General features: G+C 71.1%; 53 protein-coding genes and 4 tRNA genes (2 of these 57 only partly in view). 12 read left to right on the top strand and 45 right to left on the bottom strand.

Going from position 1 to position 56,181, the window contains the following annotated elements; all coding sequences use genetic code 11:
* On the bottom strand, positions 1-38 hold the beginning of the coding sequence (locus ACIBCJ_RS26255; RefSeq protein WP_365980427.1) for an SDR family oxidoreductase. The gene continues 724 nt to the left of window position 1, outside the view; 38 of the gene's 762 nt are visible here — the first part of the coding sequence; the start codon lies at positions 36-38; the stop codon falls past the left edge of the window.
* A 77-nt stretch (positions 39-115) separates the two neighbouring features.
* On the opposite strand from ACIBCJ_RS26255, the gene ACIBCJ_RS26250 reads away from it, so the two are divergent.
* Positions 116-1,033: a helix-turn-helix transcriptional regulator gene (locus ACIBCJ_RS26250; RefSeq protein ID WP_399283405.1), complete on the top strand. Its 918-nt coding sequence runs from the start codon at positions 116-118 to the stop codon at positions 1,031-1,033.
* Here the strand turns inward: ACIBCJ_RS26250 and ACIBCJ_RS26245 are convergent.
* Both ACIBCJ_RS26245 and ACIBCJ_RS26240 read right to left on the bottom strand, forming a co-directional pair.
* A complete protein-coding gene (locus ACIBCJ_RS26245; RefSeq protein ID WP_362100744.1) occupies positions 984-1,175 on the bottom strand; it encodes a DUF397 domain-containing protein in 192 nt (63 codons plus the stop codon). The two genes, ACIBCJ_RS26250 and ACIBCJ_RS26245, sit on opposite strands and share 50 nt — an antisense overlap.
* Positions 1,172-2,020 (bottom strand): helix-turn-helix transcriptional regulator, encoded by an 849-nt coding sequence (locus ACIBCJ_RS26240; protein ID WP_362100741.1) that lies wholly within the window; start codon positions 2,018-2,020, stop codon positions 1,172-1,174. Before ACIBCJ_RS26240 ends, ACIBCJ_RS26245 begins: the two co-directional genes overlap by 4 nt.
* Positions 2,021-2,178: 158 nt before the next feature.
* On the opposite strand from ACIBCJ_RS26240, the gene ACIBCJ_RS26235 reads away from it, so the two are divergent.
* Positions 2,179-2,610: an ATP-binding protein gene (locus tag ACIBCJ_RS26235; protein ID WP_365980426.1), complete on the top strand. Its 432-nt coding sequence runs from the start codon at positions 2,179-2,181 to the stop codon at positions 2,608-2,610.
* A gap of 21 nt (positions 2,611-2,631) precedes the next feature.
* Here the strand turns inward: ACIBCJ_RS26235 and ACIBCJ_RS26230 are convergent, their stop codons facing one another.
* Entirely contained in the window at positions 2,632-3,045 is a 414-nt protein-coding gene (locus tag ACIBCJ_RS26230; RefSeq protein WP_365980425.1) for a VOC family protein, read from the bottom strand.
* A 74-nt stretch (positions 3,046-3,119) separates the two neighbouring features.
* Between ACIBCJ_RS26230 and ACIBCJ_RS26225 the strand changes: the two genes are divergently transcribed.
* The 3 genes from ACIBCJ_RS26225 to ACIBCJ_RS26215 all read left to right on the top strand — a co-directional run bounded on the left by ACIBCJ_RS26225 (position 3,120) and on the right by ACIBCJ_RS26215 (position 6,598).
* Positions 3,120-4,085 (top strand): helix-turn-helix transcriptional regulator, encoded by a 966-nt coding sequence (locus tag ACIBCJ_RS26225; protein WP_399283400.1) that lies wholly within the window; start codon positions 3,120-3,122, stop codon positions 4,083-4,085.
* Positions 4,086-4,149: 64 nt separating this feature from the next.
* Positions 4,150-5,097, top strand: coding sequence for a LysR family transcriptional regulator (locus tag ACIBCJ_RS26220; protein ID WP_362502580.1), 948 nt, complete (start codon positions 4,150-4,152; stop codon positions 5,095-5,097).
* Between the two features lie 124 nt (positions 5,098-5,221).
* A complete protein-coding gene (locus ACIBCJ_RS26215; RefSeq protein WP_365980423.1) occupies positions 5,222-6,598 on the top strand; it encodes an alpha-lytic protease prodomain-containing protein in 1,377 nt (458 codons plus the stop codon).
* Positions 6,599-6,732: 134 nt separating this feature from the next.
* On the opposite strand, the gene ACIBCJ_RS26210 is transcribed toward ACIBCJ_RS26215, so the two are convergent.
* The 3 genes from ACIBCJ_RS26210 to ACIBCJ_RS26200 all read right to left on the bottom strand — a co-directional run bounded on the left by ACIBCJ_RS26210 (position 6,733) and on the right by ACIBCJ_RS26200 (position 10,029).
* On the bottom strand, positions 6,733-7,872 hold the full coding sequence (locus ACIBCJ_RS26210; RefSeq protein ID WP_362100728.1) for a hypothetical protein: 1,140 nt from the start codon (positions 7,870-7,872) through the stop codon (positions 6,733-6,735).
* 148 nt (positions 7,873-8,020) lie between these two features.
* Positions 8,021-8,614 (bottom strand): response regulator transcription factor, encoded by a 594-nt coding sequence (locus ACIBCJ_RS26205; RefSeq protein WP_365980504.1) that lies wholly within the window; start codon positions 8,612-8,614, stop codon positions 8,021-8,023.
* 38 nt (positions 8,615-8,652) lie between these two features.
* Complete coding sequence (locus ACIBCJ_RS26200; RefSeq protein WP_365980422.1) at positions 8,653-10,029, bottom strand: sensor domain-containing protein; 1,377 nt, start codon at positions 10,027-10,029, stop codon at positions 8,653-8,655.
* A 221-nt stretch (positions 10,030-10,250) separates the two neighbouring features.
* Here ACIBCJ_RS26200 and ACIBCJ_RS26195 point away from each other — a divergent pair, with 221 nt between their 5' ends.
* Positions 10,251-10,991, top strand: coding sequence for an ABC transporter ATP-binding protein (locus ACIBCJ_RS26195; protein WP_365980421.1), 741 nt, complete (start codon positions 10,251-10,253; stop codon positions 10,989-10,991).
* The gene (locus ACIBCJ_RS26190; protein WP_365980420.1) at positions 10,985-13,447 is read left to right on the top strand and encodes an ABC transporter permease; all 2,463 of its coding nucleotides are present in this window, start codon (positions 10,985-10,987) and stop codon (positions 13,445-13,447) included. Before ACIBCJ_RS26195 ends, ACIBCJ_RS26190 begins: the two co-directional genes overlap by 7 nt.
* A 107-nt stretch (positions 13,448-13,554) precedes the next feature.
* Here ACIBCJ_RS26190 and tuf read toward each other — a convergent pair whose 3' ends face one another.
* The 15 genes from tuf to ACIBCJ_RS26115 form a co-directional block, all read right to left on the bottom strand.
* Positions 13,555-14,748: an elongation factor Tu gene (tuf, locus tag ACIBCJ_RS26185; RefSeq protein WP_011029795.1), complete on the bottom strand. Its 1,194-nt coding sequence runs from the start codon at positions 14,746-14,748 to the stop codon at positions 13,555-13,557.
* Positions 14,749-14,918: 170 nt separating this feature from the next.
* Entirely contained in the window at positions 14,919-17,045 is a 2,127-nt protein-coding gene (fusA, locus tag ACIBCJ_RS26180) for an elongation factor G (protein ID WP_133887669.1), read from the bottom strand.
* Positions 17,046-17,084: 39 nt separating this feature from the next.
* Positions 17,085-17,555, bottom strand: a complete 471-nt coding sequence (rpsG, locus tag ACIBCJ_RS26175; protein ID WP_003974303.1) for a 30S ribosomal protein S7 — start codon at positions 17,553-17,555, stop codon at positions 17,085-17,087.
* Between the two features lie 2 nt (positions 17,556-17,557).
* Positions 17,558-17,929, bottom strand: coding sequence for a 30S ribosomal protein S12 (rpsL, locus tag ACIBCJ_RS26170; RefSeq protein WP_003948652.1), 372 nt, complete (start codon positions 17,927-17,929; stop codon positions 17,558-17,560).
* Between the two features lie 436 nt (positions 17,930-18,365).
* Positions 18,366-22,265 (bottom strand): DNA-directed RNA polymerase subunit beta', encoded by a 3,900-nt coding sequence (locus ACIBCJ_RS26165; RefSeq protein ID WP_109034203.1) that lies wholly within the window; start codon positions 22,263-22,265, stop codon positions 18,366-18,368.
* A 97-nt stretch (positions 22,266-22,362) separates the two neighbouring features.
* Positions 22,363-25,848, bottom strand: a complete 3,486-nt coding sequence (gene rpoB / locus ACIBCJ_RS26160) for a DNA-directed RNA polymerase subunit beta (RefSeq protein ID WP_133887667.1) — start codon at positions 25,846-25,848, stop codon at positions 22,363-22,365.
* Positions 25,849-26,436: 588 nt separating this feature from the next.
* Positions 26,437-26,826: a 50S ribosomal protein L7/L12 gene (gene rplL, locus ACIBCJ_RS26155; protein ID WP_115743686.1), complete on the bottom strand. Its 390-nt coding sequence runs from the start codon at positions 26,824-26,826 to the stop codon at positions 26,437-26,439.
* A gap of 118 nt (positions 26,827-26,944) precedes the next feature.
* Positions 26,945-27,475 (bottom strand): 50S ribosomal protein L10, encoded by a 531-nt coding sequence (gene rplJ / locus ACIBCJ_RS26150; RefSeq protein ID WP_052839547.1) that lies wholly within the window; start codon positions 27,473-27,475, stop codon positions 26,945-26,947.
* A 314-nt stretch (positions 27,476-27,789) separates the two neighbouring features.
* Positions 27,790-28,638: a DUF1396 domain-containing protein gene (locus ACIBCJ_RS26145; RefSeq protein ID WP_365980419.1), complete on the bottom strand. Its 849-nt coding sequence runs from the start codon at positions 28,636-28,638 to the stop codon at positions 27,790-27,792.
* Positions 28,639-28,804: 166 nt separating this feature from the next.
* The gene (locus tag ACIBCJ_RS26140) at positions 28,805-29,629 is read right to left on the bottom strand and encodes a hypothetical protein (RefSeq protein WP_365980418.1); all 825 of its coding nucleotides are present in this window, start codon (positions 29,627-29,629) and stop codon (positions 28,805-28,807) included.
* 145 nt (positions 29,630-29,774) lie between these two features.
* Positions 29,775-30,500, bottom strand: a complete 726-nt coding sequence (gene rplA / locus ACIBCJ_RS26135; protein WP_133887665.1) for a 50S ribosomal protein L1 — start codon at positions 30,498-30,500, stop codon at positions 29,775-29,777.
* A 77-nt stretch (positions 30,501-30,577) separates the two neighbouring features.
* Positions 30,578-31,012: a 50S ribosomal protein L11 gene (rplK, locus tag ACIBCJ_RS26130; RefSeq protein ID WP_003974315.1), complete on the bottom strand. Its 435-nt coding sequence runs from the start codon at positions 31,010-31,012 to the stop codon at positions 30,578-30,580.
* A gap of 179 nt (positions 31,013-31,191) precedes the next feature.
* On the bottom strand, positions 31,192-32,073 hold the full coding sequence (gene nusG, locus ACIBCJ_RS26125; protein ID WP_362100708.1) for a transcription termination/antitermination protein NusG: 882 nt from the start codon (positions 32,071-32,073) through the stop codon (positions 31,192-31,194).
* A gap of 80 nt (positions 32,074-32,153) precedes the next feature.
* Positions 32,154-32,441: a preprotein translocase subunit SecE gene (gene secE / locus ACIBCJ_RS26120; protein ID WP_133887663.1), complete on the bottom strand. Its 288-nt coding sequence runs from the start codon at positions 32,439-32,441 to the stop codon at positions 32,154-32,156.
* A 108-nt stretch (positions 32,442-32,549) separates the two neighbouring features.
* Positions 32,550-32,622 (bottom strand) — tRNA-Trp (locus ACIBCJ_RS26115).
* 239 nt (positions 32,623-32,861) lie between these two features.
* Between ACIBCJ_RS26115 and ACIBCJ_RS26110 the strand changes: the two genes are divergently transcribed.
* Positions 32,862-34,088 carry a pyridoxal phosphate-dependent aminotransferase gene (locus ACIBCJ_RS26110; RefSeq protein WP_365980417.1) on the top strand — a complete coding sequence of 409 codons (1,227 nt, stop codon included), beginning with the start codon at positions 32,862-32,864 and terminating at the stop codon, positions 34,086-34,088.
* A gap of 124 nt (positions 34,089-34,212) precedes the next feature.
* Complete coding sequence (locus tag ACIBCJ_RS26105) at positions 34,213-35,253, top strand: adenosine deaminase (protein ID WP_362100701.1); 1,041 nt, start codon at positions 34,213-34,215, stop codon at positions 35,251-35,253.
* On the opposite strand, the gene ACIBCJ_RS26100 is transcribed toward ACIBCJ_RS26105, so the two are convergent.
* From ACIBCJ_RS26100 to ACIBCJ_RS26055, 10 genes are all read right to left on the bottom strand, one after another.
* Positions 35,234-35,902 (bottom strand): hypothetical protein, encoded by a 669-nt coding sequence (locus ACIBCJ_RS26100; protein ID WP_365980503.1) that lies wholly within the window; start codon positions 35,900-35,902, stop codon positions 35,234-35,236. The genes ACIBCJ_RS26105 and ACIBCJ_RS26100 overlap by 20 nt on opposite strands.
* Before the next feature lie 410 nt (positions 35,903-36,312).
* Entirely contained in the window at positions 36,313-37,368 is a 1,056-nt protein-coding gene (locus tag ACIBCJ_RS26095) for a UDP-N-acetylmuramate dehydrogenase (protein WP_362100698.1), read from the bottom strand.
* Between the two features lie 193 nt (positions 37,369-37,561).
* On the bottom strand, positions 37,562-37,942 hold the full coding sequence (locus tag ACIBCJ_RS26090) for a DUF3291 domain-containing protein (protein WP_365980416.1): 381 nt from the start codon (positions 37,940-37,942) through the stop codon (positions 37,562-37,564).
* Between the two features lie 43 nt (positions 37,943-37,985).
* Positions 37,986-39,464, bottom strand: coding sequence for a DHA2 family efflux MFS transporter permease subunit (locus ACIBCJ_RS26085; protein WP_365980415.1), 1,479 nt, complete (start codon positions 39,462-39,464; stop codon positions 37,986-37,988).
* A gap of 100 nt (positions 39,465-39,564) precedes the next feature.
* On the bottom strand, positions 39,565-40,134 hold the full coding sequence (locus ACIBCJ_RS26080) for a TetR/AcrR family transcriptional regulator (RefSeq protein ID WP_362100689.1): 570 nt from the start codon (positions 40,132-40,134) through the stop codon (positions 39,565-39,567).
* 149 nt (positions 40,135-40,283) lie between these two features.
* The gene (locus tag ACIBCJ_RS26075) at positions 40,284-40,712 is read right to left on the bottom strand and encodes a MaoC family dehydratase (RefSeq protein ID WP_362507467.1); all 429 of its coding nucleotides are present in this window, start codon (positions 40,710-40,712) and stop codon (positions 40,284-40,286) included.
* A gap of 17 nt (positions 40,713-40,729) precedes the next feature.
* Complete coding sequence (locus ACIBCJ_RS26070; RefSeq protein WP_362100686.1) at positions 40,730-41,182, bottom strand: MaoC family dehydratase N-terminal domain-containing protein; 453 nt, start codon at positions 41,180-41,182, stop codon at positions 40,730-40,732.
* 102 nt (positions 41,183-41,284) lie between these two features.
* The gene (rpmG, locus tag ACIBCJ_RS26065; RefSeq protein ID WP_003948671.1) at positions 41,285-41,449 is read right to left on the bottom strand and encodes a 50S ribosomal protein L33; all 165 of its coding nucleotides are present in this window, start codon (positions 41,447-41,449) and stop codon (positions 41,285-41,287) included.
* Positions 41,450-41,539: 90 nt separating this feature from the next.
* A tRNA-Met gene (locus tag ACIBCJ_RS26060) sits at positions 41,540-41,612 on the bottom strand.
* Between the two features lie 46 nt (positions 41,613-41,658).
* Positions 41,659-41,731 (bottom strand) — tRNA-Thr (locus tag ACIBCJ_RS26055).
* 224 nt (positions 41,732-41,955) lie between these two features.
* On the opposite strand from ACIBCJ_RS26055, the gene ACIBCJ_RS26050 reads away from it, so the two are divergent.
* Together ACIBCJ_RS26050 and ACIBCJ_RS26045 are read left to right on the top strand one after the other, a co-directional pair.
* Positions 41,956-43,263 carry an amidohydrolase family protein gene (locus ACIBCJ_RS26050; protein ID WP_365980414.1) on the top strand — a complete coding sequence of 436 codons (1,308 nt, stop codon included), beginning with the start codon at positions 41,956-41,958 and terminating at the stop codon, positions 43,261-43,263.
* Between the two features lie 198 nt (positions 43,264-43,461).
* Positions 43,462-44,118: an NAD(P)H-binding protein gene (locus ACIBCJ_RS26045; protein WP_362507384.1), complete on the top strand. Its 657-nt coding sequence runs from the start codon at positions 43,462-43,464 to the stop codon at positions 44,116-44,118.
* Between the two features lie 49 nt (positions 44,119-44,167).
* Here ACIBCJ_RS26045 and ACIBCJ_RS26040 read toward each other — a convergent pair whose 3' ends face one another.
* Together ACIBCJ_RS26040 and ACIBCJ_RS26035 are read right to left on the bottom strand one after the other, a co-directional pair.
* Positions 44,168-44,386 carry a hypothetical protein gene (locus ACIBCJ_RS26040; protein WP_362100678.1) on the bottom strand — a complete coding sequence of 73 codons (219 nt, stop codon included), beginning with the start codon at positions 44,384-44,386 and terminating at the stop codon, positions 44,168-44,170.
* A gap of 124 nt (positions 44,387-44,510) precedes the next feature.
* Positions 44,511-44,592, bottom strand: a tRNA-Tyr gene (locus ACIBCJ_RS26035).
* 234 nt (positions 44,593-44,826) lie between these two features.
* On the opposite strand from ACIBCJ_RS26035, the gene ACIBCJ_RS26030 reads away from it, so the two are divergent.
* A complete protein-coding gene (locus ACIBCJ_RS26030) occupies positions 44,827-45,315 on the top strand; it encodes a YajQ family cyclic di-GMP-binding protein (RefSeq protein ID WP_133887650.1) in 489 nt (162 codons plus the stop codon).
* Between the two features lie 148 nt (positions 45,316-45,463).
* Here ACIBCJ_RS26030 and ACIBCJ_RS26025 read toward each other — a convergent pair whose 3' ends face one another.
* From ACIBCJ_RS26025 to ACIBCJ_RS25975, 11 genes are all read right to left on the bottom strand, one after another.
* Positions 45,464-45,730 (bottom strand): GlsB/YeaQ/YmgE family stress response membrane protein, encoded by a 267-nt coding sequence (locus ACIBCJ_RS26025; RefSeq protein WP_133887649.1) that lies wholly within the window; start codon positions 45,728-45,730, stop codon positions 45,464-45,466.
* Between the two features lie 211 nt (positions 45,731-45,941).
* Positions 45,942-46,358 carry a YccF domain-containing protein gene (locus tag ACIBCJ_RS26020; protein ID WP_362100674.1) on the bottom strand — a complete coding sequence of 139 codons (417 nt, stop codon included), beginning with the start codon at positions 46,356-46,358 and terminating at the stop codon, positions 45,942-45,944.
* Positions 46,355-47,218 (bottom strand): zinc metalloprotease HtpX, encoded by an 864-nt coding sequence (gene htpX, locus ACIBCJ_RS26015; protein ID WP_133887647.1) that lies wholly within the window; start codon positions 47,216-47,218, stop codon positions 46,355-46,357. Before htpX ends, ACIBCJ_RS26020 begins: the two co-directional genes overlap by 4 nt.
* A 327-nt stretch (positions 47,219-47,545) precedes the next feature.
* Positions 47,546-49,099: an NADH-quinone oxidoreductase subunit N gene (locus ACIBCJ_RS26010; protein WP_365980413.1), complete on the bottom strand. Its 1,554-nt coding sequence runs from the start codon at positions 49,097-49,099 to the stop codon at positions 47,546-47,548.
* On the bottom strand, positions 49,096-50,694 hold the full coding sequence (locus tag ACIBCJ_RS26005; protein ID WP_365980412.1) for an NADH-quinone oxidoreductase subunit M: 1,599 nt from the start codon (positions 50,692-50,694) through the stop codon (positions 49,096-49,098). The genes ACIBCJ_RS26010 and ACIBCJ_RS26005 overlap by 4 nt, the downstream gene beginning before the upstream one ends.
* A 6-nt stretch (positions 50,695-50,700) precedes the next feature.
* Entirely contained in the window at positions 50,701-52,695 is a 1,995-nt protein-coding gene (locus ACIBCJ_RS26000; RefSeq protein WP_362100665.1) for an NADH-quinone oxidoreductase subunit L, read from the bottom strand.
* Positions 52,692-53,084: an NADH-quinone oxidoreductase subunit NuoK gene (gene nuoK, locus ACIBCJ_RS25995; RefSeq protein WP_362100662.1), complete on the bottom strand. Its 393-nt coding sequence runs from the start codon at positions 53,082-53,084 to the stop codon at positions 52,692-52,694. Before nuoK ends, ACIBCJ_RS26000 begins: the two co-directional genes overlap by 4 nt.
* Entirely contained in the window at positions 53,084-53,854 is a 771-nt protein-coding gene (locus ACIBCJ_RS25990) for an NADH-quinone oxidoreductase subunit J (RefSeq protein WP_365980411.1), read from the bottom strand. Before ACIBCJ_RS25990 ends, nuoK begins: the two co-directional genes overlap by 1 nt.
* Positions 53,851-54,411, bottom strand: a complete 561-nt coding sequence (locus tag ACIBCJ_RS25985; RefSeq protein WP_362100657.1) for an NADH-quinone oxidoreductase subunit I — start codon at positions 54,409-54,411, stop codon at positions 53,851-53,853. Before ACIBCJ_RS25985 ends, ACIBCJ_RS25990 begins: the two co-directional genes overlap by 4 nt.
* Positions 54,411-55,379 carry a complex I subunit 1 family protein gene (locus tag ACIBCJ_RS25980; protein ID WP_362100654.1) on the bottom strand — a complete coding sequence of 323 codons (969 nt, stop codon included), beginning with the start codon at positions 55,377-55,379 and terminating at the stop codon, positions 54,411-54,413. The genes ACIBCJ_RS25985 and ACIBCJ_RS25980 overlap by 1 nt, the downstream gene beginning before the upstream one ends.
* On the bottom strand, positions 55,376-56,181 hold the end of the coding sequence (locus tag ACIBCJ_RS25975) for an NADH-quinone oxidoreductase subunit C (RefSeq protein WP_365980410.1). The gene runs 931 nt beyond the window's last position; 806 of the gene's 1,737 nt are visible here — the last part of the coding sequence; its start codon lies beyond the right edge, outside the window; the stop codon is at positions 55,376-55,378. Before ACIBCJ_RS25975 ends, ACIBCJ_RS25980 begins: the two co-directional genes overlap by 4 nt.

Raw genomic sequence — 56,181 nt, 5'->3', positions numbered from 1 at the left:
GCGTCCGCCGCTGTGTTCTGGTTCGTGTTCGTGGTCATGCGTCCACGATGCGCCCGGTCGGCCGGCGCAGCCAGGGGATGTCATCCCCTGGGTCACCGTCCCCGCCGGGCGCAGAATGGACCGCATGAGCGCTGTGAAGTACGCCGAGCTGGGGTCGTTCCTGCGGTCGAGGCGTGAGCGCATCCGCCCCGCCGACGTGGGACTCCCGGCCGGGCCGCGCCGCCGGGTGCCGGGGCTGCGCCGCGAGGAGGTCGCCCAGCTCGCGGGGGCGTCCGTGGACTACTACAACGAGCTGGAGCGCGGCGCCGGGTCCCAGCCGTCCGAACAGATGATCGCCGCGCTGGCCCGTGCGCTGCGGCTGTCCGCGGACGAGCGGGACTACCTGTACCGGCTCGCCGACCGGCCGGTGCCGGTGCAGGGCGGGCCCGCCTCGCACGTGCACCCCGGCATGCTGGACCTGCTGGACCGGATGCCCTCGACACCGGCGCAGGTGATCACCGACCTGCACGTCACCCTCGTACAGAATCCGCTGGCCGTGGCGCTGCTCGGGGACCAGTCCGGCTTCCGCGGGCCCCGGGCCAGCCTCATCCACCGGTGGTTCACCGAACCCGACGCCCGGCGCCTGTATCCGGCGGACGATCACGAGGGCAAGTCCCGCTCGTTCGTCGCGGACCTGCGGGCCGCCGTCGCGCGCCGGGACTCCGACGACGCGGAGGCCGGCGCGCTGATTCGCACACTGCTCCGTGTCTCCCCCGAGTTCGCCGCGCTGTGGGCCGACCACGAGGTGGCCTTCCGGCGGCGGGAGGACCGCAAACGCCTCGTGCATCCCACGCTGGGCCTGATCGAGGTCAACTGCCTCAACCTCTTCAGCGAGGACGGGCGGCAGCGGCTCCTCTGGTTCACTCCGGCCGTCGGGACGGACAGCGCGGGGCTGCTGGAGCTGCTCTCGGTGGTCGGCACACAGGACGTCGTCGAGCCGACGGTCAGCGCTGCGACGCGTACGGCAGGAACGTCGCCCAGGCGGCGGGGGTGAGGGTCAGGCGGGGGCCGTCCGTGGTCTTGGAGTCCCGTACGTGGACGGTGCCGGGGGTGACGGCCAGCTCCACGCAGGAGTTGCCGTCGGTGCCGCTGCTGTAGCTGCTCTTGAACCAGACCAGTTCGGTCTCGCGGATCATGTTTCTCCCAGCAGTTCTTCGATGAAGGCGAGCGACTCTCTGGGTGGGAGAGCCTGCGCCCGGATGGTGCCATACCGCAGCTCAAGGATGCGTAGCTCCCTCGGCTCGGCGGTCGGCCGACCGTTGAACGCACCGTCGCTACGCCCCACGGCCGTACCGTCCGGGAACTTCAGCAGCTCGATCTTGCCGTCCACGCCCGGGTGGGCGTCCGTGTTCGTCGGCATCACCTGAAGCGAGACGTGGTTCAACCTCCCTACCTCCAACAGGCGTTCGAGTTGACGCTGCCACACCATTGTGCCGCCAACGGGCCGACGCAACGGGGCTTCCTCCAGGACGAAGTGGATCGACGGTGCGGGATCGCGCTCGAAGACCGACTGCCGCGCCAGGCGGGCGGCCACCATGCGCTGGACGTCGTCCGAACAGTACGGCGGCTGTGCGGCCTCCATCAGCGCACGAGCGTGATCCGGTGTCTGCAAGAGCCCATGGACGCTGTTGCACTCGTAGATGCCGATCTCGACCGCCTTCCCCTCCAACTTCCCCAGCTCCCGCACCTTCTTCGGGTACCGGACCTTCTTCACGTCCTCCCAGGCCGCCGAGAGGAGCCCGCCGGCCGCCAGCACCTCGTCGGCCCTGTCCAGGTACTCCTGCCGGGGAATCCGCTTGCCGCCCTCGACCTTGTAGACGAGGTCCTCCCCGTACCCGACCGCCACGCCGAAGTCGCCCGCCCGCATGCCCGCCGCCTCGCGACGGAGCCTCAACTGCCGTCCCACCGTGGCGATGACCGCGACACCCCACTCGTCGTCGGGATCGACCTCCCACCCCGACTCGTTCGTCTCGACCGTCATCCCGCACCCCTTCGTCGCGCTCGCCGTGCTGCCCCCAGCGCCCTACCCGCACGCACCGCCCCGACAGCACCGACACCGTCGGACAACCACCGGACAGTCACCGTACGTACCCCCTGAGTCACTTCTCACGGTACGCACACACCGCCACGCTGAGTGACGTGAACCAGAAATCCCCCGAACTCACGACCCCTGTCCGCAACTTCAGCGTGCAGCTGTCCCCGACGCCGCGCGGAGCCCGGCTGGCCCGTCTGCTCGCGACCGAGCAGCTCCGCTCCTGGGGCCTGCCCCTGGACCCGGCCCGCCTCCTCGTCGCCGAGCTGGCCAACAACGCGGCGGACCACGGGCGCGTCCCCGGTCGGGACTTCCGGCTCACGCTCTACGTCGTCGGCGACGTGCTCCGCATCGAGGTCACCGACACCCGGGGCCAGGAACTTCCCCGCCCCCAGCAGCCTTCCCCCGACGCCGAGTCCGGCCGTGGCCTGCTGCTGGTGGAGGCGTTGGCGCACCGGCGGGGAGTGACCGAGGGCCGGTTCCCGCGCAAGACGGTCTGGGCGGAGCTGCCCTGCGCGCCACCGGAACCCACGTTCTGAGGCTCATAGCCCTCCTCCCACTCACGCCACCCTGGACACGCAGAACGGATGCCCCGCCGGGTCCAGCAGCACCCGCCAGCGGTCCGGCGACGGCTGGAACTCCGGCTTCGTCGCGCCCAGGGCGAGCAGGCGGGCCTCCCCCGCGTCCAGGTCGTCGACGCCGACGTCGATGTGGGCCTGCTTCTCCTGGCCGGTACCGGTGCCGGTGCCCGGCCAGGAGGGCCGGCGGTAGTCGGGGAGGCGGCAGCATCCGAGGCCGGGCGTACCGTCGCCGCCGCCGAGGAGGTAGAAGTCGTCGGTGTGGAAGGTGACGGGGAGGCCGAGGGCCTCGCCCCAGAAGCGGGCCAGCTCGGCGGGGTCGGCGCAGTCGAAGGTGACGGCCGAGTAGCGGAAGGCCGGGGCCGTGGGCGCGGGAGTGTTCTCCGTCGTCGTCATGGCGGAAACCGTAGGACGTGACCAGGACAGGTTCGGTCCTGGTCGGCTCCCGGTGCGTGGCAGACTTCGCAGCCGTGCTCAGTACTTCCGCCCGGCTGCTGCGGCTGGTCTCCCTGCTCGCCGTCCGTCCCGCCTGGACCTGCGGGGAGCTGGCCGAGCGGATGGAGGTCACGGAGCGGACCGTGCGGCGGGACGTGGCACGGCTGCGCGAGCTGGGGTACGCCGTCGACTCCGACCCGGGACCGTGGGGCGGGTACCGGCTGCGGCCGGGGACGCGTACGCCGCCGCTGATCCTGGACGACGAGGAGGCCCTCGCCGTGGCCGTCGGGCTGCGGGAGGCCGCCCTGAGCGGGGCGCTCGGCGGGGACCAGGCGGCGTTGTCGGCGCTGCTGAAGCTGCGGCAGGTGCTGCCCAAGCGGCTGGGCGACCGGCTCGGGGACATGGACGCCGCGTTCGTGCAGACGCCGCGGGCCGGCGAGCCGCAGGTCGTGGCGGGGACGCTGCTGGAGCTGGCGGACGCGTGCCGGCGGGGTGAGCGGGCCCGGATGGCGTACCGGGACTGGGAGGGGCGGGCCAGTGTGCGGGACGTCGACCCGTACCGGCTCGTGCACACCGGGCGGCGCTGGTACTTCGTGGCGCGGGACGTCGAGCGGGGTGAGTGGCGGACCTTCCGGGCCGACCGGGTCGAGCGGGTGCAGCCGACCGGGCGGGCCGTCGAGTTCACCGACCCGCCGCCCGATCCGGCGCTCCTCGTGTCACGCGCGAGCGCGACCGGGCCCTACGCCGTGCTGGCCACCGTCCGTCTTCCGGTGTCCATGGAGCAGGCGCTGCGGCTGATCCCCGCCACGGTCGGGCTGCACCGGGCCGACGGTCCGGACGCCACCGTCGTCGAGGTCGGCGGGTCGAGTGCGGAGGGACTGGCCGGGTATCTGTTCAGTCTCGCCACGCCGTTGCGCGTGCTGGCGCCGGACTCCGTGCGGGAGGCGCTGCTGCACCGGGCCCGGGAGCTGCTCGCCGCCAACGACGGTACGAGTACTTGAAGTTTCCTCCACAGGTCCGTACCAACCCCTTGCCCCGGTCCTCCCCGCGTCGCAAGCTCCCCTCATGGAGCTGGAGTTGCGGCATCTCAAGACGGTCCGGGCCATCGCCGACGCCGGGAGCCTGACCAGGGCGGCGACGGCACTCGGTCTCGCGCAGCCCGCGCTGAGCGCACAGCTCAAGCGGATCGAACGGGCTCTGGGAGGCGCGCTGTTCGTCCGCGGACGGCACGGCGTCCGGGCCACCGCGCTGGGCGAGCTGGTGCTGGAGCGGAGCCGGATCGTGCTGCCCGCGGTGACCGAGCTCCAGCAGGAGGCGGCCCGGTTCGCCCGTGCGCCGCGCACGGCGGAGCGGCTGCGGATCGGCGGCACCCACGGGCCCTTGCTGGGCGCCCTCCTCGACCGGCTGGCCGGTGTCGCGCCCGACGCCCGGATGACGACGTGCACCTCCTGGTCCGAGCGGGAGCTGGCCGGGCAGCTCGCCGAGGGCAGGCTGGACTTCGCCCTGGCCGGGACGTGCGGCACCGCCTCGCCGCCCGCCGGTGCGGGGCTGGTGTGGCGGGAGGTCGCCGTGGACCCGGTGTTCGTCATGGTGCCGGACGGCCATCCGCTCGCCGACCGCGCCGAGGTCGGCCTGACGGAACTGGCCGACGAGGAGTGGGCCTGCGTACCCGGCGACGGCTGTTTCGGCGACTGCTTCACCGCGTCCTGTGCCCGCGCCGGTTTCACCCCGCGCCGCATGTACGAGACGGACACCGCCTCCCTCGTGCACCTGGTGCAGGTGGGGCGTGCGGTCGGGCTGTGCCGGGCGACCTTCCCCACCACGCCCCGGATCGTGACCCGCCCGCTCGCCGGGACGCCGCTGACCTGGCGGCACCTGCTCGGCTGGCACGCGGCGACGCAGCGCCGGGAGACCGCCGACGCCGTGCTCTCCCAGGCGCGCATGGCACACGCGGGCGTGGCGGCGAGCAGCGACAGCTACACGGAGTGGATGTCGGCGCACCGGGTTCCCTGACGCCTCCCGCCCCTTCGGTACGGCATCCATAACGCCGGGGAGGGGGACGACTGAGGTCTTATGGCGGCCGGTCGTCGCTCCCTACGGTTTCGGCACCTCCCCACCGAGACCGAGGAGATCCCCCATGCCCCACCGACCCCGACACCGACACCACAGAGCCGTGGGTGCCGCCGTCGCCGCGACCGCGGCCCTGCTCGTGGCCGGGCTCAGCGGCTCCGCGAGCGCCGGGACGGCGCCCGTCGGCTCCGCCCCCACCGCCGCCGAGTCCCTGCGCACCGACGCCGCGCCGCCCGCTCTGCTGAAGGCGATGCAGCGCGACCTCGGCCTCGACCGGGGGCAGGCGGAGCGCCGTCTCGGCAACGAGGCCGAGGCGGGGGCCACGGCGGCCCGGCTGCGGCTCGCGCTCGGCGGTGACTTCGCGGGGGCGTGGGTGAGCGGTGCCGAGTCCGGCACCCTGACCGTCGCGACGACCGACGCGGGCGACGTCCCCGCGATCGAGGCCCGGGGCGCCGAGGCGAAGGTCGTACGCCACTCGCTCGCCGGCCTGGACGCGGCCAAGGCCCGCCTGGACCGCGCCGCGACCCGGCACGACACGGCCGACGCGCCCGTCTGGTACGTCGACACCCGCACCAACACCGTCGTCGTCGAGGCGATACGCCCGGCGGCGGCGCGTTCCCTGCTGGCGGCGGCAGGGGTCGACCGTTCCCTCGCCCGCGTCGAGAGCCGCACGGAGCGGCCCCGCACCTTCTACGACCTGCGCGGCGGCGAGGCGTACTACATCAACAACAGCAGCCGCTGCTCGATCGGCTTCCCCGTCACCAAGGGCACCCAGCAGGGCTTCGCGACCGCGGGCCACTGCGGCCGGGCGGCTGCCGCTACGACGGGCGCCAACCGGGTGGCCCAGGGCACCTTCCAGGGCTCGGTCTTCCCGGGTCGCGACATGGCGTGGGTGGCCACCAACTCCAGCTGGACGGCGACCCCGTACGTCCTCGGCGCCGGTGGGCAGAACGTCCAGGTCACCGGCTCCACGGCGGCCCCGGTCGGCGCGTCCGTCTGCCGCTCCGGCTCGACGACGGGCTGGCACTGCGGCACGGTCGCGCAGCTGAACACCAGCGTCACCTACCAGGAGGGCACCATCTCCCCGGTGACCAGGACCACGGTGTGCGCCGAACCCGGCGACTCCGGCGGCTCCTTCATCTCCGGCAGCCAGGCGCAGGGGGTCACCTCGGGCGGCTCCGGCGACTGCCGGTCCGGCGGCGAGACCTTCTTCCAGCCGATCAACGCGCTGCTCCAGAACTACGGGCTCACGCTCAAGACGACCGGCGGCGACGGCGGCGAGGACCCCGGCGAGCCCGGCGGCGGCACCTGGGCGGCGGGCACCGTCTACCAGCCCGGCGACACCGTGACGTACGGCGGCGCCACCTACCGCTGCCTCCAGGGCCACCAGGCCTACGCGGGCTGGGAGCCGCCGAACGTTCCCGCGCTCTGGCAGCGGGTGTGACACCCCACTGACCCCCACAGGGGACGACGGGGGACGGGTCCGGGCGTGCGTGAGGGAGAGCGCCCGGGCCCGGTCACGTCGGCGGGGGCGTACGGGCCGGGTCACGTCGATGCGCGGGCCCGGGCCCGCGCGGATCAGGTGCGGGTGACCTGCCCGCAGCCTCCCGACCCGGAACCGATGACGGGCCGGTGGCGGTCGTAGGGGTCGGTCGGCGGGCCGGTGGGCCGTTCGCCGCCGGGACCGTCGTCGTCGGGGAAGCCGGGGTGCAGGTAGCCGTCGTGCACGGCGCAGCTGGTGTTGCCGTACTCGGAGAAGTACTTCTCCATCAGGAGCTTGCCCTCGGTCACGTTCCACCGGGCCGGGTCGTTCAGGGTCAGGGTGATGTCGCGGCGGATGATGGTGCGCGCGACCGGTCCGTCGGGGTCGTTCGCCCGCACCAGCGGGTAGACGAAGCTGTAGTCCGCGTTGACCTTCACGACGCCCGGTTCGCCGGCGGCGAGCGTCATGCGGCCGCGGACCTTGACGACGTCGCCGAGCAGCCGGGTCTCGGCCGGGTCGAAGCGGGTGAAGAGCCGGAGCGGGTCGTGGTCCTCGTCGGGGCTGCTCAGGGAGCGGCGCAGCTTCGGCAGCAGCTCCGGCTGCTTCGGGTCCAGCACGTCCAGCGCGTCGTCCGGCCGTCCGCCGCGCAGGACGGCGGGGTCCAGGTTGGCGGCGACCAGGAGTTCCTTGGTGCGGCGCAGCGCGAAGGCCACGTCGTCCTTGCTCAGGCCGGACAGCGCCTTCGCCTTCGGCACCTTGATGGCGTCGGCGCCCTCGTCGTACCGCTCGGCGGGCGAACCCCGGAACGGGTGCTCGCGGGTGGCCTGCTCCGCCCCGCCGGCCTCGGCGGGAGCGCCGGTCGGCCGCGCCGTCTCGGCCGCGAGGGTCGCCGGCGCGGGGCCGTCGTCGCCGCCGGGCAGCCGGTCGAGGACCAGCGAGGGCCGTACGGCGACCAGGGCGAGCGCCGCCAGCACCACCACGCCGGCCACCGCGCCCACCCGGCGCCGGCGGCTGCGGCCCTCGCCCTTCGGGGTGCGTCCGGGCGCACGCCAGGGCGTCGGCTCCTCCTGGTCCCGCAGTCGTGCGGCCACCATCCGGGCCCGCGCCGACGGCTCCTTGGGCGCGGCGGCGCCACCGCCCTCGGCGGCCTCCCGCAGGAACGCCTCCCACTGCTCGTCGGATATCGAGGGGGCCGGTTCGTCGTCGGGACGGTCGGAGGGCGGGACGGTGCTCACGGGCTCGCTTTCCTGGTGACGGGGTGCCGGGTGGCCCCGGAAGGGGCCTGGGGAGATCCAGCGGTCAATCGTGCCGTCGGATGAAGGGCCGGTGCCGGTCGGTGCGGGATCTGTGACCGAATCCGCACACCTTTCGCACCGGGCCGCGTCACCCCCGCAGGTACGCCAGCACCGCCAGCACCCTGCGGTGGGTCTCGGTCGCCGGGGGCAGGTCGAGCTTGGTGAGGATGCTGCCGATGTGCTTGCCCACGGCGGCCTCGGAGACGACGAGTTCGCGGGCGATCGCCGCGTTGGACCTGCCCTCCGCGATCAGCGCGAGCACCTCCCGCTCGCGCGGGCTGAGCCGCTCCAGCGGGTCCCGGCGGCGGCGCAGCAACTGGCGTACGACCTCCGGGTCGACGACCGTGCCGCCGGCCGCGACCTCGGCCAGCGCGTCGACGAACTCCTCGACCTGGCCGACGCGGTCCTTGAGCAGGTAGCCGACGCCGGTGCCGTCGCCGGAGTCCAGCAGGTCGGAGACGTAGGCCCGTTGCACGTACTGACTGAGGACGAGGACGGGCAGGGCGGGCCGCTCCCCGCGCAGGCGTACGGCCGCGCGCAGGCCCTCGTCCTGGAAGCCGGGCGGCATGCGGACGTCGGTGACGACGATGTCCGGGCCGTGGTCCGCCACGGCCGCGACGAGGGCGTCGGCGTCGCCGACGGCCGCCACCACCTGGTGGCCGAAGCGGGCGAGCAGGCCCATCAGGCCGTCCCGCAGCAGCACGCTGTCCTCGGCCAGTACTACGCGAAGCGTTCGGTCCACTCGCAAGGAATCTCCACGCGCAACAGGGTCGGTCCGCCCGGCGGGCTGGACAGCGAGAGTCTGCCATCCAGGACCGACACCCGGTCGGCCAGGCCGGTCAGGCCGCTGCCGGCACGGGCTTCCTCGCCGTCCGCCGCACCGGCACCGGCACCGGCACCGGCACCGGCACCGGCAGCCTCGGTCCCGGTCGCGGGACCGGCCACGGCACCGCCCCGGCCGTCGTCGCGGACCTCCAGGTGCAGCCGTCCGTCCCGGTGCCCGCCGGTCACCTCGGCCCGGCCGGCACCGCTGTGCTTCGCCACGTTGGCGAGAGCCTCGCAGACCACGAAGTAGGCGGCGGCCTCGACCGCCCGGGGCAGCCGGCCGGGCAGCTCGAGCCGGACGTCCACGGGGACTGCGGAGCGGTCGGCGGCGTCCTCGACGGCCGCCGACAGGCCGTGGTCGGTGAGGACCTTCGGGTGGATGCCGCGGATCAGCTCACGCAGCTCCTCCAGGGCCCGGCCCGCCTCCCCGTGGGCCCTGGCCAGCTGGTCGGCGAGCGGGCCGGGCGGTGCGTCGAGCCGGGCCAGGCCCAAGGTCATCGACAGGGCGACCAGGCGCTGTTGGGCACCGTCGTGCAGGTCGCGTTCGATCCGGCGGCGTTCGGCGTCGAAGGCGTCCACCAACCGGACGCGGGAGCGGGTGAGTTCGACGACCCGTGCGTCCAGGCCCGCCTCGCGCGGGGCGTCCAGCAGGACCCGGGCGAGGGCGGCCCGGGCGCCCGCGGCGAGGCCCAGCGCGTAGCCGCCCAGGATGAGGAGCAGCAGGCCGAGCACGGCCGCGCCGAACGCCTGTGGCCAGGTGGTGACCGTCCACAGCTTGAGCACCTTGGCCTCCTCGCCGTCGCCGACGGTGGCCATCAGCAGCGGAGTGGCGAGGGTGGCGAGCGGAAGCAGCAGGGCGGCGACGGCGACCAGGGCGTCCCACGGCCAGAGCACGAGGGCGAACAGCAGGGCGTGGCCCAGGTCCCGCCAGGTCGCGGGCTCGCGCAGGCGGGTGGTGAGCCAGGGCCACGGGCCGAAGGCGGTGGGCCGGCGCCGGGGCCGGGCGGGCGCGGGGACACGGTCGGCCAGCCGCAGCCGAAGCCTCTCCAGCCGGGCCACGGGCAGGCCCGCCAGGACGACGAGCACGAGGATCGGCAGCCCCACGACGACGACGGAGAGGACACCGCCGACGGTCAGCCCGACCAGCAGTCCCACCAGGGTCACGGCACCGGCCACCGCGCCGGAGAGCAGGTAGGCGGCCGCACGCCACGGCCAGGCCGACAGCAGGAAGCCGGGGGCGGACAGGGCCTGCCACACGTTTCGGGGGCGCATGCGGATCACCGTAGGACCCCGGGGCGCGGCACGGCCATCGGCCCGGACATAGCAACGGGGGTAGGGCCTGCCCTACCCCCGTTCTCTCCCCTGCCGCACTGCGCCGGTGCCGCCCCGCGCGGTTTCGTAAGGGCACCGGCCGGCCGGCGCCGCCAGGCACCGGCCGGGGCGGCCGACCGAGACGTACCGGCCCGGAGACACCGACCGAGAAGTGGGGACAGATGACCAGCGACGACGCGATCCGGCTGCACGCCGTCAGCAGGCGGTACGGCGCGGGCGACAGCGCCGTGACGGCCCTCGACGAGGTCTCCCTCGTCTTCCCGCGCGGCTCCTTCACCGCCGTCATGGGCCCCTCCGGCTCGGGCAAGTCGACGCTCCTCCAGTGCGCGGCCGGCCTGGACCGGCCCACCTCGGGGTCGGTCGTCGTCGGCGGCACGGAGCTGATGGGACTGAGCGAGCGGCGGCTGACGCTGCTGCGCCGCGAGCGCATCGGGTTCGTCTTCCAGTCCTACAACCTGCTGCCGTCCCTGACCGCCGCGCAGAACGTGGCGCTCCCCCTGCGCCTGGCGGGCCGCCGCCCGTCCCGGTCCCGGGTGCGCGAGGTGCTGGACCGGGTCGGCCTCGCCGACCGCGCCCGGCACCGGCCCGCCGAGCTGTCGGGCGGCCAGCAGCAACGCGTCGCCCTGGCCCGCGCCCTGATCACCCGCCCCGACGTGCTCTTCGGTGACGAACCGACCGGCGCCCTGGACACGCGGGCCGGCCGTGAGGTGCTGGCCCTGCTGCGCGGCATGGTTGACCGCGAGGGCCAGACGGTCGTCATGGTCACGCACGACCCGGTCGCCGCGTCCTGCGCCGACCGCGTGGTCTTCCTCGTCGACGGCCGCCCGGACGGCGAGCTGACCGGCGCGGACGCGGACGCCGTCGCCGCCCGCATGACCCGGCTGGAGGCCCTCCCGTGCTGACCGTGACCCTCCGGACCCTGCGCACCCGCTGGACCACCTTCACCGGCAGCTTCGTCGCCCTGTCCCTGGGCGTCGCGCTGCTCGCGGTGACGGGGCTGGCGCTGGCCTCCTCGCGGGACGCGCCCGACCGCGCGCCGGAGCGGTTCGCCGCGGCGCCGGTCGTGGTGCAGGGGCAGGACACGCTGCGGGTGAGCACGCCGATCGGCGACCGTACCCAGCGGCTCGCCCAGCCGCGTGCCGTGCCCGCCGGGACGGTCGCCGACCTGCGGCGGCTCGGCCGGGTCGTCGAGGACCGCTCCTTCCCGGTGCGGAGCGAGGACGGGCCCGGTGACCTGGTGGGGCACCCGTGGTCCACCGCCGCGTTCGCCCCGTACGCGATCGACGCGGGCCGTGCCCCGCGCGCCGCGGGTGAGGTCGTCGTCAGCGGTGACTGGGCCGCGCCCGGCGAGCGGCTCCGCACGGACCGGGGTGCCGTGGAGGTCGTCGGCACGGTGGCCGGCCGCGGCTTCGAACACGCCGTCTTCTACACCGACGCCCAGGCCGCCCGGCTCTTCCCCGTCAGTCTCCAGCTCGTGGTCGACGCCGACCCAGCGGCGGTGCGGGAAGCGGTGCGCGGCAGCGCGGGCGTGCGGGTGCTGACCGGGGGCGACCGCCGGTACGCCGACGCGGACCCCGAACGGGACCGCGAGGCGATGACCGCGATGAACTCCCTGTTCGGCACGGCCGGCGGCGTCTCCGCCTTCGTGTCGGTGTTCGTCGTGGCGTCCACCTTCGCCTTCGCGGTGGCGCAGCGGCGGCGGGAGTTCGGCCTGCTGCGCACCGCCGGGGCGACGCCCGGGCAGGTGCGCCGGACGGTGCTGGCCGAGGGCCTGGCGGTGGGCGTCCTCGCCTCGGCGGCGGGCTGCCTGCTCGGTTCGTACGGCGCCCCGCGCCTGGCCTCGTGGGTGGTCGGCGAGGGCCTGGCACCGGCCTGGTTCACCATCGGCGACCACACCTGGCCCTACCACGCGGCGTTCTGGACCGGTCTGCTCGTCGCCCTGGGCGGCGTGACCGCGGCGTCCTGGCGGGCCGGCCGGACCGGTCCCGCGCAGTCACTGCGGGAGGCGTCCGGGGAGTCCGCGGCCATGACCCGGGGACGGTGGCTGTGCGGCGCCGCGCTGCTGCTGACCACGCTGGTGACGCTCGCCCTCGCCCTCGCCGACGGTCCCGGAGAGCTGCTGCACCGCAAGACCTACGTGCTCCGCCCGATGCTGCTGATCACCGCCGCCGCGCTGCTCGCCCCCGCCGTGGTGCGTCCGCTGACCCGCCTGCTGACCTGGCTGCCGAGTCTGCTCCCGGGGGCGGCGGGCATGCTGGTGCGGGAGAACGCCGCCACCGGCACCCGCCGCACGGCCGCCGTCGCGGCACCCGTCCTGGTCACGGTCGCCCTCGCGGGCTCGCTGCTGGGCGCCACCGCGACGCTGAACGAGGCCGGCGCGAGCGAGACCCGCGAGCAGACCGCCGCGGACTACGTGGTCTCGGCGCCGCGCGGCGGCGGCTTCGACCCGGCGGCGCTGGACCGGCTGCGCGCCGTCCCGGGGGCGGCCGCCGTCTCCCCGTCCTCCTCGACCGCCGTGTACGTCCTGGAGGAGGGCGTGGCCCTCGTCAGGTCCGCCGCGCGGGCCGTCGCCGACCCCGCGTCCCTGCCCGCGACCACCCGGCTGCCGCTCACCGCGGGGAGCGCGACCGGCCTCGACGACGGCTCGATCGTCGTCAACGAGGAATGGGAGCGGCACACCGTCGGCGAACGGGTGCGGGTGTGGCTCGGCGACGGCACCGAGCGGACCCTGCGCATCGCCGCCGTGATGGCCACCGGCACCGGTGACAACGGCGCCTACGTCACCGCCGCCAACGCCCCGGGCGCCCCGGTCGACCGGGTGGACGTCACGGTCGCGGCCGGCGCCGACGCCGGTGCCGTGGCCGACGCCCTGCGCGAGGCGGCGGGGCCGGCCGGCGGGCAGGTGTCGAGCCGGGACGAATGGGTCGCGGCCACCTACCCGGCGACCGACGGCCCGACCCGGATCGGCCTGTTCCTGATCCTCGGCATCGCCCTCGTCTACACCGGTATCTCCCTGGTCAACACCATGGTGATGGCCACCTCCGACCGGGTGCGGGAGCTGGCGGTACTGCGGCTGGCGGGCGCCGGCCGGGGGCAGGTGCTGCGGCTGGTCGGCGCCGAGTCGCTGGCCGTGGTGGCGGTCGGCGCACTGCTCGGCCTGGCCGCGGCCGGCGTCAACCTGGCGTGCATGTGGGGCGCGCTGCGCCTGCTGTCGGTGCACAGCGCCCTCCGGCTGCCCTGGACCGCCCTCGCCGGAGCCGTCGGCGTCTGCGCGGTCCTGGCCGTCACCGCGTCGGTGATCACGGCGGGCCTGGCCCTGCGCCGCCGCCCCGTGGAACAGGCGGCCGTACGGGAGTGACACCCGTGGGCCGCGCCCACGCGAAAGGGCCCGCACGACCGAAGTCGTGCGGGCCCTTCCTCAGGCATCAGCCCATGTCAGGTCAGTGACCGACAAGCAAGCGGAGCTTACTTGTTGATCTTGGTGACCTGGCCGGCGCCCACGGTCCGGCCACCCTCGCGGATGGCGAACTTCAGGCCCTCTTCCATGGCGACGGGCTGGATGAGCTCCACCTTCATCTCGGTGTTGTCACCCGGCATGACCATCTCGGTGCCCTCGGGGAGGGTCACGACGCCGGTCACGTCCGTCGTACGGAAGTAGAACTGCGGACGGTAGTTGTTGAAGAAGGGGGTGTGACGGCCACCCTCGTCCTTCGACAGGATGTAGGCCTGGGCCTCGAACTCGGTGTGCGGGGTGACCGAGCCCGGCTTGATGATGACCTGGCCGCGCTCGACGTCCTCGCGCTTGATGCCACGGAGGAGCAGACCGACGTTCTCACCGGCCTGGCCCTCGTCGAGGAGCTTGCGGAACATCTCGATGCCGGTGACCGTGGTGGTGGTCTTCTCGGTCTTGATGCCGATGATGTCGACGGTCTCGTTGACCTTGAGGACACCACGCTCGATGCGGCCGGTGACGACCGTACCGCGACCGGTGATGGTGAAGACGTCCTCGATCGGCATCAGGAACGGCTTGTCGACGTCGCGCTCGGGCTCCGGGATGGCCTCGTCCACGGCCTTCATGAGCTCGAGGACCGAGTTGCCCCACTCCTTGTCGCCCTCGAGGGCCTTCAGAGCGGAGACCTTGACGACGGGAACGTCGTCGCCCGGGAACTCGTACTCGGAGAGGAGCTCACGCACCTCGAGCTCGACGAGCTCCAGGATCTCCTCGTCGTCCACCATGTCGGCCTTGTTCAGGGCGACGACGATGTACGGAACGCCGACCTGGCGGGCCAGGAGCACGTGCTCCTTGGTCTGCGGCATCGGGCCGTCGGTGGCGGCGACCACGAGGATGGCGCCGTCCATCTGCGCCGCACCCGTGATCATGTTCTTGATGTAGTCCGCGTGACCGGGGCAGTCGACGTGGGCGTAGTGACGCGCCTCGGTCTGGTACTCGACGTGCGCGATCGAGATGGTGATACCGCGCTGGCGCTCTTCGGGAGCCTTGTCGATCTGGTCGAACGCCGACGCCTCGTTGATGTCCGGGTACGCGTCGTGCAGCACCTTGGTAATGGCGGCCGTGAGGGTCGTCTTACCGTGGTCGATGTGACCGATGGTGCCGATGTTGACGTGCGGCTTAGTCCGCTCGAACTTCGCCTTCGCCACTGGGGTCCTCCTGTGGAGTGGTTCTGTACGCCTTACTCATCGGCGCCAGGTGATCTTTGCTGGAAAGCCCGGGTGCCGGGGGCATTCCGCCGGGTTCGCGGCGGAATGCCCCATGCAGGCTCCGGGGTCAAGCCTAAAGCGTGTTTGCGGGGTCCGTTAAACGGAGTCCGTTACTCGCCCTTGGCCTTCGCGATGATCTCCTCGGCGACGTTCCGGGGAACCTCGGCGTAGGAGTCGAACTGCATCGAGTAGCTTGCGCGACCCGACGTCTTGCTGCGGAGGTCGCCGACGTACCCGAACATCTCCGACAGGGGCACGAGGCCCTTGACGACGCGGGCACCCGCACGCTCCTCCATGGCCTGGATCTGGCCACGGCGGGAGTTGATGTCGCCGATGACCTCACCCATGTAGTCCTCGGGCGTGGTGACCTCGACGGCCATCATCGGCTCCAGGAGCACGGGCGAAGCCTTGCGCGCGGCCTCCTTGAAGGCCTGCGAACCGGCGATCTTGAAGGCGAGCTCGGAGGAGTCGACCTCGTGGTAGCCACCGTCGATGAGCGTGACGCGGACGCCCGTCATCTCGTAGCCGGCCAGGATGCCGAACTGCATGGCCTCCTGCGCACCGGCGTCCACCGAAGGGATGTACTCCTTCGGGATGCGGCCACCGGTGACCTTGTTCACGAACTCGTACGAGGCGTCGCCGCCCTCGATCGGCTCGATCGCGATCTGCACCTTGGCGAACTGACCGGTACCACCGGTCTGCTTCTTGTGGGTGTAGTCCACGCGCTCGACGGTCTTGCGGATCGTCTCACGGTAGGCGACCTGCGGCTTGCCGACGTTGGCCTCGACCTTGAACTCGCGCTTCATCCGGTCGACCAGCACCTCGAGGTGAAGCTCGCCCATACCGCCGATGACGGTCTGGCCGGTCTCCTCGTTGGTGTGCACCTGGAAGGAGGGGTCCTCCTCCGCGAGACGCTGGATGGCGACACCCAGCTTCTCCTGGTCGCCCTTGGACTTGGGCTCGATCGCGACCTCGATGACCGGCGCCGGGAAGTCCATGGACTCCAGGATCACCGGGTTCTTGTCGTCGGACAGCGTCTCACCGGTGGTGGTCTGCTTCAGGCCCATGACGGCGACGATGTCACCGGCGCCCACCGACTCGATCTCCTCACGCTTGTTGGCGTGCATGCGGTAGATCTTGCCGATGCGCTCCTTCTTGCCCTTGACGGAGTTCAGCACCGCGGTGCCGGACTCCAGGCGGCCCGAGTAGACCCGGACGAAGGTGAGCTTGCCGAGGTGCGGGTCGCTCATGATCTTGAACGCGAGCGCGGCCAGCGGCTCGTCCTCGGACGGCTTGCGCTTGACGACGACCTCGGGGTCCTTGACGTCGTGGCCCTCGATGGCCTCGACGTCGAGCGGGGTCGGCAGGTAGCGCACGACCGCGTCGAGCAGGGGCTGGACGCCCTTGTTCTTGAACGCGGTGCCGCAGAACACCGGGGTGACCGTGGTGTCGTCGGACTTGCCGGACGCGATGGTGATGCGACGGATCGCGGCGTACAGCTGCTCCTCGGTGGGCTCCTGGCCCTCCAGGAACAGCTCCATGATCTCTTCGTCGTTCTCCGCGACGGCCTCGACCAGCTTGCCGCGCCACTCCTCGGCGGCCTCGGTGTGCGTGGCCGGGATGTCGACGGTGTCGTACATCTCGCCCTTGGCCGCCTCGGCGGACCACACGAGCGCCTTCATGCGGACGAGGTCCACGACGCCCTGGAAGTCGGCCTCGGCACCGATCGGGAGCTGCATGACGAGCGGCTGGGCGCCCAGGCGGTCCGAGATCATCTCCACGCAGCGGTGGAACTCGGCGCCGGTACGGTCCAGCTTGTTGACGAAGCAGATACGCGGCACGCCGTAACGGTCGGCCTGACGCCACACCGTCTCGGACTGCGGCTCGACACCGGCGACACCGTCGAACACGGTCACGGCACCGTCGAGCACACGCAGGGAACGCTCCACCTCGACGGTGAAGTCGACGTGCCCCGGGGTGTCGATGATGTTGATCGTGTAGTCGTTGTCCTCGAGCGGCCAGTGACAGGTGGTCGCAGCAGACGTGATCGTGATGCCACGCTCCTGCTCCTGCTCCATCCAGTCCATCGTGGCGGCGCCGTCGTGGACCTCACCGATCTTGTACGACACACCGGTGTAGAACAGGATCCGCTCGGTGGTGGTCGTCTTGCCCGCGTCGATGTGGGCCATGATCCCGATGTTGCGGACCTTGGCCAGGTCAAGTGAAGTGGTAGCCATAAGGCTTCAGTCTTCTCTCGGTCTCGATGTGGGTAGCGACTACCAGCGGTAGTGCGCGAAGGCCTTGTTGGACTCGGCCATCTTGTGCGTGTCCTCGCGCTTCTTCACAGCGGCACCCAGGCCGTTGGAGGCGTCGAGGAGCTCGTTGAGCAGACGCTCGGTCATGGTCTTCTCGCGACGGGCGCGGGAGTATCCGACCAGCCAGCGCAGGGCGAGCGTGTTCGCACGGCCCGGCTTGACCTCGATCGGGACCTGGTAGGTCGCACCACCGACACGGCGGGACTTGACCTCGAGGGTCGGCTTGATGTTCTCGAGAGCGCGCTTGAGCGTGATGACCGGGTCGTTGCCGGTCTTCTCGCGCAGGCCCTCCATGGCGCCGTAGACGATGCGCTCGGCGGTGGAGCGCTTGCCGTTCAGCAGCACCTTGTTGATCAGGGAGGTCACCAGAGGAGAACCGTAGACCGGGTCGATGATGACCGGGCGCTTCGGGGCGGGGCCCTTACGAGGCATTCTTACTTCTCCTTCTTGGCGCCGTAGCGGCTGCGGGCCTGCTTGCGGTTCTTGACACCCTGGGTGTCGAGGGAGCCGCGGATGATCTTGTAACGAACACCCGGCAGGTCCTTCACACGGCCGCCGCGCACGAGCACGATGGAGTGCTCCTGCAGGTTGTGCCCCTCACCCGGAATGTAAGCGGTGACCTCGATCCCGCTGGTCAGACGCACACGCGCGACCTTACGCAGGGCCGAGTTCGGCTTCTTCGGGGTGGTCGTGAACACACGCGTGCAGACGCCACGGCGCTGAGGGGAACCCTCGAGTGCGGGCGTCTTGTTCTTCTCGACCTTGTCCTGCCGGCCCTTACGGACCAGCTGCTGGATCGTAGGCACTACTTCTCCGGTTTCTGTGTGCCGAATGGTGAAGCTAACCTGGAACGTCGCCGACCCACGCGGTCGGGTGTGTCGAAGCCGCGAACTCCCGCCGCGAGGCGGAAGGAGACGCGATTTTCGGTGGTCGCACACGGCCCCGGTGCGGTCGTAGGCACGCACGAGGGCCAGGGCACACCCCAGGCACAAGGTCTGAGCGTACCTATCGCATTCGCTGCGGTCAAAACAAATGGGCGACACCGGCCTCCGCGCCCGTATCGCCCCGCATTGCCCCGGTCGGCGGAGCGACGCACCGGACGGTGCCGGCCCGGCCGCGCCGTCTCGTTCCCGGCTCCCCACGGGCCCGTACGCCCCTGTGCGGGCCCAGCACGCCGAAGGGCGGCCACCCCGGCTCGGGGTGGCCGCCCTTCAGTCGTAGCGGCCTTCTCAGGCGACCCGCCTACTGGTTGTACGGACCGTAGTCGTAGTCCTCCAGCGGGACGGCCTGGCCGGAGCCGGTGCCGAACGGCGAGTAGTCGATGTCGTCGTAGCCGACGGCCGAGTACATCGCGGCCTTGGCCTCCTCGGTCGGCTCCACCCGGATGTTGCGGTAGCGGGACAGGCCCGTACCGGCCGGGATGAGCTTACCGATGATGACGTTCTCCTTGAGGCCGATGAGGCTGTCGGACTTGGCGTTGATCGCCGCGTCCGTCAGCACTCGGGTCGTCTCCTGGAAGGAGGCGGCCGACAGCCAGGACTCCGTCGCCAGCGAGGCCTTGGTGATACCCATCAGCTGCGGACGACCGGAGGCCGGGTGACCGCCCTCCTGGACCACACGACGGTTCTCGGTCTCGAACTTCGTCCGCTCGACCAGCTCGCCGGGCAGCAGCTCGGCGTCGCCGGACTCGATGATCGTCACACGGCGCAGCATCTGCCGGATGATGATCTCGATGTGCTTGTCGTGGATCGACACGCCCTGCGAGTTGTAGACCTTCTGGACCTCGCCGACCAGGTGGACCTGGACGGCACGCTGACCGAGGATCCGCAGCACGTCGTGCGGGTTGGTGGCACCCACGGTGAGCTTCTGGCCCACCTCGACGTGGTCGCCCTCGCCCACCAGCAGACGGGCACGCTTCGAGATCGGGAACGCCGTCTCGTCGCTGCCGTCGTCCGGGGTGACGACGATCTTCTTCGTCTTCTCGGTCTCCTCGATCCGGACGCGGCCGGAGGCCTCGGAGATCGGGGCGACACCCTTCGGGGTACGGGCCTCGAAGAGCTCGACGACACGCGGCAGACCCTGCGTGATGTCGTCACCGGCCACACCACCGGTGTGGAAGGTACGCATCGTCAGCTGGGTGCCGGGCTCACCGATGGACTGGGCGGCGATGATGCCGACCGCCTCACCGATGTCGACCAGCTTGCCGGTGGCCAGCGAGCGGCCGTAGCACATGGCGCAGGTGCCGACCTGGGACTCGCAGGTCAGGATCGAGCGGGTCTTGACCTCCTCGACGCCGTGGGCGACCAGGGCGTCGATCAGGACGTCACCGAGGTCGACGTTGGCCGGCGCGATCACCTTGCCGTCGATGACGACGTCCTCGGCGAGCATGCGGGCGTACACGCTGGTCTCGACGTCCTCGGCCTTGCGCAGCGTGCCGTCCGCGTCGCGCGTGGCGATCGGCAGCTTGAGACCGCGCTCGGTGCCGCAGTCCTCCTCGCGAATGATGACGTCCTGCGAGACGTCGACCAGACGACGCGTGAGGTAACCCGAGTCGGCGGTCCGCAGCGCGGTGTCCGCCAGACCCTTACGGGCACCGTGCGTGGAGATGAAGTACTCCAGCACGGACAGGCCCTCACGGAAGGAGGCCTTGATGGGACGCGGGATCGTCTCGTTCTTCGCGTTCGACACCAGACCACGCATACCGGCGATCTGACGCATCTGCATCATGTTGCCTCGTGCGCCCGAGTTCACCATCATGAAGATCGGGTTGGTCTTCGGGAAGTTGTCGTTCATCGCCTCGGCGACCTCGTTGGTCGCCTTGGTCCAGATCGCGATGAGCTCCTGCGTGCGCTCGTCCTTGGTGATCAGACCGCGCTCGTACTGCTTCTGGACCTTCTCGTCCTGCGCCTCGTAACCCTTGACGATCTCCTTCTTCGCCTCGGGAACGACGACGTCGGAGATGGCCACGGTGACGCCGGAACGGGTCGCCCAGAAGAAGCCGGCCGCCTTCAGGTTGTCGAGCGTCGCCGCCACGATGACCTTGGGGTAGCGCTCGGCGAGGTCGTTGACGATCTCGGAGAGCTGCTTCTTGCCGACCTCGTAGTCGACGAACGGGTAGTCCTCGGGCAGCAGCTCGTTGAAGAGCGCGCGGCCCAGCGTGGTCTTCAGGGTGAAGGTGTCACCCTGCTGCCACTCCGGCTCACCCTCCTCGCGCGCCGGGGGCTCCCAGCCGCGGGGCGGGATGGTGCCCACCGGGAAGCGGATGTCGACCTTCGACTGGAGCGACAGGTCGCCCGCGTCGAACGCCATGATCGCCTCGGCGGCGGACCCGAAGGCACGTCCCTCGCCCTTGAGGTCGCGGCCCTCGCCGTCGGTGGTGAGGAAGAACAGACCGAGGACCATGTCCTGGGTCGGCATCGTCACCGGACGGCCGTCGGCCGGCTTGAGGATGTTGTTCGAGGACAGCATCAGGATGCGGGCCTCGGCCTGCGCCTCCGCGGAGAGCGGCAGGTGGACGGCCATCTGGTCACCGTCGAAGTCCGCGTTGAACGCGGTGCAGACGAGCGGGTGGATCTGGATGGCCTTGCCCTCGACCAGCTGCGGCTCGAAGGCCTGGATGCCGAGGCGGTGCAGGGTGGGCGCACGGTTCAGCAGAACCGGGTGCTCCGCGATGACCTCTTCCAGCACGTCGTACACGACCGTGCGGCCGCGCTCGACCATGCGCTTGGCGCTCTTGATGTTCTGCGCGTGGTTCAGGTCGACCAGGCGCTTCATCACGAACGGCTTGAAGAGCTCCAGCGCCATCGCCTTCGGCAGACCGCACTGGTGCAGCTTCAGCTGCGGACCGACGACGATCACGGAACGCGCGGAGTAGTCCACGCGCTTGCCGAGCAGGTTCTGACGGAAGCGGCCCTGCTTGCCCTTGAGCATGTCGCTCAGGGACTTCAGCGGACGGTTGCCCGGACCGGTGACCGGGCGACCACGACGACCGTTGTCGAAGAGGGCGTCCACGGCCTCCTGGAGCATGCGCTTCTCGTTGTTCACGATGATCTCGGGCGCACCGAGGTCGAGAAGCCGCTTCAGGCGGTTGTTCCGGTTGATGACACGGCGGTACAGGTCGTTCAGGTCGGAGGTCGCGAAGCGGCCACCGTCCAGCTGCACCATCGGACGCAGGTCCGGCGGGATGACCGGCACGCAGTCCAGCACCATGCCCTTGGGGCTGTTGCTGGTCTGCAGGAACGCGGAGACGACCTTGAGGCGCTTGAGCGCACGGGTCTTCTTCTGGCCCTTGCCGGTGCGGATGATCTCGCGGAGGCGCTCGGCCTCCTCGTCGAGGTCGAAGGACTCCAGGCGCTTCTGCAGCGCGGCGGCGCCCATCGAGCCGTCGAAGTAGGTGCCGAAGCGGTCGCGCAGCTCGCGGTAGAGCAGCTCGTCGCCCTCCAGGTCCTGGACCTTGAGGTTCTTGAACCGGTTCCACACCTCGTCGAGGCGGTCGATCTCGCGCTGCGCACGGTCGCGCAGCTGCTTCATCTCGCGCTCGGCACCCTCGCGCACCTTGCGGCGCACGTCGGCCTTGGCGCCCTCGGCCTCCAGCTCGGCGAGGTCCGTCTCGAGCTTCTTGGCGCGGGCCTCCAGGTCGGAGTCGCGGCGCTGCTCGATCTGCTGGCGCTCGACGGAGACGTGGGCCTCCAGCGAGGGCAGGTCGCGCGTGCGGCGCTCCTCGTCCACGAAGGTGATCATGTACGCGGCGAAGTAGATGACCTTCTCGAGGTCCTTCGGCGCCAGGTCCAGCAGGTAGCCCAGGCGCGACGGGACGCCCTTGAAGTACCAGATGTGGGTGACGGGAGCGGCCAGCTCGATGTGGCCCATCCGCTCACGGCGCACCTTGGCGCGAGTGACCTCGACGCCGCAGCGCTCACAGATGATGCCCTTGAAGCGGACGCGCTTGTACTTGCCGCAGTAGCACTCCCAGTCCCGGGTCGGACCGAAGATCTTCTCGCAGAAGAGTCCGTCCTTTTCGGGCTTGAGGGTGCGGTAGTTGATGGTCTCGGGCTTCTTGACCTCGCCGTGGCTCCACTGACGGATGTCGTCAGCGGTGGCCAGACCGATCCGGAGCTCGTCGAAGAAGTTGACGTCGAGCACTATGCGTCAATCCCTCTCAGGGTTGTAAGTCTGTGGTCTGAAACGGGGGTCGCGGGATCGGCGGGGCCTCCGGGTGGGAGGCCCCGCCTGACTCCCGTCAGACCTCTTCGACGCTGCTCGGCTCGCGCCGCGACAGGTCGATGCCGAGCTCCTCCGCAGCGCGGAAGACGTCCTCGTCGGTGTCACGCATCTCGATGGACATGCCGTCCGAGGACAGCACCTCCACGTTGAGGCACAGGGACTGCATCTCCTTGATGAGCACCTTGAAGGACTCGGGGATGCCGGGCTCAGGGATGTTCTCGCCCTTGACGATGGCCTCGTAGACCTTCACGCGGCCGGTCACGTCGTCGGACTTGATCGTCAGCAGCTCCTGGAGGGCGTACGCGGCGCCGTAAGCCTCCAGCGCCCACACCTCCATCTCACCGAAGCGCTGGCCACCGAACTGGGCCTTACCACCCAGCGGCTGCTGGGTGATCATCGAGTACGGGCCGGTCGACCGGGCGTGCAGCTTGTCGTCGACCAGGTGGTGGAGCTTGAGGATGTACATGTAGCCGACCGAGATCGGCTCCGGGAACGGCTCACCGCTGCGGCCGTCGAACAGCCGCGCCTTGCCGGACGGGAGCACCATGCGCTCGCCGTCGCGGTTCGGGATGGTGTGCTGGAGCAGGCCGGCCAGCTCGTCCTCGCGCGCACCGTCGAAGACCGGGGTGGCGACGTTGGTGCCGGGCTCGACCTTGTCGGCGCCGATGGCCTGGAGGCGCTGCGCCCACTCCTCCGCGAGGCCGGAGACGTCCCAGCCGCGGCTGGCGAGCCAGCCGAGGTGGATCTCCAGGACCTGTCCCGGGTTCATTCGGGACGGGACACCCAGCGGGTTCAGGATGATGTCGACGGGCGTGCCGTCCTCCAGGAACGGCATGTCCTCGATCGGGTTGATCTTGGAGATGACGCCCTTGTTGCCGTGGCGGCCGGCGAGCTTGTCACCGTCGGTGATCTTGCGCTTCTGCGCGACGTAGACGCGGACCAGCTGGTTCACGCCCGGCGGCAGCTCGTCGCCCTCTTCGCGGTCGAAGACGCGGACGCCGATGACCTTGCCGATCTCGCCGTGCGGCACCTTCAGGGAGGTGTCGCGGACCTCGCGCGCCTTCTCACCGAAGATCGCGCGGAGCAGGCGCTCCTCCGGGGTCAGCTCGGTCTCGCCCTTGGGCGTGACCTTGCCGACCAGGATGTCGCCGGCGACGACCTCGGCACCGATGCGGATGATGCCGCGCTCGTCGAGGTCGGCGAGGACCTCCTCGGAGACGTTCGGGATGTCCCGGGTGATCTCCTCGGGGCCCAGCTTGGTGTCACGGGCGTCGACCTCGTGCTCCTCGATGTGGATCGAGGAGAGGACGTCGTCCTGCACGAGGCGCTGCGACAGGATGATCGCGTCCTCGTAGTTGTGACCCTCCCACGGCATGAACGCGACCAGCAGGTTCTTGCCGAGCGCCATCTCGCCGTTCTCGGTGGCCGGACCGTCGGCCAGGACCTGGCCCTCGATGACCCGGTCGCCCTCGGCGACGATGACCTTCTGGTTGACCGAGGTGCCCTGGTTGGACCGGGAGAACTTGGCCAGGCGGTACGTGATGTACGTGCCGTCGTCGTTGGTCGTGGTGATGTAGTCCGCGGAGACCTCCTGGACCACACCCGCCTTCTCGGCCTTGACCACGTCGCCGGCGTCGGCGGCGGAGCGGTACTCCATGCCGGTGCCGACGAGCGGGGACTCGCTCTTGATGAGGGGCACGGCCTGACGCATCATGTTCGCGCCCATGAGGGCACGGTTGGCGTCGTCGTGCTCCAGGAACGGGATCATCGCGGTCGCGACCGACACCATCTGGCGCGGCGAGACGTCCATGTAGTCGACGTCGTCACCGGGGACGTAGTCGACCTCGCCGCCACGACGGCGGACCAGGACGCGGGCCTCGGCGAACCGCATGTCGTCGTTGAGCGTGGCGTTGGCCTGCGCGATGACGAAGCGGTCCTCCTCGTCGGCGGTCAGGTAGTCGACCTCGTCGGTGACCTGGCCCTCGACGACCTTGCGGTACGGGGTCTCGATGAAGCCGAAGGGGTTGATCCGGCCGTAAGAGGCGAGCGAGCCGATCAGACCGATGTTCGGGCCTTCGGGCGTCTCGATCGGGCACATGCGGCCGTAGTGCGACGGGTGCACGTCGCGGACCTCGAAGCCGGCCCGCTCACGGGAGAGACCACCCGGGCCGAGGGCGTTCAGACGACGCTTGTGCGTCAGCCCCGACAGCGGGTTGTTCTGGTCCATGAACTGGGACAGCTGGCTGGTGCCGAAGAACTCCTTGATGGAGGCGACGACCGGCCGGATGTTGATCAGGGTCTGCGGCGTGATCGCCTCGACGTCCTGGGTGGTCATGCGCTCGCGCACGACGCGCTCCATACGGGCGAGACCCGTACGGACCTGGTTCTGGATCAGCTCGCCGACGTTGCGGATGCGGCGGTTGCCGAAGTGGTCGATGTCGTCGGTCTCGACGACGATCTCCCGGCCCGACTCGCCGACCGTCTCGGTCTCACCGGCGTGCAGCTTCACCAGGTACTTGATGGTGGCGATGATGTCGTCGCTGGTGAGCACGCCGGCGTCCAGCGGCTCGTCGGCGCCGAGCTTCTTGTTCACCTTGTAGCGGCCGACCTTGGCGAGGTCGTAGCGCTTCGGGTTGAAGTAGAGGTTCTCGAGCAGCGTCTGCGCGGCCTCACGCGTGGGGGGCTCGCCCGGACGCAGCTTGCGGTAGATGTCGAGCAGCGCGTCGTCCTGGCCCTGGGTGTGGTCCTTCTCCAGGGTGGCGCGCATGGACTCGTACTCGCCGAACTCCTCCAGGATCTGCTCGGTGGTCCAGCCGAGGGCCTTGAGGAGGACGGTCACGGACTGCTTGCGCTTGCGGTCGATGCGCACACCGACCATGTCGCGCTTGTCGATCTCCATCTCCAGCCAGGCACCCCGGGACGGGATGATCTTGGCGGAGAAGATGTCCTTGTCGGACGTCTTGTCGATGGAGGAGTCGAAGTAGACGCCGGGCGAACGGACCAGCTGCGAGACCACGACACGCTCGGTGCCGTTGATGACGAAGGTGCCCTTGTTGGTCATGAGCGGGAAGTCGCCCATGAAGACCGTCTGGGACTTGATCTCGCCGGTCTCGTTGTTGGTGAACTCGGCGGTGACGAAGAGCGGCGCCGCGTACGTGAAGTCGCGGTCCTTGCACTCGTCGATGCTGTTCTTCGGGGGCTCGAAACGGTGGTCGCGGAACGTCAGCGACATCGACCCGGAGAAGTCCTCGATCGGGGAGATCTCCTCGAAGATCTCCTCCAGACCGGACTTGGTGGGGACGTCCTGACCGGACTCCAGAGCCGACTCGACGCGAGCCTTCCAGGCGTCGTTGCCGAGGAGCCAGTCGAAGCTCTCGGTTTGCAGCGCGAGAAGGTTCGGAACCTCGAGGGGCTCCTTGATCTTTGCAAAGGAGATGCGCAGCGGGGCGGTGCTGGCAGCGTTGTTCGTATTCGCGGTCGAGGCATTGCGCGAGGCGGCCAAGAGGGGGTCCTTCCGAGGGCTCGGACTCACTACGCGCGTACCGGCCCCTCTTCCGTGCACGGAGACAGGGGGTGCCTGATGTGGCTAAAGAGCCAGGTCGGGCATGCTCTGGTCGTCAGTGCTCGGGCGAGGGCAGACCCCTGGTGACGGGCAGGGGGCAGCTAACAGGCAGCGCAAAGGGTCAGTGTAGCCACTTGGCACACTGATGTCCAGTGCGGTTCTCGGGGACCGTGTTCACTCCTCGTTGTTCTCACCACCTGTGCGGCAAGGCCTCGCCCTCAACGCACCCAGATACTGCCCTCTTCGCCGTCGATCCATGCCTCGGATTCGGATCCTTGTGACGACGCCCTGAGAATTGCGCGCTGCGTGCGGTTCGTCAAGGCCCCCCTTGGCCCGAACCGGTGTCTCCAGCGGCTCTCAGGGCCCTGGAGACGGCACGACGAAGATCACCCTACTCTTCGCCGTCACGCGTGCAAGGCAGCCGCCGCCGGACCCCCGGTACGCCGAAGAGCGACCACCCGGATGGATGATCGCTCTTCGGTGCTACGGCGTTACAGACCCTGACGGATCCGTCGAGCCGGTGCGGTCTTACTTGACCTCGACGGAGGCGCCGGCGCCCTTGAGGGACTCGGCGGCCTTCTCGGCGGCGTCCTTGGCGACCTTCTCGAGGACGGGCTTCGGGGCGCCGTCCACGAGGTCCTTGGCCTCCTTCAGACCCAGGGAGGTCAGCTCGCGCACGACCTTGATGACCTGGATCTTCTTGTCGCCGGCACCGGTGAGGATGACGTCGAACTCGTCCTTCTCCTCAGCGGCCTCGGCACCACCGGCGGCGGCACCGCCACCGGCGACGACGACCGGGGCGGCCGCGGCGGCGGTGACGTCGAACTTCTCCTCGAAGGCCTTCACGAACTCGGAGAGCTCGATGAGGGTCATCTCCTCGAACTGGGCGAGCAGGTCGTCCTGGCTGAGCTTCGCCATGATGGCGGTCCTTCCACTAATTCGGCAGGTGCCGGATGTACGGGGTGAGGCGGGCGTACGTCGGGCCCGCTGCGATCCGTGCCGCGCTCAGGCGGCCCGGATCAGAAAGCGAGCCGAGTTACTCGGCACCGCCCTGCTCGTCCTGCTTGGCACGGAGCGCGTCCACGGTGCGGACGAGCTTCGAGGGCAGCGCCTGGAAGACGGAGGCAGCCTGCGACTGCTTCGCCTTGAAGGCACCGGCCAGCTTGGAGAGCAGAACCTCGCGGGACTCGAGGTCCGCAAGCTTCTTGATCTCGTCGGCGGACATCGCCTTGCCGTCAAGGACACCGCCCTTGATGACGAGATTCGGGTTGTCCTTGGCGAAGTCGCGCAGACCCTTCGCCGACTCCACCGGGTCACCGGTGACGAAGGCGACGGCCGTCGGACCAGCGAAGAGCTGGTCGTCGAGCGTGATCCCGGCCTCGTTGGCCGCAATCTTGGTCAGCGTGTTCTTCACCACGGCGTACTGGGCGTTCTCACCGAGCGACCGGCGCAGCGTCTTGAGCTGCGCCACGGTGAGACCGCGGTACTCGGTCAGCACGGCGGCATTGGAGCTGCGGAACTTGTCCGTCAGCTCGGCAACCGCGGCAGCCTTTTCGGGCGTCGCCATAGAGCCTCGGCCTCCTTCCGGGTGATTCGGACCGCGCGGACCCGAAGGAGGACTGGGGAAAACGAAACGCCCCGGCGCAGGCGCACGGGGCGTGGCTCGACCGATGTCACCTGCACGAGGCACGGACTCGGGAGCTCATCCACAGTCACCTGCGCGGGTCGTCCGCAGTTCAGCGGATCCTTCGGCCACCGTGTCCTCTCTCGAACACACGGCAACGACCAGCGGTCTTTGGCTTCTGTGGAAGCGTACGGGAACGGGGCACTGCCAAGCAAATCCGCCCCGGCGGCAACCCGGAGGTGCCGGACGCCGGTGCCTCAGCCCTGCTGGGCCCCCTTCCTCATCTCGGCAAGGTCGGCCACCTCCGCGACCGGCGGGGCCGCGACCTCCACGGGCTCGTTGACGCCGAAGAAGGTGAAGGTCAGGTCCAGCGGACCCTTGTCCGCGTCGGCCCGCATGCGGAACTGCTTGGTCTGGTCGTCGCCGTCGACCCACATGTCCATCACGAGCTTGTCGGCGCCCATCTTCTCGTACCGATCGAGGCTCTTCTGGCGCTCCTCCCGGACGACCTCGTCCTCGTCCCCGATGGACTTCTCCAGGTCGGCGAGGGCGACCGTGCCCTTGTAGTGGGTGGTCTTCACGCCCTCGACGGTCTCGGTGCCGACCTTCTCGACGTCCTTGGACCAGGTGAGGAAGGTGGACTCGGTCGCCGGGTTCTTGTCGGCGGCCTGGGAGGCACCGATCAGCTTGTTCACCTTCTCGTCCATACCCAACTCGGACAGGTCGATCTTGATCCAGCTCTTGCCGTCCATCTCCTTGGCCGCCTCGGGGCCGCCACCGATGTACACGGCCTTGTCGACGAGCCGGAACTCCGCAGTGCCCGCGGCGCCCTGGTCGGGCGCCGTCATCTTCATGCTCATCGCGAACGTCGGCTTGATCCGCGTCCGCGCCTCGGCCTCCACGCGGCCGTTCTCGGGGACCTTGCCGGTCATCCGGTAGCGGATGGAGTCGATGTCGTCGGCGTTCTTCGCCGCTTTGGCGACGGCCGCCGCAGGCGTCATCCTCGGGGACTCGGAGCCGTCCCCCTTGGAGCAGCCCACCGCGCCGGCGGCGAGCAGCAGCGCGGCGAGTCCGGCGCCCACGGGCACACGTACAGAAGTCCTCATCGGTATCCCCCCACGGGATTCAAGGAGCGTGAGGAGCAACGGCACACGGGCGGAGGGCACAGAAAACGCACCGCTGCTCCACAGGAGTTCTCCACAACAAGGACGCGAGCGTATCCGAAACGGTTCGAACGATCTTGCGGTTTCTCCGCAGAGCCGGCGCCCGTCCCTATCCTTCCTGTGCCGCCAGGAGTTCCTTGAAGTCCGCCGTGTCCTCGGCCGGCGGGCGTTCGGCGGGGACCGCGACGCCGTAGTCGCTGTAGTGGGCGGTCTGGGTCAGCTCGCCGGTCTTCGTGCGTCCCCGCTCGACCTTCTTGACCAGCAGGTCCCGGTCGTCGACCCAGATGTCGACGCTCTGGGCGCTCTCCCCGCCCACCGTGCCGGACCAGTGGGTGGTGCGCCGTCCGCGCGTCGTCTCCTCGCCCACCTTGCGGACGTCCCCGGCGGTCAGCAGCAGCTTCACCGCCTGGTTGGGCGTGGTCCTGCGCATCTGGTCGGCGAACCCGGCGCCCGCGTCGCCGCCGAGTTCCTCCAGGTCCTCGTACGCGTACCTGATCCAGTGCCGGCCGCCCACCCGCTCGGCGAACTCGTCGCCCATCTCCGCGTAGTAGGCGTCGGGCAGGTAGCGGGCCTCCATCGCGGTGGTGCCGAGGCGGCGCATGGTCTCGGCGGTCGTACCGCCCGTGTAGGTGATCGTCAGCGTGCCGGTGAGGCCGTCGCGCCAGCCGAGGACGCCCGCGGCCTTGAGGGACAGCTCGCGGCCCATCACGGTCGTCGACTCGAGCCGCGCCGAACCCGCCCGTCCGGTCGCCCGCTCGACGGCCCGCAGGGCGTCCGCCGCGGGGCCGGTCGGCGCCGGGGGGCGTGAGGAGGTCGCGGCGGAGCCGGACGGAGGGGACGCGGGCTCCTCCTCGGCGGTGCACGCGGTGGAGCACGCCAGCGCGGCCGACACCGCCAGCGAGACGACCGTACGGCGTGCCCTCATGCCCGTCATCCGCCCACCCCTAGCGCCCCGTACGGCCCCCGCGCCCCGTGCGCGAGTCCGCTGCCCGCACGCTAACCCAGGGCGCCCGGAAAAGGGACGGGCCCCGCACCTCGGAAGGTGCGGGGCCCGTGAACCGGTGGGGCGAGCTGTTCGCTCAGACCGCGGCCGGGTCCTCCTCGACGAGGAGGTTGCGGGTGCGGTTGGAGTCGAGCGGGATGCCCGGGCCCATCGTGGTGCTGAGGGCGGCCTTCTTGATGTAGCGGCCCTTGGCGGCGGACGGCTTCAGACGGAGGATCTCCTCCAGCGCCGCGCCGTAGTTCTCCACCAGCTTGGTGTCGTCGAACGACGTCTTGCCGATGATGAAGTGCAGGTTCGAGTGCTTGTCGACGCGGAACTCGATCTTGCCACCCTTGATGTCGTTGACAGCCTTGGTGACGTCCGGGGTGACGGTGCCGGTCTTGGGGTTCGGCATGAGACCACGGGGACCGAGCACGCGGCCGAGGCGGCCGACCTTGCCCATGAGGTCCGGGGTGGCGACGACGGCGTCGAAGTCCAGACGGCCCTTCGACACCTCGTCGATCAGTTCGTCGGCGCCGACGATGTCGGCGCCCGCGGCACGCGCGGCCTCGGCACGGTCACCGGTCGCGAAGACCAGGACCCGGGCGGTCTTACCGGTGCCGTGCGGGAGGTTCACGGTGCCACGGACCATCTGGTCGGCCTTGCGCGGGTCGACACCCAGACGGAAGGCGACCTCGACGGTGCCGTCGAACTTGGACGTGGAGGTCTCCTTGGCGAGACGGACGGCCTCGAGCGGGGCGTAGAGCTTGTCCCGGTCGATCTTGGCGTCCGCAGCGCGGAGAGACTTGCTGCGCTTGCTCACTACTGCTCCTGTGGCTTCTTAGGAGTTGTGGTTAGGGCCGAGCAGGCCCCGCCACTTCTGCTGCTGGAAGGTGGGGTTCAGCCCTCGACCGTGACGCCCATGGAACGGGCGGTACCGGCGATGATCTTCTCCGCCTGGTCCAGGTCGTTGGCGTTGAGGTCGGGCATCTTGGTGGTGGCGATCTCACGGACCTGGTCACGCGTGATCTTCGCGACCTTGGTCTTGTGCGGCTCGCCGGAGCCCTTCTCCACGCCCGCGGCCTTGAGGATCATCTTGGCGGCCGGCGGCGTCTTGGTGATGAAGGTGAAGGAGCGGTCCTCGTAGACCGTGATCTCCACCGGGATGACCCAGCCGCGCTGCGACTCGGTCGCGGCGTTGTAGGCCTTGCAGAACTCCATGATGTTGACGCCGTGCTGACCCAGCGCGGGGCCGACCGGCGGGGCCGGGTTCGCGGCACCGGCCTGGATCTGGAGCTTGATGAGCCCCGTGACCTTCTTCTTCTTGGGAGGCATAGCTCTCCGGGTCCTTTCGGTTCGGGTCCTGCCTGGGTTCGGGAGCTACCCGGACACAGGCATACCGCACAACGATAACGGGTATAGATGCGCGGCCAAAAACCGAGCAGGTCAGACGACGCGTGAGCATCGCCTGACCTGGTCGGAAGCAGTACGTCCAGAGAGGTACCGGTGCGGTACTAGTTCTTCTGGATCTGGTCGAAGCTCAGCTCGACCGGGGTCTCGCGGCCGAAGATCTCGACGAGGCCCTTGACCTTCTTCGAGTCGGCGTTGATCTCGTTGATCGTGGCCTGCAGCGTCGCGAACGGGCCGTCGGTGACGGTGACCGAGTCGCCGACCTCGAAGTCCAGCACCTGGACCTCGACCTTGCGCTGCGGAGCCGGCTTGCCCTCGGCCTCGGCGGCCTCGCGGGCGGCCTTCTCCTCGGCCTCCGGGGCGAGCATCTTGACGATCTCGTCCAGGGTCAGCGGGTACGGGTCGTAGGCGTTGCCCACGAAGCCGGTGACGCCGGGGGTGTTGCGGACGACGCCCCAGGACTCGTTGGTCAGGTCCATGCGGACCAGGACGTAGCCCGGCAGCTTGTTCTGGCGGATCGTCTTGCGGTCGCCGTTCTTGATCTGGACGACCTCTTCCTGCGGCACCTCGGCCTGGAAGATGTAGTCCTCGACGTTGAGCGAGACGGCGCGCTGCTCGAGGTTGGTCTTCACGCGGTTCTCGTAACCGGCGTAGGTGTGGATGACGTACCACTCGCCGGGCAGGACGCGCAGCTCCTGGCGGAGCTTCTCGATCGGGTCGACGTCGGGCTCCTCGGCCTCTTCCTCGACCTCGGCGGTCTCGGCGTCGGCCTCGGCGCTCTCGGCGTCGCCCGCCTCGGCGGCCTCGTCCGACTCCGCCTCGTCCGCGTCGTCCGACTCTTCCGCCTCCGCGACGACGGCGTCGTCGGCAGCCTCGGCCTCGGCGGAGGCCTCGGTGTCCTCGTTGTCGGCGCCCTCGACGGTGCCGAGCTCGTCCTCGACGGACTCGACCGGCTCGATGGCGTCGTTCACGTTCGGGTCAGACACTGTGGCTGCTTCTTCCTGGATACATAGGGGTGGAACACGCGAAAGGGGCGCCGGGTACCTCGGCGCCCTTCGCTCTCGACTCAGCCGAAGACGTACTTGGCGGCGTGAGAGAAGCCATAGTCAATCAGAGTCACCAGGCCGATCATGATGACCACGAAGATGATCACCACGGTGGTGTACGTCGTCAGCTGGTTGCGACTCGGCCAGACGACCTTGCGCAGCTCCGCGATGATCTGGCGGTAGAAGAGCGCGAGCCGCTTCAGCGGGCCCTTCTTGCCTCGCTTGCCGCCCTTGCGGGACTTCTTCTGGGAGTCCGGCGCCTCGTCCTGGGCATCAGGCATGTCGATGGAGCCCACGGCGTCCGTCACTCGTCCTCACCTGATTCCGGGTCGTGGCCGTGCCGCGCCCGGTTGGAGCCGCACGGCGGTGCATTGCTGTACGTACATGCGCACACATCCTGGCGATGGTGTGTGTAGCAGGGCCGGAGGGACTTGAACCCCCAACCGCTGGTTTTGGAGACCAGTGCTCTACCAATTGAGCTACGACCCTTTGTTCGTCCCCCAACGTACCGCATCCGCCCAAGTGCTTGGTGTGCACCGGATGATCGCGGGCCGCTGAAGGCCAACGAGGTGAGAGTGTACGTGCTCACGGGCCGGGCGTCGAACAGAAAGGACGCCCGGACTGATGTTCAGGGCGTGCACCGGACTGGCGTTCAGGTCCTGGACCGGTCCGGTTCAGTCCGTGAAACCCCTGTGCCCGGGAAGTTTCCGGTCTGGAACGATGGGGTCATGAGCGCTGCAACCCCTCCCACCGAGCGCCGGGTCTCCGCCCGAGTCGGCGCGATCTCCGAGTCCGCGACCCTCGCCGTGGACGCCAAGGCGAAGGCCCTCAAGGCCGCCGGGCGTCCCGTGATCGGCTTCGGCGCGGGTGAGCCCGACTTCCCGACGCCGGACTACATCGTCGAGGCCGCCGTCGAGGCGTGCAAGAACCCGAAGTTCCACCGCTACACGCCGGCCGGCGGGCTGCCCGAGCTGAAGGCCGCCATCGCCGCGAAGACGCTGCGCGACTCGGGCTACGAGGTCGACCCGTCGCAGATCCTCGTCACCAACGGCGGCAAGCAGGCCATCTACGAGGCGTTCGCCGCGATCCTCGACCCGGGCGACGAGGTCATCGTCCCGGCGCCGTACTGGACCACGTACCCGGAGTCGATCCGGCTGGCCGGCGGTGTGCCCGTCGACGTGGTCGCCGACGAGTCGACCGGCTACCGGGTGACGGTGGAGCAGCTGGAGGCCGCGCGCACCGAGAAGACCAAGGTCGTCCTCTTCGTGTCGCCGTCCAACCCGACGGGCGCGGTGTACAGCGAGGCCGAGACCGAGGCGATCGGCCGGTGGGCCGTGGAGCACGGCCTGTGGGTGCTGACCGACGAGATCTACGAGCACCTCGTCTACGGCGACGCCGTCTCGGTGTCCCTGCCGGCGCTGCTGCCCGAGCTGCGCGACAAGTGCATCGTGGTCAACGGCGTGGCGAAGACGTACGCGATGACCGGCTGGCGGGTCGGGTGGGTCATCGGCCCGAAGGACGTCGTCAAGGCCGCGACGAACCTCCAGTCGCACGCCACGTCCAACGTGTCCAACGTGTCCCAGGCGGCGGCGCTGGCCGCGGTCTCCGGCGACCTGGACGCCGTGGCGAAGATGCGGGAGGCCTTCGACCGGCGCCGCCGGACCATCGTGCGGATGCTCAACGAGATCGACGGCGTGCTGTGCCCGGAGCCCGAGGGCGCGTTCTACGCCTACCCGTCGGTGAAGGAGCTGCTCGGCAAGGAGATCCGCGGCAAGCGTCCGCGGGACACGGTCGAGCTGGCCGCGCTGATCCTGGAGGAGGCCGAGGTCGCGGTGGTGCCGGGCGAGGCGTTCGGCACGCCCGGGTACCTGCGGCTGTCGTACGCGCTCGGGGACGAGGACCTCGTCGAGGGCGTGAGCCGGATCCAGAAGCTGCTGGCGGAGGCGCAGGACTGACCGCCGCGTCCGCCTGCGGGGCCGCCTCTCGACGTCGAGGGGTGGCCCCGTTTGTTTGTGCGAGCAAGACCACGTCCGGGGAAAGTGCTGTTCCGCCGGGCGTGTCGTGCGGCAGGATCACGGAATGGAGCGTGTACGTGATCTATCTGCCCTGCCGAAGGCCCATCTCCACCTGCACTTCACCGGGTCGATGCGGCCCACCACCCTGCTGGAACTGGCCGACAAGCACGGCGTGCGGCTGCCCGAGACGCTGACCGAGGCGCTGGGCCGGGGGGAGTCGCCGAAGCTGCGGGCGACGGACGAGCGGGGCTGGTTCCGCTTTCAGCGGCTGTACGACGCCGCGCGGTCGTGCCTCCAGGAGCCGGAGGACATCCAGCGGCTGGTCCGGGAGGCCGCCGAGGAGGATCTGCGGGACGGCTCGCAGTGGCTGGAGATCCAGGTCGACCCGACGTCGTACGCGCCGCGGCTCGGCGGGCTGATCCCGGCCCTGGAGATCATCCTGGACGCGGTGGAGACGACCGTGCGGGACACCGGGATCGGGATGCGGGTGCTGGTCGCCGCGAACCGGATGAAGCACCCGCTGGACGCGCGGACGCTGGCCCGGCTGGCGGTGCGGTACGCGGAGCGCGGTGTGGTCGGCTTCGGGCTGTCGAACGACGAACGGCGCGGGATGGCCCGGGACTTCGACCGGGCGTTCGCGATCGCCCGGGACGGGGGCCTGCTCTCCGCGCCGCACGGGGGTGAGCTGACCGGTCCCGCGTCGGTGCGGGACTGCCTGGACGACCTGGAGGCCGACCGCATCGGGCACGGCGTGCGGGCGGCGGAGGACGCGCGGCTGCTGAAGCGGCTGGCGGACCGGCAGGTGACCTGCGAGGTGTGCCCGGCGTCGAACGTGGCGCTGGGCGTGTACGAGAAGCCGGAGGACGTGCCGCTGCGGACGCTGTTCGAGGCCGGGGTGCCGATGGCGCTGGGCGCGGACGACCCGCTGCTGTTCGGGGCGCGGCTGGCCGCGCAGTACGAGATCGCGCGCGAGCACCACGGGTTCACGGATGCGGAGCTGGCGGAGCTGGCGCGGCAGTCGGTGCGCGGGTCGGCGGCGCCCGAGGACGTGAAGCAGGGACTGCTGGCGGGCGTCGACGCCTGGCTCAGCGCCCCGGCCGTCTGAAGTGGGCGTACGGCGGATACGGCTTGAAGGCGATCACGATCTCGGGATGCCGCCGCAGGCCCGGGTCGGGGGCCAGTTCGCCGCTCAGGCAGGTCACGAACGCCGGTCGGCCCTCGGCGGCGCACGGGTGCCGGGGTCCCCGGCCGGCCGCCAGGGCGAAGGCGGTCGCGGCGGAGGCGAAGGCGCTCCGGCCGCCGATCAGGAAGTACGTGCACGCGTGTGTGGTGTGCCGCAGGGCCGGGGCGGCGTGCGGGCGGTCGAGCCGGGCGCGGGCGTCGCGGGCGGTGCGGGCCTCGTCGGTCCGGACGGTGAGCGGTGTGCCGCGTCCCAGCCTGCGCCGCAGCTCGGGCCAGCCGCTGGGCCGCAGGCCGGCCTCCGGGTGCGCCAGCACCAGGTCGACCGGCTCGCCCCGCCCCTCGTCGGGCGGTACGCCGTCGCGCAGCGGGACGTGCACGATCGTGTGGCGTGAGCAGGCGGCGAAGGAGAACAGTCCGGCGAGCCGGTTCAGGCCGTCGTGGTCGCCCATGAGCACGCCGTACGTGTCCTCCGGGTCGCGGAGCGAGGTGTGGCGCAGGGGGGTGCGCGGCTGGACGACGCGGTGGGTGCGCGGGCCGGTGCGTGGGCGGAACTCGGTGAGTCTCAGCCGCATGGGGGACGCCTCATGGTCCGAGCGTGCCGGTCGGGAGGTGCCGTCCGCAACGGAGATCGCGGCCGGCAGCGTGGTGCCGAGCCGGCGTGCGCACGCGCCCGCCGGTGGCCGGTCCCCGTGCGGAGCGGCGTCGTAGGCGAAGGCGCGCTGCGCGCAGGCGCCCCGGGGGAGGAGCGAGGCGGCGGCGCACGTGTCGGCGGCGGCGCGGATCCGGCCTGCGTCCCGCTCGGCGCGGAGACGGGCGTCCAGGCTGTCCTCCGGGCCCAGCCCGTCACCGGCCGGTACCGCACGGTGGTGGGCGGCTTCCCCGACAGGGGCCGTGACCCACTGACACCCGGGCCGCCCCACCGCGGCCCCCTGAGGTTGACGCGTCCCCTGAGGCTGACGCGCCCCCAGAGGCTGACGCGTCCCTAGAGGCTGACGCCCACCGTCACCGGCTCGTTGACCAGCGTGACGCCGAAGACCTCGTGCACACCGGCGACGACCTCACGGGCCAGGGCGAGCAGATCCTCCGTCGTCGCCTCACCGCGGTTGGTGAGGGCGAGCGTGTGCTTGGTGGAGATGCGCGCCGGGCCGGTGCCGTACCCCTTGGTGAAGCCGGCCTTGTCGATCAGCCAGGCCGCGGACGTCTTGACCCGCCCCTCCCCCGCCGGGAACGCGGGCGGCTCGACCTCGCTCCCGAGCCGCTCGTCCACCCGGGCGCGGAAGGCCGCGAACTCCTCGTCGGTGAGGATCGGGTTGGTGAAGAACGACCCGGCCGACCAGGTGTCGTGGTCCTCGGGGTCCAGCACCATGCCCTTCCCGGCGCGGAGCTTCAGCACCGTCTCGCGGGCGGCGGCCAGCGGCACCCGGCCGCCGGGTTCGACCCCGAGGGCACGGGCGGTCTCGGCGTAGCGCAGCGGCGCGGAGAGCCCGCCGGCGTCCTCCAGCTCGAAGCGGACGCGCAGGACGACGTACCGGTCGGGTTCGGCCTTGAAGCGGCTGTGGCGGTAGGCGAAGGCGCAGTCGGCGTTGGCGAGGGCGACCGTCTCGCGGTTCCTGCGGTCGTACGCGATCACTTCGGTGATCGTGGCGGAGACCTCCTGGCCGTACGCCCCCACGTTCTGGATGGGGGTGGCGCCCGCCGAGCCGGGGATGCCGGCCAGGCACTCGACACCGGCGAGCCCGGCCTCGACGGTCCGGGCGACGGCGTCGGTCCACACCTCTCCGGCCGCGAGCTCCAGCGTCGTGCCGTCGAGGCGGACGCCGCGGGTGGCGATGTGCAGGGCCGTGCCGTCGAAGCCCTTGTCACCGATGACCAGGTTGGATCCGCCGCCGACGAGCAGCAGGGGGGTGCCGGTGTCGTCGGCCTCGCGGACGGCGGCGATCACCTCCTCGTCGGTGGTCGCCGTGATCAGCCGGGTCGCGGGGCCGCCCAGCCGGAAGGTGGTCAGCGGGGCGAGGGGGGCGTCGTGGAGTACCTGCACGCGCTCAAGACTACGAGACGGGGCGGGACCGGCGGCCCGGGGCGGCGGGGAACACGGGAACGCCGGAACGCCGGAACGCCCCGGCCGGTCGGCCGGGGCGTCGCCGGACGGATCCGGCCGGGGCGTGCCCGGGCGGTGCGGCGGCGCGGACCCGGGCGGCTGCGTCGGCGCGGCTCGGCGACGCCCGCGCACCTCACGTCAGGCGCCTGCGCACCTCCCCCCAGCTCACCGGGAGTTCGTCGCTCGACGCGGGCCAGGAGGCGAACTTCGAGTCCCGCATCTGTGCCGACAGCCCCCGGGCGGTCGGCGCGTGGGTGCCGGAGCGGGCGAAGGCCTTGAGGGCCTCGGGCGACTCCCAGGCGGACAGCGTCCAGAAGGTCCGCTTGAACGGTTCCGCCTTCAGGGAGGCGCCGTACGCGCCGGGCGCGCTCCCGACCTGCCGCCACACACCCGGCGTGCGCGCCAAGAACCTCATCGCTCCCCACAGGGTCCGGGTCTCGAAGCGGGAGGCGAAGACGTGGACCTCGGTGGCCCGGGGCGGCCGGTTCGCCGCGGTCCAGGGAAGGGTGGGCATGCCGTGCTCCTCTCGTGTCCGTGGGCGTTCCGTGTCGTGCGGGTCAGCGCGCGGTCACCGGCGCCGGGCCGGCCAGGGCGGGTTCGGCCGCCTCGGCCGGCTCACTCGACGGTGCGGCCGAGAGGTGCTGTCCCCCGCTGCCGCTCCCGCGGCGGGCCGGGAGCAGCAGGGCCGCGACACCGCCGAGGGCCACCACCGCGGCGCCCACCGCGACCGCGGGCCGCAGTCCGTCCACGAAGGTCTGCGCGGACCCGTAGCCGCCCTGCGCCGCGAAGATCGACGACATGACCGCGATCCCGAGCGCGCCGCCCACCTCGCGCAGCGCGTTGTTGGCGCCGGAGGCGATGCCCTGCTCCTTCGTGGCGACGCTGGACATCACCAGCGCGGACGCCGGGGCGAAGTAGAGGGCCATGCCGATCCCGCTGACGATCAGGCCGGGCAGCTGCACCGCGTAGGAGGCGTCGGCCGTGATCACGAAGGCCAGGTAACCGAGGCCGGCCGCCTGGAGGAAGAGCCCGGCCGCGACCACCGGGCGGCCCCCGATCCGGTCCGAGAGGATGCCGGCGATCGGCGCGACCAGCATCGGCATACCGGTCCAGGGCAGCATGCGCAGGCCCGCCTCGGTGGGCGAGTAGCCGAGCACGTTCTGCATGTACTGGCTGAGCAGGAAGATCGAGCCGAACATGCCCAGGAACATCAGCAGGCTCGCCGCGTTGATGCCGGCGAAGGCCCGGGAGCGGAACAGCCGCATGGGCAGCATGGGGCTCCTGGCCCGGGTGCTGTAGAGGACGAAGCCGACGAGCAGCGCGGCCCCGGCGAACAGGGCGGTCAGCACCACGGTGCCGGTCCAGCCGTCGACGGGCCCGCGCACCAGGCCGTAGACGACGCCGAAGAGTCCGCCGCTGGCGAGCAGGGTGCCGGGCACGTCGAGCGGGGCACCGGTGCCGTGCGACTCGGCGAGGCGCAGACGGGCGAGGGGCAGCAGGGCCACCCCGAGCGGGACGTTCAGCCAGAAGATCCACTGCCACGAGACGTGCTCGGTGAGGCTGCCGCCGACCAGCGGCCCGGAGGCCACGGCGAGCCCGTTGACGGCGCCCCAGATCCCGTACGCCATCCCACGGCGTTCGGCGGGCACGGCGGCCGTGAGCAGGGTCAGCGTCAGCGGCATCATGATCGCCGCGCCGACGCCCTGCACCGCGCGGGCGGCGATCAGCGAGTCGATGCCGGGTGCCATGGCCGCGGCGGCGGAGGCCCCGGTGAAGACGGTGAGGCCGACCAGGAACAGCCTGCGGCGGCCGAAGCGGTCACCGAGGGCGGCGCCGAACATCAGGAGGACGGCGAAGGTGAGCGTGTAGGCGCTCACGGTCCATTCCAGGTCGTGCAGCCCACCGCCCAGGTCCTGGCGGATGGAGGGCAGGGCGGTGGTGACGACGAGGTTGTCCAGGGCCGCCATGAAACCGGCGACGCCGGTGATGACGAGGGCCCAGGCGGCGCCCCCGCGACGTGCGTTCTGCTGTGACATCTCTCCCCCAGAGTGATGTTCGGCATCAGGCTTCAAGTAGTTATCGATCACTAACTTCTGCGGTCGCGCGAACGCGAGGCGAGCACACGCCCCGCTGCCCCTACTCCCGCGGTCCGCCCGTCGGCCGCCCGGACGGGTAGATCCCCTCCCACACCCGGTGCTCGGCCGGAAAGCCCATGGCGGACAGGCAGTTGATGAGCATGCCGTACGCCAGGAACCCCGTCGTCTCCTCGACGTCGGACCCCAGCGGCAGATGGACGGCGTCGAACAGCCGCATCCACCCGGCGCGCACCGCCGCACCGAACTCGTGGTCGCCCTCCTGCTCGGCGGCCGCCACGGCGAGATACATCTGCATCTGCAGCATCAGCCGCTCAGGGTGCTCGTCGATGGCCACCTGGTACGCCGCGGCCATCGCGTGCAGCGCGTCCTCGCCGTGCAGGCCCTCGGACGCCTTCTCCAGCATGGAGACGGTCTCGTCCACACAACGGGCCGCCGTCGCGAGGAAGATCGCCTTCTTGCTCGGGAAGAGCCGGAAGAGGTACGGCTGGGAGACACCGACGCGCTTGGCGATCGCCTCGGTGGAGGTGCCGTAGTAGCCGCCTCGCGCGAACTCGGCCATCGCCGCGCGGACGACGCTCTCGCGCCTCTCCGCCGCACTCATCCTGACCATGCGAGGAAGTTAGTACTCAATCACTAACTTCGTCAAGCGGTCACCGGCGCCCCGCTCCGCGGGCAGGGCGGGCAGGGCGGGCAGGGCTGAGGGGCGACCTCGACAGAGACCGCCCCTCAGGTGTCGCCCGCTCGGGCAGGTGTGCCCGCTCAGGCCAGCCGGACGACCGCCCGGGACATGCCCAGCACCTTCTGGCCGCCGCTGGTGGCCGTGAGGTCGACGCGGACGGTGTTGTCGTCGAGCTTGGCCGCCACCTTGCCGCTGACCTCGATCACGGCGCCCCGGTCGTCGTTCGGGACGACGACGGGCCTGGTGAAGCGGACTCCGTACTCCACGACCGACCCCGGATCACCGGTCCAGTCGGTCACCACGCGGATCGCCTCGGCCATGGTGAACATGCCGTGCGCGATGACGTCCGGCAGACCCACCTCCTTGGCGAACCTCTCGTTCCAGTGGATCGGGTTGAAGTCGCCGGAGGCGCCCGCGTACCGCACGAGGGTGGCGCGGTCCACGGGGAAGCTCTGCGCGGGCAGTTCGGTACCGACCTCGACGTCGTCGTACGCGATGCGCGCCGCCACGGAATCCGACATGGTGCTCACGCCTCCTCGGCCGCGCGGGCCACGAGCTTGGTCCAGGCGGTCACGACGTGCTCGCCGGCCTCGTCGTGGACCTCGCCGCGGATGTCCAGGATGTCGTTGCCGGCCATCGACTTGATCGCCTCGATGGTGGAGGTGACCGTGAGCCGGTCACCGGCCCGCACCGGGCGGACGTAGGCGAACTTCTGGTCGCCGTGCACCACCCGGCTGTAGTCGAGACCGAGCTGCGGGTCCTCGATGACCTGACCGGCCGCCTTGAACGTGATGGAGAACACGAAGGTCGGCGGAGCGATCACGTCCGGATGGCCGAGCGCCTTCGCGGCCTCCGCGTCGGTGTACGCCGGGTTGGCGTCCCCGACCGCCTCCGCGAACTCGCGGATCTTCTCCCGGCCCACCTCGTAGGGCGCGGTCGGCGGGTAACTCCGCCCCACGAACGACTGGTCGAGCGCCATGGGCTCGGCACCTCCATGCTGCTGTCTGGTCTGGCTGCGGGTGTGGAAACGACGTGAGGCCGTCCCCGATGATCCGGGGACGGCCTCACGTACGAGCCTGATTTATCGCGTTTCGCGGTGCGCGGTGTGCGCGTTGCAACGCGGGCAGTGCTTCTTCATCTCCAGTCGGTCCGGGTTGTTACGCCGGTTCTTCTTGGTGATGTAGTTCCGCTCCTTGCACTCCACGCAGGCCAGCGTGATCTTCGGGCGGACGTCGGTGGCAGCCACGTGAGTGCACTCCTTGACGAACGGATTGATGTATTAACGCAGAAAAGAGTAGCCGATTGAAGGACCGACCCCGCAATCGGCTACTGAGAGTAGCGGTGACCGGACTTGAACCGGTGACACAGCGATTATGAGCCGCTTGCTCTACCGACTGAGCTACACCGCTGTGATGCGATCGGAGCCCGCCTTGCGACGGGAACCTCTCACACCAGAGCCCCAAAACGGAATCGAACCGTTGACCTTCTCCTTACCATGGAGACGCTCTGCCGACTGAGCTATTGGGGCGAGCGATGAAGACATTACACGGTCGCCCGCCGTTCGCCCAAATCCGTTTCGCCGACCCTGCCCCGTCCCGTCCCGGCCGCTCCCGCGGGGCCCCCGGCGGTACGGACCGCGCCGGTACGACTATTGCGCTCCTGCGCACCACGGGCTGATCACCGTCCTAGGCTCGACTCACTCTGCGTGATCTTGCGTCCCCCACTGCGCAGTCCCGAGCCCAGAGGAGCGCGATGCCCGACAGCCAGCCGCAGCCGCCCCACTCGCCCTCCCCCTCGGACCCCGCCGAGCGCGGCTCGCTCCTGCTCCGCGGGGCGCGCCTGACGGACGGCCGCACCGTGGACGTACGGCTCCACGGCGGGCGCATCGAGGCGGTCGGCACGGCCGGCAGCCTGGCCCCGGTGCGCGGCCCCGGCTCCGGCGCGCACCTGGACCTGAGCGGTTACCTGCTGCTGCCCGCCCCCGCCGACCCGCACGCGCACGCCGACACGGCACTCACGGCCGACGTCCCGGGCCCCGTCTCCTACGACCCCGAGGACGTCCAGCGCCGGACCACCGAGGCGGCGCTGCTCCAGCTCGGCCACGGTGCCACCGCGTCGCGGGCGCACGTGCGGGTGGGCGACGTCGCGGGCCTCGGCGCGCTGACCGCCGTGCTGCGGGCCCGGCGCTCACTGCGCGGGCTCGCCGAGCTGACCGCGGTGGCGATGCCGAGGGTGCTGACCGGGGTGGCCGGCGCCGACGGGCTGGCGATGCTGCGGGACGCGGTCAAGATGGGCGCGGACGTGGTGGGCGGGTGCCCTGACCTTGATCCCGACCCGACGGGCTACGTGGAGGCCGTTCTGGAGGTCGCCGCCGAACACGGCTGCCCGGTCGACCTGCACACGGACGGCGCCGACCCGGCGCGGCTGGCCCGCCTGGCGGCCATGGCGGGCGGACTGCGCCCCGGGGTGGCCATCGGCCCCTGTGACGGGCTGGCCCGGCTGCCCGCCGACGCGCTCTCCCGGGCCGCGGACCAGCTCGCGGCGGCCGGGGTGACGGTGGTCTGCCTGCCGCAGGGCGCCTGCGGGGCGACGGACCGCACCGAGGACACGGCTCCGGTGCGGCCGCTGCGGGCGGCCGGGGTGCGGGTCACCGCCGGAAGCGGTGCGCTGCGGGACGTGTCCAACCCGGTCGGGCGGGGCGACCCCCTGGAGGCCGCCTACCTGCTGGCCTCGCGTCACGGGCTGCACCCCGAGGAGGCGTACGACGCCGTGAGCACGGCGGCACGGTCGGCACTCGGCCTGCCCGAGGTGCGGGTGGAGGCGGGTTTCCCGGCCGAACTCCTCGCCGTGCGCGGGGACCGGCTGGCGGGCGCGCTGTCGCTGGCGTACAGCCGGATCGTGGTGCACCGGGGGCGCGTGGTGGCGCGGACCAGCGCGGTACGGGAGTACGGCGACTCCACCACCGCCTCGGACCTCGGGCTGCCCCGGCAGGGACGCGGCGGCGTGCAGGGACCCCGGGACGGACGCGAGGGTCCGGGTGGCCGCGGGCAGCGGGCCTGATGCCGTTGGCGGCCTGATCCCCTGGTTGAGGGCTGGGCGGGCGAGGTGTCGACGCGGTGCGGGGTGGTCGGCGTCGTGCAACGGCGAGGGCGCGGGGCTGCGTGGCGTGGGTGAAATCGTTCGGCGGTGATGAGGGGGCTGCGCGGGGTCGGCGAAGTCGTGGGGCGTGGGCGGCCGTCGGGGCGTACGGTCGAAGACATGCGCATTGTCATCGCTGGTGGTCATGGTCAGATCGCGCTGCGGCTGGAGCGGTTGCTCGCCGCGCGCGGCGACGAGGTGGCGGGCATCGTCCGCAAGGCCGAGCAGGCCGACGACCTGCGTGCGGCCGGTGCGGAACCGGTCGTCCTGGACCTGGAGTCGGCCTCGGTCGAGGAGGTCGCGGAGGTACTGCGGGGCGCGGACGCGGCGGTCTTCGCCGCGGGGGCCGGCCCGGGGAGCGGGGCGGACCGCAAGGACACGGTGGACAAGGCGGCGGCGGTCCTCTTCGCGGACGCGGCGGTCCGGGCGGGCGTGCGGCGCTACCTGATCGTCTCGTCCATGGGCGCCGACCCCCGGCACCAGGGGGACGAGATCTTCGACGTCTACCTGCGCGCCAAGGGCGAGGCCGACGCCTACGTCAGCTCGCTGGACGCCCTGGACTGGACGATCCTGCGCCCCGGCGCCCTCACGGACGACGCGGGCACGGGGCTCGTACGGCTGGAGGCGCGCACCGGCCGCGGGCCCGTCCCGCGCGACGACGTCGCCGCCGTCCTGGCGGAACTGGTCGACACCCCGGCCACGAACGGCCTGACCCTGGAGCTGATCAGCGGTTCGTCGCCCGTGTCGGTGGCGGTGAAGTCGGTCGCCGGGAACTGAAGGGCAGCGGGGCCACCGCCACCCTCGGGACGAGGGCGGGCGGGACGGGTCAGAAGAGGGGCAGCTGCCCGGGGAAGTCGGGGACGACGTAGCCGTCCAAGGACGGCTGCGCCGCTCCCGGTTGCGCCGGGCGGCGCGAGCCCGGACAGGACACCAGCTCACCGTTCCCGCGCACTCCGGGCGGATCGTGCCGCGCGTACCGTCCGGCGACGACGGCGATCTCACGGCGGCACTCGGGGCAGGTTCTGCGACGGGAGGACGAGGCCATGGCACCAGTCTGCCCGCCGGCACGGCCCGACGGCCGCCCCACGAGCCGTCCTTCCGGAGCCGACCATGACGAAGGGCCCCGTGACCTGCTGTTACAGCAGGTCACGGGGCCCTTCGTTCCCGTGTGGCGGCGCCAGGATTCGAACCTGGGAAGGCTGAGCCGGCAGATTTACAGTCTGCTCCCTTTGGCCGCTCGGGCACACCGCCGGGGTTCGCTGCCGGTAGAACCGCTGTGAGGCGGTGCTCCCTGGCAACGACGTAAACAATACCTGATGCGGAGGGGTGCTTCGCCACCCGATTGATCGCCGCTCGCACCGCGACGGGTGGCTAGGCTTGTCCGGATGCGGCCGGGGACCCTGCGGGCCCGGCGGCCGCCGACGTATGCCGGTACGGACCCGATTCGCGGCCCGACACGCACCCAGATACAAGGAGCCACAGGACATGGCCGACTCCAGTTTCGACATCGTCTCGAAGGTCGAGCGGCAGGAGGTCGACAACGCCCTCAACCAGGCCGCCAAGGAGATCTCGCAGCGCTACGACTTCAAGGGCGTGGGCGCTTCGATCTCGTGGTCCGGGGAGAAGATCCTCATGGAGGCCAACTCCGAGGACCGGGTGAACGCCATCCTCGACGTCTTCCAGTCCAAGCTGATCAAGCGCGGTATCTCGCTCAAGTCCCTGGACGCGGGCGAGCCCCAGCTGTCCGGCAAGGAGTACAAGATCTTCGCGTCGATCGAGGAGGGCATCTCCCAGGAGAACGCGAAGAAGGTGGCCAAGCTCATCCGCGACGAGGGCCCCAAGGGCGTGAAGGCCCAGGTGCAGGGTGAGGAGCTGCGGGTCTCCTCGAAGAGCCGGGACGACCTGCAGACCGTGATCGCCCTGCTGAAGGGCCAGGACTTCGACTTCGCGCTGCAGTTCGTGAACTACCGGTGATGCGCTGAACCGGTGGCGCGACGGCCGGTGGTGCGAAGGCCGGTGGTGCGGTGGCTGGTGGCGCCGGGCCTTCGCGGACGGCAGAGGGCGGGCACCCGTGGTGCCCGCCCTCTGCCGTGTCCGGTCGCACGCCGTCCGGTCGCGCGGGTCAGTCACGCGAGTTGCCGAACAGCAGCCGGTAGCCGATCAGGAGCACCAGTGAACCGCCGATCGCCGCGGCCCAGGTGGTGCCGTCGTAGAAGTCCTTGCTGATCGGGTGGTCCAGCCAACGGGCCGATATCCAGCCGCCGATGAACGCACCGGCTATGCCGATGAGGGTGGTGCCGACGAGCCCTCCGGGGTCGCGGCCCGGCAGCAGGAACTTGGCGATGGCTCCGGCCAGCAGTCCGAGGATGATCCAGCTGATGACGGTCATGCCGTGACCCTGCCCTTTCCGGCTGTGCCCGCACTGTGCCAGTGCCGTGGGCTCGTTCCTCCGCGGTGTTCCTGTCTTCCTGCCGGTGAGGACGTCGTGACGGCGGCCGGTGGTTGCGCCGGGCAGGCCGGTGCGACTCAGGACACCTGCGGGTTCCGCGGGTTCTGCGGGTTCTGCGGGTTCCCGGCGGCGTGGTGCCTCGGCCGTACGCCTACCAGCCGGTGCGCTGCTGGGGTCCCGACGCCGTGAAGGGCTGGTCGGTGCGCACGATCTCGCGTCCCAGCGGGAGCAGCGAGACGGGGATCAGCTTGAAGTTGGCGACGCCGAGCGGGATGCCGATGATCGTGACGCACAACGCGATGCCGGTGACGATGTGGCCCAGGGCCAGCCACCAGCCGGCGAGGAGGAGCCACAGCACGTTCCCGACGCAGGAGGGGGCTCCCGCGTCGCGGCGCTCGACCGCCGTGTACCCGAAGGGCCACAGGGCGTAGACGCCGATGCGGAAAGCGGCGATGCCGAAGGGGATCCCGATGATCGTGACGCAGAGCAGCGCGCCGGCGAGCAGGTAGCCGAGGAACAGCCAGAAGCCGCTGAGCACGAGCCAAATGACGTTGAGGATGGTCTTCACTGCTGTCGACCTGCCATCTTTTCGAGCCGGGCGATTCGCTCCGCCATCGGCGGGTGGGTGGAGAACATCTTGGAGAGCCCCTGCCCCGGCCGGAAGGGATTGGCGATCATCATGTGGCTGGCGGTCTCGATCCGGGGCTCCGGGGGGAGCGGGAGCTGCTTGGTGCCGGTCTCCAGCTTGCGCAGGGCGCCGGCCAGTGCGAGCGGGTCGCCGGTCAGCTGGGCGCCGGAGGCGTCGGCCTCGTACTCCCGGGACCGGCTGATCGCCAGTTGGATCACGGTGGCGGCGAGCGGTCCGAGCAGCATGATGAGGAGCATGCCCAGCAGGCCGGGTCCGTCGTCGTCGTTGGACCGTCCCACGGGGATCAGCCAGGCGAAGTTGACCAGGAACATGATCACCGAGGCGAGGGCGCCGGCGACGGAGGAGATCAGGATGTCGCGGTTGTAGACGTGGCTGAGTTCGTGCCCGATGACGCCGCGCAGCTCGCGCTCGTCCAGCAGGCGCAGGATGCCCTCGGTGCAGCACACGGCCGCGTTGCGCGGGTTGCGGCCGGTCGCGAAGGCGTTCGGCGCCTCCGTCGGGGAGATGTACAGGCGGGGCATCGGCTGGCGGGCCTGGGTGGAGAGCTCGCGGACCATGCGGTAGAGCGCCGGGGCCTCGAACTCGCTGACCGGCCGGGCGCGCATCGCGCGCAGGGCGAGCCTGTCGCTGTTCCAGTACGCGTAGGCGTTGGTGCCCAGGGCGACGAGGACGGCGACGACGAGCCCCGCTCGGCCGAAGAAGCTGCCGATGACGATGATGAGCGCGGACAGTCCTCCGAGGAGTACTGCGGTCCTGAGCCCGTTGTGCCGGCGGTGCACGGTACGCCCTCCAAGTCGTGCAGCAGGGGAACCCTTTTGCTTGCTGGTCTCGCTCGCTGTGTCGCTTCCCTGTCTCCGGTGCCACGGGTGCCGTGGGTGACACGTCCAGTGGACCCTTCCCTACTGGTCAACGCCAGGCGAGGGCCGCCAGTTCCCCGGCGCCCGGCGGGGCAGGTGTGACCCGTACGGGTGACGGCCGCGCCCCCGTCCTCCACGCGCGCGTGGAGGACGGCGTGGAGGCGGGCGCCGCACGCGCGCGTGGGCGGGTCCGAGGACCGGGGCCGGGCCGGTACGTGCCGGTCGGCGTCGGTGTGTGCCGGGGTGCGTTCAGAAGAGGCCGGTGTCGGCGAAGCGCAGGATCAGCTGGGGCGCACCGGAGAGGGCGATCGCGAGGACCGCGGTCACGGTGAGGGCGGCGGTGAGGGGGGCCGGGGCGCGGTGGCCGGCGGTGGCGTCCTCGGGTGTCCGGAACAGCAGTGCCGTCCAGTGGAGGTAGTAGAAGAGCGCGATCACGACGTTGACGGCCATGACGACGGCCAGCCAGCCGAGTCCGGCGTCGACGGCCGCGGAGAACACCGTCACCTTGGCGAAGAGGCCGATGACGCCGGGCGGCAGTCCGGCGAGGCAGAGCAGGAAGAAGGCCAGGAGCAGGGCGGTGAGGGGGTTGGACGCGTACAGGCCGCGGTAGTCCGCCACGCGGTTCAGGGACCTAGTGCGGCCCACGAGCGCGGCCACCGCGAAGGCACCGAGGTTCACCGCGGCGTACATCAGCGCGTAGGCCACGGTGGAGCCGATCGAGTGCTCGGGGTCGTCGGAGTAGGCGGCGGCCGCGATCGGCACCAGGAGGTAGCCGGCCTGCCCGACGGACGACCACGCGAGCAGGCGTACCGCGCTGTACGCGCGCGTGGCCTGCTGGCGCAGGGCGCCCACGTTGCCGACGGTCATGGTGAGCGCGGCCAGCGCCGCCAGGGCGGGGCCCCACACGTCCGCGTAGGACGGCAGGGCGACGACCGTGACGAGGATCAGGCCGCAGAAGCCGACCGCCTTGCCGACCACGGACAGGTAGGCCGCGATCGGCAGGGGGGCGCCCACGTAGGTGTCGGGCACCCAGAAGTGGAAGGGCACCGCGGCCGTCTTGAAGGCGAAGCCGACCAGGGTGAGGACGGCGCCGGTCTGGGCGAGGGTGGTGAACTGCCCGTCGACGTGCTGGACGCGCTCGGCCACCTGGGTGAGGTAAAGGGTGCCGGTGGTGGCGTACACGAAGCTGATGCCCATGAGGCTGACCGCGGTCGCGGTGACCGAGGACAGGAAGAACTTCAGGGCCGCCTCGGAGGACTTGCGGTCGCCCTGCCGGAGGCCGACGAGGGCGAAGGCGGGCAGGGAGGCGACCTCCAGGGCGACGACGAGGGTCGCGAGGTCGCGGGAGGCGGGCAGGAGGGCGGCGCCGGCCGCGGAGGAGAGCAGCAGGAACCAGAACTCGCCCTCGGGCAGTCCCCGCTCGGCGTCCTTGACGGCGGTGACCGACAGGAGGGCGGTCAGCAGGGCGCCGCCGAGGACCAGGAACTGGACGGCGAGGGTGAAGGTGTCCGCGGTGTAGCTGCAGACGCCGGGCTCTCCGGTCAGGCAGAACGTCGAGCGGTCGTCGCCGGCCAGGGGCAGCAGCATGAGGGCCGAGGCGGCGAGTCCGGCGACCGCGATCCAGCCGAGCAGGGGCTTGCGGGTGTCCTTGACGAACAGGTCCGTGACGAGGACGACGAGCCCGACGACCGCCGTGAGGGTGGGCGGCGCGACGGCGAGCCAGTCGACGGACTGGACGAGGTTCTGCGCCAGTGGCTGCTGCGCGAGGGCCGCCTCGGCGAGGTGCTGGGCCGGGGAGCTCATCGGTGGCCTCCTGAGAGGAGCTGCTGCACGGCCGGGTCGGTCAGCCCGAGGAGGGTCCTGGGCCACAGTCCGGCGACGACGGTGAGGGCGACGAGCGGGGTCCAGGCGGCGAACTCGTACGTCCGCACGTCGGCGAGGCGCGGGGCGTCCTGCGGTACGGGACCCATGCAGACCCTGCGGACCACGATCAGCATGTACGCGGCGGTCAGCAGGGTGCCGAAGGCGGCGATCGCCATGAAGGTGAGGAAGGCGGGACGGCTGAGGTCGTCGTGGGGGTCGAAGGCGCCGAACAGGGCGAGCATCTCGCCCCAGAACCCGGCCAGGCCCGGCAGGCCCAGCGAGGCGACCGCGGCGAAGGCGAGCAGCCCGCCCAGGTGCGGTGCCTTGCCGTACAGGGCGTGCCCGGACTCCTCGGCGAGGGTGTCGAGGTCGGTGGTGCCGGTGCGGTCCTTGAGCGCGCCGACCAGGAAGAAGAGCAGGCCGGTGATCAGGCCGTGGGCGATGTTGGCGAAGAGGGCGCCGTTCACGCCGGTCGGGGTCATGGTCGCGACGCCGAGCAGGACGAAGCCCATGTGGCCGACGGAGGAGTAGGCGATGAGGCGTTTGAGGTCGCCCTTCGCGCCTCTTCCGGCGAGGGCCAGGCAGGCCAGGGAGCCGTAGACGATGCCGACGACGGCGAACGCGGCGAGGTAGGGCGCGAAGGTGCGGAAGCCGTCCGGCGCGACCGGGAGGAGGATGCGGACGAACCCGTACGTGCCCATCTTCAGCATCACGCCGGCCAGCAGCACCGAGCCGACGGTCGGCGCGGCGGTGTGGGCGTCGGGCAGCCAGCTGTGCAGCGGCCACATCGGGGTCTTCACCGCGAGCCCGATCCCGATCGCCAGAACGGCGATGACCTGCACGGACGCGGTCAGCGACCGGCCGTTATCGGTGGCGAGTGCCACCATGTCGAACGTGCCCGCCGTGATTCCGATCAGGAGCAGGCCGAGCAGCATGACGACGGAGCCGAGGAGGGTGAAGAGGATGAATTTCCAGGCGGCCGCGGCCCGCCCCTCGCCGCCCCAGCGGGCGATGAGGAAGTACATCGGGACGAGGACCGTCTCGAAGGCGAGGAAGAACAGGACCAGATCGAGGACGGCGAAGGTCGCGAGGGTGCCGGCCTCCAGGACGAGCAGCAGCGCGACGAACGCCTTCGGGCTCGGGCGCGGCTTCCGCGGCGCCGGCCGCTCCTGTCGCTGCTCGAAGTAGGAGTAGAGCGCGCAGAGGAAGGTCAGCAGCGCGGTCAGGACCAGCAGGGGGAGGGAAATGCCGTCGATGCCGAGGTGGATGCGCACGCCGAGTGCGGGGATCCAGCTGATGTCCGTGCCGGCCTGCATCTTCGACGGATGGTCGTGGTCGAAGCCGAGCACGAGGACGATCGCCGCGACGAGGACGGCGCCGGTGACGGTGACGCCGTGCCGGAGCACGGCCTGCTCGGGTGACTTCCCCTTCAGCCCGGGCGGGGCCGGCAGCAGCGCGGCGGCGGCGCCGAGGAGCGGCCCGACGACGAGGAACGCGAGAAGGACCTGCATCACGGACTCGTTGATATCGATCACGCCTGCTCACGCTCCCGTGGCGACGAGGACGGCGGCGACCGCGAGGACGACGGTGCCGGCGAGCAGCGCGCTCACATAGGTCTGCACATTGCCGGTCTGGGCACGTCGTACGGCGGCCCCGAGCAAGCGGGGCAGCCCGCCCGCCGCGCGTACGTAGGTGTCGACGACCTCGCGGTCGAGGAACCGCACGAGGCTCGCTCCGGCCCGGACCGGTCGGACGAAGAGGGTCGTGTACACCGCGTCCAGGTGGAAGCCGGCCGCCGCGTGCCGGTGCACCGGGCCCAGCAGCAGTCGTCCCGGATCGGACGGGTCGGGCGCGGAGGCGAGGTCGCCGTAAGCGGGCCGGTGGCTGGCGATGGCCTCGGCCTCCACCAGGGCGGCGTCGCCCTCGGGGTGGGCCGCGACGGCGCCCAGCGGGGTGCGGTCGGCGAGCGCCGTGGTGTGCCGCCAGGCGGCGTAGGTGACGATGCCGCCCGCCAGGGCCACGCCCGTGCCGAGGACGGAGGTGGTGAGGGTCGGGGTGAGGTCGTGGCCGTCGAACCAGTCGGGCAGCAGACGGAAGGTGAGGCCGCCCAGCGCGAGTGAGGGGACGGCGAGCACCCAGAGCACGGCGTTCATGACGACCGGCTGCCTGCCGTGGTCGGGGGCCTCGGCGCCCCGTCCGCGGAAGGCCAGCAGCCACAGGCGGGTCGCGTAGGCGGCGGTGAGCAGAGCGGTGACGAGACCAGCGACGAGAACGGTCCAGCCCGCGGCGCCGGGCGCGTGCTCGGTGTGGCCGCCGGCGACGTGTTCCGCGGCGCCGAGGACGGACTCCTTGGAGAAGAAGCCGCTGAAGGGCGGGATCGCGGCGAGCGCGAGCAGGGCCACGGTCATCGTCCAGTAGGCGTCCGGGACGCGGTCGCGCAGGCCCCGCATGCGGGACATGGCGGCAAGCGAGTTGGTGCCGGCGGCGTGGATGACCACACCGGCGGCGAGGAACAGGAGCGCCTTGAAGGCGCCGTGGGTGAGGAGGTGGAAGACGGCTGCGCCCCGGTCGCCCGTGGCGAGGGCGCCGGTCAGGTAGCCGAGCTGCCCGATCGTCGAGTAGGCCAGGACCCGCTTGATGTCGTCCTGGGCGAGGGCGGCGAGCGCCGAGCCGACCATCGTGACGGCGGCCATGACGGCGAGGACGGCCATCGCGGCCCGCGATGCCTCGAAGAGCGGAAGGAGCCGGGCGACGAAGTACACCCCGGCGGCGACCATCGTCGCGGCGTGGATCAGCGCGGAGACGGGCGTCGGGCCCGCCATCGCGTCGGGGAGCCAGGTGTGCAGCGGGAACTGCGCCGACTTGCCCGCCACGCCCGCCAGAAGCAGCAGGGCGATGAGCGTCGGGTGGTCGAGGGAGCCGCTCGCGACCGCGTCGAGGATCTTCGTGATGCGGAAGGAGCCCGTCTCGGTGGCCAGCGCCAGCAGTCCGATCAGGAAGGGGACGTCGCCGAGCTTGGTGACCAGGAAGGCCTTGAGGGAGGCAGCGCGTGCCTCCGGGGTCTCCCAGTAGTGGCCGACCAGGAAGTACGAGCAGATGCCCATGACCTCCCAGCCGACCAGCAGCACCATCAGGTCGCCCGAGTAGACGACGAGGAACATGGCGGAGGTGAACAGGGAGACGAGAGCGGCGTACGAGGGGTAGCGCGGGTCGTCGCGCAGGTAGCCCGTCGAGTAGATCTGCACGCAGGTCGCGACGGTGCCGACCAGGACGGCGACGAGCGCGGCGAAGCCGTCGATGTGCAGGGCGAGTTCGACGGGGACCGAACCGGTGGGCGTCAGCTCCGTGGCGGCGTCGACGGCCCGGCCTCCGCCCTGGCGGGCGGCGACGAGGACGGCGAGGACGAGGGCCGCCAGGGTCGGCAGGACGGCGAGGGGCCGGACGAATCCGGGCGCCGACCGGCCCAGCAGGAGCCCGGCGGCTGCCGCGAGGAAGGGGAGGAGGGGGACGAGGACGGCGAGGGTGGTCGTGGTCACGCGCTGGCCTCAGCCTTCTCGGCGGCCGTCCCGGTCGCGGGGGTGTCGGTGTCGGGGCCGTCCGGTTCGTGGCCCTCGGCGGTGTCGCGGAGCCGGTCGATGTCCGCGGTGCCGCGGTTGCGGTGGACGGCGAGGACGATCGCCAGGCCGATGCCGATCTCGGCGGCCGCGATGGCGATGGTGAACAGGGTCAGGGCCTGGCCGGAGTGCAGGGTCTCCTCCGCGGCCCTGCTGAGCCAGACGTCGAAGGCGACCAGGTTCAGGTTGACGGCGTTGAGCATCAGCTCGACCGACATCAGGACCAGGATCGCGTTGCGGCGGGCGAGGACGCCGTAGAGGCCGGTGCAGAAGAGGAGGGCGGACAGGACGGCGGGATAGGCGAGGTGCATCAGCGGTCACCGCCCTCTCCCGGCCCGGCCGGGGGCGCGGTGTCGGTCGTGGCGGGGCGGGCCGCGCGGTCGGCCTCGGCACCGGTCTTGGCCTCGGCACCGGCTTTGGTCTCGGCACCAGCCTTGGCCTTGGTCTCGGCACCGGCCTTGGTCACGGCACCGGCCTCGGCACCGGCCCTGGCATCGGCCTTGCGCGACAGGACGATGGCGCCGACCAGGGCGGCGAGGAGGAGGACGGAGAGGGCCTCGAAGGGCAGCACCCAGTTCTGGAACAGGCTCGCTCCGGTGACGGCGGTGGTGCCGGCGGCGGGGCCGTCCAGGTCGATCCAGGTCGTGCGGAAGGCGTCGGCGACGACCCACACCAGGGCCGCCGCGGAGGCGACGGCGACGGTGAGGGCGGCCCAGCGGTTGCCGGAGTCGGCGTCCGGGGACCGGCCGATGGGCGCCCTGGTGAGCATCAGGCCGAACAGGATGAGGACCACGACGGCACCGACGTAGATGAGGACCTGGACCCAGGCGATGAACTCGGCGGTGAGCAGCAGGTATTCGACGGCGAGGCCGCCGAGGGCCACCACCAGCCACAGCGCCGCGTGGACGAGTTGGCGGGTGGTGACGGTGACGACGGCGGCCGCGAAGGTGACCAGGCCGACGAGGAGGAAGGCGATCTCGACACCGGTCGGGGACAGGAAGCCGTGGGTCCCGGCCGCGGTGGCCGTGGGGTGCGCGTGCGCGTGTGCGGTGAGGTGGCCGGCGGCCGAGGCGAGGGTCATGTCCGCTCCTCCTGCCCTGGCTGGTCCGGCTGCTGCTGCGCGGCGAGCTTGTCGGCGGTCTTGCGGGCGGCGGCGAGTTCCTTGGGCTCCTCCGCGCCGGGGTCGAGGGCGGGCGGGGCCGGCACGGTCCACATCCACTCGCGCAGCTTGTCGCGCTCGTGGGTGAGGTCGCGGATGTCGGTCTCGGCGTACTCGAACTCCGGGGACCAGAACAGGGCGTCGAACGGACAGACCTCGATGCAGATCCCGCAGTACATGCACAGGGAGAAGTCGATGGCGAACCGGTCGAGGACGTTGCGGCTGCGGTCGCGTCCGCCGGGCGTGGCCGCCGGGACCGTCTCCTTGTGGGAGTCGATGTAGATGCACCAGTCGGGGCACTCGCGGGCGCACAGCATGCAGACCGTGCAGTTCTCCTCGAACAGGCCGATCACACCGCGGGTGCGGGGCGGCAGCTCCGGCTGGACGTCCGGGTACTGCTCGGTGACGGTCTTCTTCGTCATCGTGCGCAGGGTGACGGCCAGGCCCTTGGCCAGGCCGCTGCCCGGGATGGGGGGCATTACGCGATCACCACCTTGACGATGCCGGTGAGGGCGATCTGGGCGAGGGAGAGGGGGATGAGGAGGGTCCAGGACAGTTTCTGGAGCTGGTCCTCGCGCAACCGCGGGTAGGTGACGCGCAGCCAGATCACGACGAAAGCGAGGACGGCCGCCTTGAGCAGGGTCCAGACCCAGCCGAGGCCGTCGGCGCCCCAGGGCCCGTGCCAGCCGCCCAGGAAGAGGACCGTGGTCAGTCCGCACAGGACGACGATCCCGGCGTACTCGGCGAGGAGGAACAGGGCGAAGCGCAGACCGGTGTACTCGGTGTAGGCGCCGAAGATGATCTCCGAGTCGGCGACCGGCATGTCGAACGGGGGCCGTTGCAGTTCGGCCAGCCCGGCGACGAAGAAGACGATCGCGCCGACGATCTGCCAGGGCAGCCACCACCACTCGAAGGCGTCGAGGATGCCGACGAGCGAGACGGTGCCGGCCGCCATCGCCACGGACGCGGCGGTGAGCAGCATCGGGAGTTCGTAGGCGAGGAGCTGGGCGGCGGTACGCAGGCCGCCGAGGAGGGAGAACTTGTTCGCGGAGGACCAGCCGGCCATGAGCGAGCCGAGGACGCCCACGCCCATGACGGCGAGGACGAAGAAGACGCCCGCGTCGACGACCTGGCCGACCGCTCCGTCCCCGGGTCCGACGGGGATGGCCAGGAGCACCAGGAGGTAGGGCAGCAGGGCCACGGCCGGGGCGAGCTGGAAGATGCGGCGGTCCGCGTCGGCGGGGACCACGTCCTCCTTCTGCGCGAACTTCACGCCGTCGGCGACGAGCTGGGCCCAGCCGTGGAAGCCACCCGCGTACATCGGGCCCAGGCGGCCCTGCATGTGGGCCATCACCTTGTGCTCGGTCTGGCCCACGATCAGGGGGAACGCGAGGAAGACGACGAAGACGACCAAGAGACGCAGGGTGACGTCGAGCGCGTCGTTCACTGCGGGCCTCCTGGGGGGTTCGGGGGGCGGCGGGGGGAGTCGCCGTTTTCGGGGGCGGCGCCGTCTTCGGGGGCGGCGCCGTCTTCGGGGGCGGCGCCGTCTTCGGGGGCGGCGCCGTTTTCCGGGGCGGCGCCGTCTTCGGAGCGGTCCGGGGCGTCATGCCGGGCGTCGTGGGGGTCCCGGGCGTCGTGCGGGTCGCGGTCGTCGTGGGAGTCCCGGGCGTCATTGGAGTCCCGGTGAGCGGGAGTGTCGACCTCGCCGGAGGTGCCGGGTTCTCGGGGGACGTCGGACTCCTTGGAGGCATCAGTCTCTTGGGAAGCGCCGTCGGGCCCCGGAGAGGCGTCGGGCCCGCGGGAGGCATCCGGCTCCCGGGGGGCGTCGGACTCCTGGGGAGCCTGAGTCTGCTGGGAGGCCTGTGTCTCCTGGGGGGTGGTGGCCTCCTGGGAGGCGTCCGGTCCCTGGGGAGCCTCGGGTTCGTCGAACGCCGGGCGGGCGTGGTGCCACGGGGCGTCCGGGCTGCGCGGTGCGGTGGGCGCCGGTTTCGGGGCCCGTTCCCCGGCGGGCGGGGACACGGTGTCGGTGTCGCCGTGGTCCCCGGGGACGCGGTCGGCGTCCTCGTCGTCCCGCTGCCCGGCCTCGGCCTCGGAGGCGTCCCGCTGGCTCGCCGAGCCCTGGGACGCGCTCCGGCTCCGCCGAGGTCCCGCGGTACCGCCCGACCGGTCTCGCCGCGGTGCCGGGCCGGGGCCGGTGCGGGGTGCCCCGCCCGTCCCATCCGCAGGCGCGGCACCGGAAGCGTCGGCGT

The organism is Streptomyces sp. NPDC051136, assembly GCF_044455745.1.
Classification (GTDB): Bacteria; Actinomycetota; Actinomycetes; order Streptomycetales; family Streptomycetaceae; genus Streptomyces.
This window is presented reverse-complemented; position numbering and strand designations above follow the sequence as displayed.

Bases quoted from the DNA above. Each gene is read 5' to 3' on its own strand.
- ACIBCJ_RS26030 (WP_133887650.1), top strand. From the start codon at position 44,827: ATGGCCGACTCCAGTTTCGACATCGTCTCGAAGGTCGAGCGGCAGGAG.
- ACIBCJ_RS26025 (WP_133887649.1), bottom strand. From the start codon at position 45,730: ATGACCGTCATCAGCTGGATCATCCTCGGACTGCTGGCCGGAGCCATC.
- ACIBCJ_RS26085 (WP_365980415.1), bottom strand. From the start codon at position 39,464: ATGTCACAGCAGAACGCACGTCGCGGGGGCGCCGCCTGGGCCCTCGTC.
- rplK (WP_003974315.1), bottom strand. From the start codon at position 31,012: ATGCCTCCCAAGAAGAAGAAGGTCACGGGGCTCATCAAGCTCCAGATC.
- ACIBCJ_RS26230 (WP_365980425.1), bottom strand. From the start codon at position 3,045: ATGACGACGACGGAGAACACTCCCGCGCCCACGGCCCCGGCCTTCCGC.
- ACIBCJ_RS26145 (WP_365980419.1), bottom strand. From the start codon at position 28,638: ATGAGGACTTCTGTACGTGTGCCCGTGGGCGCCGGACTCGCCGCGCTG.
- ACIBCJ_RS26200 (WP_365980422.1), bottom strand. From the start codon at position 10,029: ATGCGCCCCCGAAACGTGTGGCAGGCCCTGTCCGCCCCCGGCTTCCTG.
- ACIBCJ_RS25990 (WP_365980411.1), bottom strand. From the start codon at position 53,854: ATGACCCTCGCCTCGGCCGCCGGCCACCTCACCGCACACGCGCACGCG.
- ACIBCJ_RS26220 (WP_362502580.1), top strand. From the start codon at position 4,150: ATGGAGCTGGAGTTGCGGCATCTCAAGACGGTCCGGGCCATCGCCGAC.
- ACIBCJ_RS26090 (WP_365980416.1), bottom strand. From the start codon at position 37,942: ATGCCCACCCTTCCCTGGACCGCGGCGAACCGGCCGCCCCGGGCCACC.
- ACIBCJ_RS26215 (WP_365980423.1), top strand. From the start codon at position 5,222: ATGCCCCACCGACCCCGACACCGACACCACAGAGCCGTGGGTGCCGCC.
- ACIBCJ_RS26195 (WP_365980421.1), top strand. From the start codon at position 10,251: ATGACCAGCGACGACGCGATCCGGCTGCACGCCGTCAGCAGGCGGTAC.
- ACIBCJ_RS26080 (WP_362100689.1), bottom strand. From the start codon at position 40,134: ATGGTCAGGATGAGTGCGGCGGAGAGGCGCGAGAGCGTCGTCCGCGCG.
- ACIBCJ_RS26205 (WP_365980504.1), bottom strand. From the start codon at position 8,614: ATGGGCCTGCTCGCCCGCTTCGGCCACCAGGTGGTGGCGGCCGTCGGC.
- ACIBCJ_RS26110 (WP_365980417.1), top strand. From the start codon at position 32,862: ATGAGCGCTGCAACCCCTCCCACCGAGCGCCGGGTCTCCGCCCGAGTC.
- rplJ (WP_052839547.1), bottom strand. From the start codon at position 27,475: ATGGCGACGCCCGAAAAGGCTGCCGCGGTTGCCGAGCTGACGGACAAG.
- ACIBCJ_RS26040 (WP_362100678.1), bottom strand. From the start codon at position 44,386: ATGGCCTCGTCCTCCCGTCGCAGAACCTGCCCCGAGTGCCGCCGTGAG.
- ACIBCJ_RS26045 (WP_362507384.1), top strand. From the start codon at position 43,462: ATGCGCATTGTCATCGCTGGTGGTCATGGTCAGATCGCGCTGCGGCTG.
- ACIBCJ_RS25985 (WP_362100657.1), bottom strand. From the start codon at position 54,411: ATGCCCCCCATCCCGGGCAGCGGCCTGGCCAAGGGCCTGGCCGTCACC.
- rplL (WP_115743686.1), bottom strand. From the start codon at position 26,826: ATGGCGAAGCTCAGCCAGGACGACCTGCTCGCCCAGTTCGAGGAGATG.
- ACIBCJ_RS26100 (WP_365980503.1), bottom strand. From the start codon at position 35,902: ATGCGGCTGAGACTCACCGAGTTCCGCCCACGCACCGGCCCGCGCACC.
- ACIBCJ_RS26240 (WP_362100741.1), bottom strand. From the start codon at position 2,020: ATGACGGTCGAGACGAACGAGTCGGGGTGGGAGGTCGATCCCGACGAC.
- rpsG (WP_003974303.1), bottom strand. From the start codon at position 17,555: ATGCCTCGTAAGGGCCCCGCCCCGAAGCGCCCGGTCATCATCGACCCG.
- ACIBCJ_RS26105 (WP_362100701.1), top strand. From the start codon at position 34,213: ATGGAGCGTGTACGTGATCTATCTGCCCTGCCGAAGGCCCATCTCCAC.
- nuoK (WP_362100662.1), bottom strand. From the start codon at position 53,084: ATGCACCTCGCCTATCCCGCCGTCCTGTCCGCCCTCCTCTTCTGCACC.
- ACIBCJ_RS26050 (WP_365980414.1), top strand. From the start codon at position 41,956: ATGCCCGACAGCCAGCCGCAGCCGCCCCACTCGCCCTCCCCCTCGGAC.
- ACIBCJ_RS26010 (WP_365980413.1), bottom strand. From the start codon at position 49,099: ATGAGCTCCCCGGCCCAGCACCTCGCCGAGGCGGCCCTCGCGCAGCAG.
- ACIBCJ_RS26140 (WP_365980418.1), bottom strand. From the start codon at position 29,629: ATGACGGGCATGAGGGCACGCCGTACGGTCGTCTCGCTGGCGGTGTCG.
- ACIBCJ_RS26250 (WP_399283405.1), top strand. From the start codon at position 116: ATGGACCGCATGAGCGCTGTGAAGTACGCCGAGCTGGGGTCGTTCCTG.
- ACIBCJ_RS26070 (WP_362100686.1), bottom strand. From the start codon at position 41,182: ATGGCGCTCGACCAGTCGTTCGTGGGGCGGAGTTACCCGCCGACCGCG.
- ACIBCJ_RS26245 (WP_362100744.1), bottom strand. From the start codon at position 1,175: ATGATCCGCGAGACCGAACTGGTCTGGTTCAAGAGCAGCTACAGCAGC.
- fusA (WP_133887669.1), bottom strand. From the start codon at position 17,045: ATGGCTACCACTTCACTTGACCTGGCCAAGGTCCGCAACATCGGGATC.